Genomic DNA, 57671 nt, shown 5'->3' on the forward strand with positions numbered 1-57671 from the left:
CGGCGCCCCTTCGCGGGCACGAACCGAATATGGGAGCACTGCCGTCGCACCGCGTTGGTTGCGCAGCCAATCGATGAAGATGCGCCCCTTGCGTTTTGCCTTGCTCATGGTCGCCACATAGCGCTCGGGCTGCGAAAGGCTCATCGCCTCGGCGAAGCGATGGGCAAAATTCTTGTGCGCCTCCCAGCTGTGCCCTCGCCGGAGTGGGACAACGACATGGATACCCTTGCCGCCCGACAGCATCGCAAACGTGACGAGCCCGAGATCCGCCAGCTGTGTCCGAATATCGCCGGCGGCGCGAACGCACTGCCTGAAGTCCAGTCCTTCATCCGGATCGAGGTCGAAGACCAGTCGGTCCGGCAGATCCACGGCATCTGCGCGCGCGCCCCAGCCATGGAACTCGATGGTGCCCATCTGCACGCAGGAGATCAGCCCCTCGGCATCGTCGATGTAAAGATAGTCTTCGAGCCCCCCGTCCTTCTCACGGATCGGGACATGATGGACATGGTCTCCGAAAGTACCGCTGTCATGCTTCTGGAAAAAGCACTTCTTGGCGCGTCCTTGCGGACAGCGCACAAGGCTGAGCGGGCGACGGGCTGCAAACGGCAGTATCAACGGTGCGACACCGAGATAGTAGTCTGCCAGGTCTCCCTTGGTTTCGCCGCTCTCGGGAAAGAGCACACGGTCCCTGTTGCTGATCTTCACGAGACTCTCCTGCGGCGGCGCAGCCCGCGCTTTCTCGGCCACGACAGTTGCTGCCGGTTTGTCGGACCTCACCCCGAGGAAACTGCCATGACGCACCCGGCCTTCCCTGGTGAGTTCGGCAAAAGCCACTTCGACCACCAGTTTCGGAGTGACCCAATGCACGCCGCGTGCGTCAGCGTCGCTCATCGCAAGGGGCGGGGATTTTCGGCCTGTCTTCTCCAGCCTTGTTGCCAGGTCCGCCTGACTGGCCGCATCGAACCCGGTCCCCACCTTTCCGCGATAGACAAGTGCCTTGCCGGCATACTGGCCTAGCAGGAGCGATGAAAACGATCTGCCTCTGGCGCTGGACTTCGTCCAGCCAACGACCACGAACTCCTGGCGGCGCGTACACTTCACCTTGACCCAGTTCTTCGAACGCCGCCCCCGGTACGGCGCATCGACACGCTTGGCGATGACCCCTTCCTGTCCCGCCGCACACAGGGCCTCGAACAGCTTTTCACCGGCCCCGATAATGTGGTCGGCGATAAAGATCGGCGCCTGCGCCTCGCTCAGCAACGCTTCGAGCCGCTCCTTGCGTTCAATGTTAGGCAAATTCGCCAAGTTCTCGCCGGAAACCTCGATCAGGTCGAAGGCGTGGAATTCAAGCTCGTCCTGGTCGGACTGGCCGCCCTTGCCGCGCCTCAGGACAGCCTGAAGCCCGGAAAAATCCGGATTCCCGTCCTTTCCGCGCGCGATTATCTCACCGTCGATCAGACAGGCCGGCAAGCCGAGCGCCGCGATATGCGCCGCCAGCGGCGCGAACTTGTCCGTCCAGTCGAGACCGCTTCTTGTATGGACAACCACCTGCCCGCCGGCCGCGGCGACGAGTGCGCGGTAACCATCGAACTTGATCTCGTGCATCCACAGGTTCCCCGGCGGCACGGCGTCAACCAACGTGGCAAGCTGAACCGGTCGGAACTTCGGCGGACGCCCCAGGGCCTTGCCTTGCGGCAGAACCTTGCGCGCGTTGCGCTTCGCTGCCGCCTCCATGATCTGCGTGAAGGCTTTTCCGCTTTGTCCGCTCAGCGAGTGGCTCCCGCCCCAGTCCGCCGCGATCTGTGCCATCGTACGGCCCGTCAGAACGCTGGTGAGCGCCTGTTCGACAAGACCCTCTCCTTTCTGGGCATAAGCGTCCATGACCTTGCGCAGGAGCCAGCTTTCGCGCTTCTCGCCGGGCCTGGGCTTCATGCGTACCAGCAACCATTCCCCCTTCATACGCTCCCCGTCGAGAATGAAATGAAGGTGGCCATCGTCGATATCCTTGGCGCTCTTGCCTGCAATTGGGGCCCAAGTGCCACGGTCCCAGAGCATCACTGTCCCGCCGCCGTATTCGCCTTTGGGAATGCCGCCTTCGAACACGCCATAGGCGAGCGGATGATCTTCCGTCCGCACGGCGAGGCGCTTGTCTTCGGGATCGGCACTGGGCCCTTTCGTCACCGCCCAGGATTTCAGCACGCCGCCTACTTCGAGCCGAAAATCCCAGTGCAGGCGCGTCGCCGCATGCTTCTGGACCACAAAGCTGTTACCGCCCCTTGGGCCCGGCGTGCCGGCCGGTTCGGCGGTTTTCGCAAAGTCGCGCTTGCGGTTGTACTCTGCGAGAAGATTGGTTGCGGGCGGAACCTTGCTCACGGTGCATCCCTGTGCTGCTCACCGATCCTGCGATCGCGGCTCCAGCTTCCCTCAATCCAGGCAAGAGCCGTAAGCATCGTGACGCTGGCTGCAGCGCAGACCGCAACCAGCGGCCATAATCCGGCCCCGCAAGCCACACCGATGACAGCCGTCAGCCACAAGTGCGCAGCAGTGGTCAGGTTGTGCAGTTTGCCGCGTGCAAAAATGATCAGCCCTGCGCCAAGAAAACCGACAAACGCACCGGTAGCCTCGAAAATGCGCAGAGGGTCCATACGCATTGCGCCGCCGTGACCAAACTGCAGGTACAGCGCAATGACCGCGATGGTCATTGCAGATGCCGATACGCAAATCAGTCCGTGGGTCCTAAGTCCAGCGGCATGACCGCGTATCTCGCGATCAAGTCCCAACAGCGGCCCAAGGATGACCGCAACGCCAAGGCGCCAAAGGAGCTCCGCATCTACGGCCAATACGGGCACGGACGGGTTCAGCTCCATGGCTCAGGCCCGCTTCCTGCGCCCCGTGCTTCTTGACGCAGGCGGTTTCTCCTTTGCCGCCGCCTTGCGCGATGACGACTGCGTTGTGCTGCCCACCGATTTTTTCAGCGCGGCCATCAGGTCGATGACGTTCCCCTTGCCCCGAATGGGCTCGCCCACGTCTTCCAGGATGCGCTTGCTGCTTCTGGATTTCGCCTTCTTGTCGATCAGCCGGTGAAGCGCATCGACATAGCGGTCATGAAATTCGGCCGGCTTGAAGGGCGCGGTTTTCTTGTCGATCAGCGCGGTTGCGAGGTCGAGAAGATCGGCATCGGGTTTGCTATCTTCTATGTCCCGAAAGTAACCCTGCGCCTTCTGCACCTCGTCGGCATAGCGCAGCACTTCCATGACGAGCCCCCGCCCACAAGGCTTGACCGAAACGAGCTGCTCGCGCCCCCGCACTGCCAGTTGTCCGATCCCGACCTTGCGCGCCTTGCGCAAGGCCTCGCGCAGAACGGTGTAGGCTTCTTCGGCGAGATCGTCGGCCGGCACGACGAAATAGGGCTTTTCGTAATAGAGCACATCGATTTCGTCGGCTTCAACGAATTGGACGAGCTCGAGCGTCCTGCGGCTTTCGATCTTGACGGCCTCGATTTCTTGCTCGTCCAGCAGGACATAATTGCCCCGGGATATCTCGAAACCCTTGATGATCTCGTCCCGGTCGACCGGGCCGACACCCGGAGCAACCTTCTCGTACCGGATCCGCTTCCCGCTGGGTTCGTGGATCTGGTGAAACGAAATGGCCGCACCGGATTTCGTGGCCGGATAGACCTCGATCGGAATTGAAACGAGCGCCAGGCGGATCTGGCCCTTCCAATAAGCGCGTGCGGGCATGTGAAGCTCCTTTCTCGCACAGAGAGAAGCAAATCGGAGCCACCTAGGTTCCCGCCGGAGGTACCGAACGCCGAGGCCATGCAAAGTTGTCCTCGTGCCTGGGGCGACCTCGCGCACGGCGAGGCACAAGATCGGCGTGCAGTGTCAACCCTCCCGCGTCATTTACCGGGCGCCGCTTTGGCCTGGTCATTCGCCAGTTCCCGTGCACAAAGACCCGATGGCTGCCATGCCTGCGTCAAGGTCGTGGGAGGTTGCTCGGCATCATGAAGGATAAGCGCGAAGCCTCTCCGCTCCGAGCGGCCTATTGCCATCAAGAGCATGGGAGGCCCGGCCTGGATCACCAGGCTGTTCCCGTTTCCCCGGCCGATCTGCACGCCTGCCGGTGTTTCAAGACAGGTATCGCCGCCAAGCGCATAAAATGCTTCGGGTCCCGAGTGGACATGAAGCGGCGCGGTGGCTCCGGGCAGGAACACGGATCGCAGGTACTCGGCCGAATAAGTCCTGGCCGCCTTTACCGGAAGGGGACCGATGGTTGAAACATGCCTGCCAGCCCTGGGCCTCCATGCAGCCCGCTCGAGCGTGAAGAGCCAGATCGATCCGAATGACTCTACCACAGAACTGGTCTGGACGGCGGACCTTTCGGCATCCGCTTTGCTCCTGAACTCATCAAGATGCCAGTACAGCGGGCCTGCGGGCAGTTTCGGCAAGTGCTTGTGGGACGACAGGCATGGCGTTCCGGCTTGCTCTGACACATCGCACATACGCGTGGTTGCTTGCGCCAAGCAGGGAGAGGCAAGAAAGATCGTCCCTGTCGTCAGCATGGACCGAACAAGGGTCCTCACCATTGCCTCATCCCTGATGTTCAGACCGGTTCGGGCAGATCGGCGAGATACTTGTCGAGAGTGATCGGATAATCCCGTACCCGCACGCCGGTGGCGTTATAGACCGCATTGGCCACCGCCGCACCCACACCGCAGAGGCCCAGTTCGCCCACCCCCTTGGCCTTCATCGGCGAAACCTTGTCGTCCTCTTCGTCGAGGAACACCACATCCTGGTGCGGGATATCGGCATGGACCGGTACCTCGTACCCGGCAAGGTCATGGTTGACGAAGAAGCCGAAGCGCTTGTCGACCGCGAGTTCCTCCATCAGAGCCCCGCCGACGCCCATGGTCATCGCCCCGATCACCTGGCTTCGCGCGGTCTTGGGGTTGAGGATGCGCCCGGCGGCGCATACCGCCAGCATGCGCCGCACCCGCGTCTCGCCCGTATAGAAATCCACCGCGACCTCGACGAAATGCGCACCGAACGTCGATTGCTGGAACTTCCTTCCGAGATCGCCCCACTGCATCGTCTCTTCGGCAACCAGTTCGCCTGACTTCGCTGCGTCGGCCAATGGGGCGGAACGATTGCCGGCACGAACCTCCCCGTCGGCGAACTGCACACTCGCAGGATCCATGCCGAGGCTTTGCGCGGCCAAGTCGCGCAGCTTGGCACAGGCTGCGTAAACGCCCGAGGTAGAACTGTTCGCTCCCCACTGGCCGCCAGAACCTGCTGAAACCGGGAATGACGAATCGCCCAGCTTTACCCGCACTTTCTCTAGCGGCAGTCCCATCATCTCCGCTGCCGTCTGGGCAATGATCGTATAGGAGCCGGTGCCGATATCGGTCATGTCGGTCTCCACCGTGACCGTGCCGTCGCCTGCCAGCCTCACCCGCGCCGCCGAGGTCATGTTGATGTTGTTGCGGAACCCCGCCGCGACGCCCATGCCGATCAGCCAGCGCCCCTCGCGCATTTGCGCGGGCCTGGCGCTGCGCCGGCTCCAGCCGAACCGTGCCGCTCCGTCTTCAAGGCAGCGGACCAGATTGCGCTGCGAGAACGGACGCTGGGGATGCTCGGGATCGACCTGCGTATCGTTGAGCACGCGGAATTTCACCGGATCCATCGCCAGCTTTTCGGCCATCTCATCGATGGCGATCTCCAGAGCCATCAGCCCCGGCGCCTCGCCCGGCGCGCGCATGGCATTGGCTTCGGGCAAGTCGAGCTCGGCCAGGCGCAGCGCCGTCAAGCGATTGGCGGCGGCATAAAGCAGCCTGGTCTGCTGCGTCGCCGTTTCCGGGCCGCCGCCGGGCAAGTCGCCCGACCAGCTTTCGTGGCCGATTGCAGTGAGCTTGCCGTCCCTCGTCGAACCGAGGCGAATGCGCTGGATCGTCGCCGGCCGGTGCGTCGCATTGTTGAGCATAAGCGGACGCGGCATCGCTATCTTGACCGGCCTGCCGCAGGCCTTCGCCCCCAGCGCCGCCATCACCGCGTCGGCGCGCAGGAACAGCTTGCCCCCGAATCCGCCGCCGATGAAAGGCGAGCGGACATGAACTTTGTCCGGCGGCATCTGGAAGGTCTTGGCCAGTTCGCGCTTGTTCCAGGCGATCATCTGGTTCGAGGTCCAGACCGACAGCGCGTCCCCCTCCCACCATGCGATGGTGGCGAACGGCTCCATCATCGCATGGTTCTGGTCGGGCGTGGTGTAAGTCTGGTCCACCTGGACCGGAGCAGAGGCGAAAGCCCCTTCGAAGTCGCCCGTATGCGTGTCGGCATCATTGCCGGTAAGCGGCTGTGCACCCGGCTTCTGCGCGACAAGATCGAAACGCCCCTGTGCGCGGTCATAGGTGATCCGCACGGCATTGGCGGCGCTGCGTGCCTGCTCGAAGCTTTCTGCGACCACCACGGCAAGGGCCTGGTGATAGTGATCGACGTTCGGCCCACCGAGCAGCTTGGCGGTGTTCATGCTCCCCTTGCCGAGCGGCTGTGCGTTCTTGGCCGAGACGATCGCCAGCACGCCCGGCATCCGCCGCGCTTCCTCGGCATTGAACGAGGCGATCCTCCCCTTGGCAATCCCGGCCCCGATCACGTAGCCGAAGGCGGGCTTTGCCGGAATCTCGCTGTGCTCATAGGCGTATGGCGCCTGCCCGGTGGTCTTGAGCTTGCCGTCCACGCGGTCGACTGCCTGGCCGATGACCTTCATGGCGTCGATGGGATTGGTGCCCGCGGGCGTCTCGAATTTCATGCGCGGTTCTCCGCGAGAAGCGCCGCCAGCGCGCGTTCGGCAAGCGTTACCTTGAAGGCGTTGTCGGGTGTAGGGCGAGCTTCGGCAAAAGCCGTTTTCACCGCCGCCCGGGCGCCGTCTCGAAGCTGGGCATCGGCTGCCTCGACCCGCCAGGGTCTCGGCGCGACACCGCCGAAAGCGACCTTCCCGCTGCCGTCTCCATTCAGTACTGCCGCCACCGAGACAAGCGCGAAGGCGTACGAAGCCCGGTCGCGGACCTTGTGATAGAAATGCCGTCCCCCGACCGGCCTGGGCAGCGTCACGGCGGTAATCAGTTCTCCGGGCCGGAGCAGGTTTTCCAGATGCGGCGTATCGCCCGGCAGGCGGTGGAACTCTCCGATCGGCACACTGCGGGTCTGGCCGGAAGCATCGACGGTCTCGACCTCGGCATCCAGCACGCGCAGCGCGATCGCCATGTCGCTGGGATGGGTGGCGATACAGGCGTCGCTGGTACCGATCACCCCGAGCGGTCGGCTGAACCCGCCGATCGCCGCACAGCCGGAACCGGGCTTGCGCTTATTGCAGGCCTGGTTGGTGTCATAGAAATAGGGGCAGCGGGTACGCTGGAGCAGGTTGCCGCCGGTCGTCGCCTTGTTGCGCAATTGCCCCGAGGCACCCGCGACGATGGCCCGGGTAAGCACACCGTAGTCCTTGCGAACCCGAGCGTCTGCCGCCAGCGCCGTATTGCTGACAAGTGTGCCGATACGCAGGCCGCCCTGCCGTGTCTCCTCGATCCGGTCCAACCCAAGATCCTGAACATCGACAAGGTGCGTCGGCGTCTCGATCTCCAGCTTCATCAGGTCGAGCAGATTGGTACCGCCCGCGATGAACTTGGCGCCCTTGTTCGCGGCGACGGCCGCGGCGGCCGCGGCCGGGGTCTTCGCGCGCTCATAAGTGAAGGCCTTCATACCCGAACCTCCGCGTCATGGGTTTCCGCGATCCGGACGCCGGCAACTTCCGCCATAGCTTCGGCGATATTCGAGTAGGCCCCGCAGCGGCAAAGATTGCCGCTCATCCGCTCGCGCATTTCGAGCACCGTCATATCGGGGGCGCCGCCGATGTCGCCCTGAACATGGCTGGGAATGCCCGCCTTGATCTCGTCCAGCACCGCCACGGCCGAGCAGATCTGTCCCGGCGTGCAATAGCCGCACTGGAAGCCGTCATGCTTGACGAACGCCGCCTGCATAGGGTGCAGTTCTTGCGGCGTACCAAGCCCTTCGATCGTCGTCACCGCATCGCCCTCGTGCATGACGGCAAGGCTGAGGCAGGAATTGATGCGGATGCCGTTCACCAGCACCGTGCAGGCGCCGCACTGACCATGATCGCAGCCCTTCTTGGTGCCCATCAGGCCGATATGATCGCGCAGCGCATCGAGCAGCGTCGTGCGCGTATCAAGCATGAGTGCCTGCGGCTCGCCGTTGACCTCGAGAGAAACTGCCATTGTCGGGGGCTGCTGTGCCATGGGTGCGGCTCCTTCCGCGACGGACGGTATGGCGGAAATGCCGACGCTGGCCGCGCCGCCGGCCAGAACGCCGCGCCTGGATATCTCAAGATGCCCCGTTTCATTCGAGGCTTCGCTGGGCGTTTCGCTCATGACCCATCCTTGTCGCACCGGGACGAGAAAGTTCTCCCCCTGGCGACGATAACGCATTGCACGGCATTCCGGCAGCGCGAGAAATGGCATGCTATGGTGAAAGCCGTTCATCAATGCCCAGTGCCGGCCCTGCTCGCGCGCCATCCGGCCGTCACGCGATTGACTTGATCTTCAGCTTCGGCGTCAAAGCGGCCGATGCCTTTTCTTCCTTCTTTCGCCGCTCGAACACGCTGCGCATGTGCCTGCGATCGGCATCGGAGAGTATCGCTGCGCTTTGGGTGAACTGCTCCTGCTCTTCCTCGCGGATATGGTGAAGGTATTCCTCCTTGAGATCCGCGAACCGTTCCATCCACTTGGGCTTGCCCATGTCGCGGGCGGCCAGGTCATCGAGCATTTTGTCGATGTCCTTATGCTCGGCAACCGCGTGACGTGCGAATTCGGTGGTTTGGGGATTACGCAGCACTGCCGACCAGAGCGCCTGTTCCTCGGCCGCCGCATGGGATTTCAATTCCCGCACCAATTCCTCGAACAGTGCATGGCGTTCGTCGCTCGGACCGTCAGTCGCCTCGATCATCGCCAGGAGCGCTCGGTGACGATCATGATCCTCGACGAGGCGGCCGAATACGTCGGGCAAGCCGCGAAGATCGGTTTCCGGCGTCTGGCCAATGCGCGCAGGCACATCTGGGGCAATGGCCTTGGCCTTGGCGACCGCCTTGGCCTTGGCGACCGCCTTGGCCTTGGCCTTTGAGGGAGGGTGAGAACTGCTCTGCAACTTGCCTGCCATTGGTCTTGGCTCCGTGGATTGTTACCAGGGCGTCTGGTACCTTACGCTCCGGCGTGCATGTGATGGGAGATCCAGCGCATGACCTCAGTCGCTGCGCGCCGAGGCGCCTTGACGTGAACGCTTGTCGCGTTCACGCGACAAGAGCCATCCGCCCGCCATTGCCGCCACTGCGAGCGGACCCATGCGGCGAAGTACCGATGTCGTAACGATGCCAAGCAGCGCGCCGCCTGGCCGGCTGAGGTGCGGTGTATCTTGTGCAATCTTGCTGCCGATGGCGGCTGCGGCAATTTTTCCGATCATGGCAAAACTCCTTTCGCCGAATGAAACCCGCGGTTTGCTGTAGGGTTCCCTTTCGCCGTACGGGGCCGACAGATGAGCGCTACAATGCGCGGCCCTGCTCGCTATCCGCACACCTTCAAGCATAGAGCCTTCGGCGGACGCGGATGGCCGATCGGGAACCCGCGCCTGTCTCGAGGGATTGTTCCAATGGGTCGGCAAAGGGCCTTCCCCACTGCAAGAATGGAAGGCCCGCAATGCTCGCCAATGCCGATGACCGGTTGAAAGCGAAGGAGACATCCCGGCTTCAGGCGCTCGTCCACATCGACCCATCGCAGCCCGGCTTTTCGAGGCGCGCTCTCAAGCGCGGCTTTGCCTACCTCGACTGCGACGGGAAGCGAATTCGCGACCCGGAGATCGTGGCGCGGCTCGATGCGATCGCTCTGCCCCCCGCCTATGATGATGCCTGGTATGCCCCCGATCCAAACGCCCACATCCTGGCAACCGGAACAGATGCAGCCGGCCGCCGGCAGTACCGCTACCATCCTAGCTTCTCCGCCCACCGCGACGAGCGCAAGTTTGCCAATTGCGCCGCCTTCGGATTGGCATTGCCAGCTATCCGTTCAGAGGTGGAGCGGGAACTGCGGGGGCGCAAACTCACGCAGTCGCGCGCGCTGGCGTCGATCATCCGGCTCCTTGATACTGGGCGCGTGCGCGTCGGAAACGACTGCTACGCTCGCAAGAACGGCAGCTTTGGCGCAACGACCCTGCGCCGTCGTCATGTTCGCCTGAAGCAGGATGCCCTGCACCTGCGGTTCAAGGCGAAATCAGGCAAGATCTGCGAGATGACTGTCAGCGACCGTGGGCTGCTGCGCTTCGTCAAACAGGTACTGGACCTGCCAGGGCAAACACTGTTCCAGTTCGAAGGCGAGGACGGTGAATACCACGCGATGACGTCTTCCCATGTTAACGACTACATCCATGCGATTGCAGGGGAGCAATTCACGGCCAAGGACTTCCGGACCTGGCGCGCGAATGTACTGGCTTTTGCGTGGCTGCGCGAAGACCACGGCAGCGCGCGGACGCTGAAGGCCATGCTCTCCCATGTCTCAGCGCATTTGTGCAATACGCCCGCCGTGGCGCGAAAGGCGTACATACATCCCCGCTTCGTCGAGCAAGCACGCACCGATCCCCTGGGGCTGCTCGGCTACCCGCTACCGCGGCGCGCCAAGTGGCTTAGCCGTGATGAGCGGGCACTGATCGCTTACCTTTCCGCAGAATAAGCGTTCTACTCGAGGCACCATATCCATAGCCGAGCTTGCGCTCCGGCGTTGAGGGCAGACCGGCACGCTGAAATCCACCCGCTACTATCTCGACTTGGGTCAGTAGCGGGCCACGCCCCTTACCCGTCCTTCAGTAGCCAGCCCCATGTGCGGTCCGTCAGCTCTCCTCTTCTGGATACCCAAGACGGGCCGGCAGGCGATTGTCGGGTTTGGAGCCCGGGAACGGGGCTAGCTGCCGCTCAAGCGCAGGCAACTCGTGACCAGAATACGAAGATCGCCTCGGGCGGCGCGAACGTCCGGATCTGACGCAAACGGTCGTTCGACAGCCGCCCCACGAGCGGTCATGCAAGCGGTAAGCGGTACGTCCCAACATCGGTCGACACGATGTCATCTCGCGTGAAGCGTCGTAGCATTAAAAACGCGACGAACATGGCTACGAATGAGAAGAGGCTTCCTTCCGGGCCGACAGCGCCACCGGTGATCAAAACGGAACCGGTTGGAACAAAATTGAGCGCATGCCCGTAGTTAAGATAGCCGCTGCCCACCGCCCCGAAGACGGGCGCGCTCGCCCAATTCCAACCCGTATGATAGCCCGCCGACCACCAAACAGAGCGTGTGCGGAAAACAGCATAGGACAGCAGCACACCTTGAATGAACAAGCGGAACAGCCAGACGGCGCTCGCTCCGGGGTTGCCCAGATGATCGACAAAAAATAGCCCGCCCGATGCAAGGGCTGCCCCCGGTTTTCCAACGAACCTCTCAGCAACGACCAGCAAAGCGACCCGTCCGAAAAGTTCTTCGCCGGTTGCGCCCAGGAAGTCGAACGGAAGCCAGCCAAGGCAGTGGCTCACGGCCTGCGTCACGGACTGACCCGATCCTGTCAACGCCGCACTGCCCGTCCCGACGATCGCGAGCAGGACCGCCGACATGACGAGAAAGCCGGTCAGAAAACCAGCGCATAGAAGCGCGCGGATATTCTGCGACCGCAGCGGCGAGAGAGCAGGGCGGATATCGAGGATCGCAAGGATCGCAGCGACGATCAACAAATTCACTATCAACAGCACGGTCATCAATATCGCGTAGGGCGCGAGCACCATCTCGCCACGCACGATCATGTGCAGGCCCAGCGCGGACGCAATCGGCTTGTAAATGACCCCCTCAATCGGACTCGCTACGCAATAGGCCGCGATCAGGAGCAGCAGCGCCAGCTATCGGCGAGAAACTCTCAACGCCCCGAATTCCATGATGTCAAAGCCCTCATCGAAACGCAGCGAACCTGGCCACGAACTGTCGTTTCGCCAGCTGGACGCGAGGCATTTCGCCCAAAAGCTGCACGATAACAATCACCTAGAACCGCCATTCCAGTATGTAAGTTGACGGTTGGGCCTACGCGAAGCGGACTGCCCGCAATTAGGAGGGGCTTAGCGGGCCGGGATGCTCGGTTGGCAGGCTCCCTCTCGGAAACGAGGCGCGTCCGCCTATGTCAAATCCTGCCTTTGAACGGCTATCCTGGGAACGGTGATTTTGTCCCACGACGCGGCGTTCGCGTTCCGCCAGCACGCGCCCACACCTGGTGTTCGACCTACGAAACGCTAGGTCGTAAACTCATAAACGGCACCATCGAGGCGCCCAAATGGCGAACAGATCGGGCCGAAGTTGCCGCCGGGCGGGCTGGTTGCCCGTCCAAGGCAGCTTCGGTTCGAGATGGAAGCCATTTGGGCGCCTCTACGGGGTTTGACCAAAATGGCCCAGCGCTGCGTCGGGAAGCCTTGAAATATAGACATATTCCAGCGCCTTCCCTCCTGTCGCTGAGCCATTTTGCATCAAACCTCGATGGTGCCGTTTATGAGTTTACGACCTAATGTCGGGAATCGACGGAAGCGGTCCGTTACATGGGCTCGATGCCTATAGGACTATGGACGTCGCCACCATGTAGCCAGTCGGCAGGAGGAGCGTGAGCAGCAACGCCGTCGCGCAGATCGACACGGCGATTTGGCGTTGCGCGAGAAAACGGCGAACGGATGGACGCTGGTAGACTATTTGCAGCGGATGAGTGTGTAACTCAGACATTATGTCCGACACCTCAAACGAAGCTGATCCGCGATCCAAATCAGACGGCCTCTCCCGCCGAATCGCGGTAGGCGAGCAGCCGCAGCGCGTTGATGACTACCAGGAGAGTTGATCCCTCATGGAGCGCGACCGCCGGTCCGATGCCGAGGCCCAGAATCGTCGCCGGCACGAGGAAGGCGACGACGCCGAGGCTTACGAAGACGTTCTGCCGGATGATACCCCGCGTGTGACGGCTGAGGCCCACCGCAAACGGCAGATGCGACAGATCGTCGGCCATCAAGGCGACGTCGGCCGTCTCCAGCGCCACGTCCGAGCCCGCCGCCCCCATTGCGATGCCGACCGTGGCGCTCGCCATCGCGGGCGCGTCGTTCACCCCGTCACCCACCATCGCGACCTTGTCCTCCCCGGCAAGCTTCTTGATCGCCGCGACCTTGTCCTCAGGCATCAGATCCCCCCAGGCCTCGTCGATGCCGACGTCGCTGGCGATCGCCTCAGCCACCTTCTGATGGTCGCCAGAGATCATAATCATCCGCGACACACCCATGTCGTGCAGGCGACCCAGCGCGGTTTTGGCGGCCTCTCGCGGGGTGTCCATCAGGCCGATTGCCCCCAGGTCGCGGTCGCCCATGCGCACGACCATGGTGGTGCGGCCGCCCTCGCGCAGGCTGGCGATCGCATCGGTCGCGCCCTGCCCCAGCGCGGGCACGCCATCGGTGCCGAACATCTCGGCCTTGCCGATCCACACCGTCTGTCCGTCCACCGTGGCGGTGACGCCGCGTCCGGTCAGGCTCTTCATGTCGCCGGCATCGGGGAGCGCACGGCCCTGCAAGCGCTCCCGGCCATCCCTGACGATCGCTTGTGCGAGCGGATGATCGCTGAGCGCTTCCACGGCGACGGCGAGCGCAAGCAGCTCTCCCTCCTCCGTGCCGTCGACGGGCACGACATCAGTGATACGCGGCCGTCCTTCGGTCAGGGTTCCCGTCTTGTCGAAAGCGATCGCCTTCAGCGAGCCGAGATTTTCCAGCGGTGCGCCGCCCTTCACCAGCACACCACCGCGCGCTGCACGGGCCACGCCCGACAGCACCGCGCTCGGCGTCGCGATGGCGAGCGCGCATGGGCTTGCCGCCACCAGGACCGCCATCGCGCGGTAGAAGCTGTCGCGGAAAGGCTCGTCGACGACGACCCATGCGAACAGCAACAGCAGCGACAGGATCAGGACAGTCGGCACGAAAATGCGCTCGAAGCGGTCGGTGAACCGCTGCGTCGGTGACTTCTGCGTCTCGGCCTCGCTCACCATCTTGACGACCTTGGCAAGCGCACTCTCATTCGAGCGGCGCGTCACCTCGATCTCGATCGCGCCGCCGCCGTTGATGGTGCCGGCGAACACCCGGCTTTCCGTCTCGACCGCATCGGGCCTGGCGCGCGCCGCAGCAGCGTCTGCCACCGGCACCTTGTCGACCGGGATGCTCTCGCCGGTAACGGGCGCCTGGTTGATCGCGCTGTTGCCCTTGATGACGAAGCCGTCGGCGGGCAGCCGCTCGTCGGGGCGGACGATCGCGACATCGCCAACCACCAGTTGCTCGACCGGGATCTCGCTCGTCTGTCCGTCGCGACGCACGGTCGCGGTCTCGGGCGCGAGCTTCGCCAGCGCCTCGATCGCCTTCTTGGCGCGGCCCATCGCATAGTGTTCAAGCGCATGGCCGAGGCTGAAGAGGAACAGCAGCAGTGCGCCTTCCGCCCACGCCCCCAGCGCCGCCGCACCCGCCGCGGCGACCAGCATCAGGGTGTCGATCTCAAACTTTCTGAGGCGCAGGTTGTCGATCGCCTCGCGCAGTGTGAAGCAGCCGCCGAAGAAGTAGGCGGCGATATAGGAGGCGATCGGCACCCATTCCGACACGCCGGCGATCAGCTTCTCGACGGCGAAGCCGATCCCGAGCATCGCACCACAGGCAAGCGCGAAGATCAGCTCGGTATTGGGGCCGAGGAAGTCGGCATGGGAATGGTCGTGTCCATCGCCCCGGCCATGATCGTGACCGGCATGGTCGTCTGCCGCGACCTGGCGCGATTGCTTGAGGCCGAGATCGCCCAGAGCTTCAAGGATCGCAGCCTCGCTGACGCGCTCGCGATCAAACTCGACCCGGACCGTGCCCGAGGCGCTGGCATCGGCCTGAAGGACACCGGGCAGCGTGCAGAGTGTTTCGCCAACGGTCCGCGCCCGACGTTCGTGATGGATGCCCTTCCCTTGCCACACGGCATGGCCGTAGCGCCCGCTGATCGCGGCGCCGGCAGCGCGGACCATCTCGCGCACGCGCGGGAGCGGCAGCGCTTGCGGATCGAAGTGAATGCACAGCTTGGCCGGGGTGTCCCCCTCCCCCGCCACGACATGCGCGCGGTCGACGCCGGGCTTGGCGCTGAGCGTCGAGACGAGCCGTCCGACGCACGCATCCGCTGCGTCAGGCACCTCAGGCAGCAACACGGGAATGTCGAGTTCGAGCTTATCGGTCATTGGCGTCGTCCTTGTCAGTCTTGGTTTCGGCACGCGCGTCGCGCAGGATTTCGATGCGGCCCTTGATCGCGATGAGGGCGGGCGCGAGCCCCACCACGAGATCGGGCCAATTGCTGCCGAGCCACATGACCAGCCGGCCGGCGACGATGATGCCGCCATTGGAAATGAAGTCGTTGAAGCTGAACGTCGTCGCCGCGCTGGACGGTCAGGGTGGCGCCGCTGTCGCCGGCATGGATCTCCTGCTCGGTCGGAGGGCCAGGCTCGGCGCGATCACCGCAGCCGCCCGACGCCAGCTTGAATATGAACCGGAGACCGCACGACCAGGCGAGACTGTCGGGCTTGTCGATCCGGCCGATGGTCGCCGGCGTCCTGATCGGCCGCGACCAGCCATTGACGGCGAACGAACACTCGGTTTTCCCGAGCCGATCCGTGGAATCCAGCGCGATCAGTGGCCCCCAGGCTCGGCGCTGATCGCGAACGACCAGCGCCGACCAGACGCGAAGCGGCGTCCCGTGCAGCAACCCCGTTTTGCGTGTCTGAGGCATGGATCATTCCTCGCGCCAGCCGGGGCGGCCGAGACCGCCCCGGGGCCGGTCAGGCCGGTTCGCCTTGCGGGTGACGGCAATCGTCCCCCTCATGCTCCTCGTTGTAATGCTCGGGCTGCCCGATCACCTTCTGCCCGAACCGGGCATAGAGGGTCGGCAGCACGAACAGGGTCAGCAGCGTCGCCGAAATGAGCCCGCCGATGACGACGGTCGCGAGCGGCTTCTGCACTTCCGCGCCGGCACCGCTCGCAAACGCCATCGGCACGAAGCCGAGCGATGCGACCAGCGCCGTCATCACAACCGGACGCAACCGCTGCATCGCGCCGACATGCGAGGCTTCCTCACGACTCATGCCCGATCGGATCAAATCCTGGATCGAGCTGACCATGACGAGGCCGTTGAGAACCGCGATGCCCGACAGGGCGATGAAGCCCACCGCCGCCGAGATCGAGAAGTCCATGCCCCGCACGAACAGCAGCAGCACGCCGCCGACCAGCGCGAACGGCACGCCGGTGAACACGATTGCGGCATCGCGCACCGATCCAAGCGCCCCGTAGAGCAGTAGCAGGATCAGGACGAAGCAGGCCGGGATGACCAGCTTCAGCCGCTCGCTTGCCGATTGCAGGTTCTCGAACTGGCCGCCCCATTCGAGATAGGCACCCGCCGGCAAGCGGACCTGACTGCCGATCGTCGCTTGCGCGTCAGCTACGACCGACCCGACATCCCGGCCGCGCACATTGGCCTGGACGACGACGCGCCGCTTGCCGTTCTCGCGGCTGATCTGGTTCGGTCCGTCCGTCACGCCGACGTCGGCGACGCTGGCAAGCGGCACAAAACCGCCCCCCGCCACCGGTACCTGGACCTGTTGCAACAGGTTCAGGTCGGCGCGCTGCGCTTCCGACAGGCGGATGACGACCGGGAAGCGCCGGTCGCCCTCGAAAATCCTGCCGGACTCACGGCCGCCGAGCGTGGCGGTGATCGTGTCCTGTACGTCCTGCGCGGTGACGCCCAGGCGCGCCATCGCATCCCGGTTGACGCGAATGTCGAGCATCGGAAGACCCGTGGTCTGCTCGACCTTCACGTCCGCCGCGCCTTCCGTCCTGCGCAGGATCGCGGCGATCTGCTCCGCCGTCCGGTTCATCGTCGTAAAGTCGTCGCCGAACACCTTCACCGCGATGTCGCCGCGCACGCCGGCGATCAGCTCGTTGAAGCGCATCTGGATCGGCTGCGTGATCTCGTAGGCATTACCCGGGATCTTCGCGAGGTTCGCTTCGATCCGGCTGACCAGATCCTCCTTTGCCAGCTTCGGGTCGGGCCATGCGTCACGCGGCTTCAGAATGACGAACATGTCGGTCGCGTTGGGCGGCATCGGATCCGAGGCCAGCTCGGCCGTGCCCGTCTTGGAAAAGACGAACTGCACCTCCGGTTGCTTCGACATCATCCGCTCGATCGGCACCTGCATCGCCTGGCTCTGCTGAACCGAGGTGGCGGGGATGCGCAGCGCCTGGATGAGCAAGTCGCCCTCATCGAGCTGCGGCAGGAACACCGAACCGAGCGTCGTGAAGGCAAGCGCTGCCACCCCGAGGCTTGCCACACCCGCCCCGATCGTGATCGTCGGGCGTGCCATCGCCTTGTCGAGGCTGGGTTCGTAGCGCTTCTTCAGCCAGGTGATGATGCGACCGTCCTTCTCCTCGACCGTCTTCGACAGCCAGATCGCGATCAGCGCCGGCACGAAGGTGAGCGACAGCACGAAGGCGAAGGCGAGCGCGATGATGACGGTGAGCGCCATCGGCACGAACGTCTTGCCTTCCACGCCCGTCAGCGTGAGCAGCGGCACATAGACGAGGATGATGATCGCCTGCCCATAAACCGAGGGACGGATCATCTCGCGTGCCGCCGATGCGACCACGCGCAGCCGTTCCTTGACCGTCAGCAGCCGACCTTCATGATGCTGGAACTCGGCAATGCGCCGGAGCGCATTTTCGACGATGATCACCGCGCCGTCGACGATCAGACCGAAGTCCAGTGCGCCGAGGCTCATCAGATTGGCCGAGACCCCGGCGCGGAGCATCCCGAACCCGGTCAGCATCATGGTGATGGGGATCACCAGCGCCGCGATCAGCGCCGCCCGGAAGTTGCCGAGCAGCAGGAACAGCACGACGATGACGAGGAGCGCGCCTTCGCCGAGGTTCTTCGCCACCGTCCTGATCGTCGAGTTGACCAGCTCGGTGCGGTTCAGCACGGGCTGGATCACCACGTCGGGCGGCAGCGAGGCGTTGATCTCCTTCAGTCGCTCAGCGACCGCGGTCGCGACGGTGCGGCTGTTCTCGCCGATCCGCATGATCGCGGTGCCGACGACGACTTCGGTGCCATTCTCCGACGCCGAGCCCATCCGGATCGCCTGACCCGTCTGGACCTTCGCGACCTGATCGAGCGTGATCGGTACGCCCTCACGGGTCGCGACCACGGTGCGCCCCAGCTCTGCCGCGTTGCGGATCAGCGCGTCCGAGCGGACCGCCAGGCCCTCGCCGTTGCGATTGACGAACCCGCCGCCGACGCTGGTGTTATTGCGTTCCAGCGCCGTCCCGAGGTCAGTCAGGGTAATGCCGAGCGATGCGAGCTTCTGGACGTCAGGGACGACCAGGAATTGCTTCACATAGCCGCCGATCGAATCGATGCCGGCGAGACCCGGCGTGTTCTTCAGCAGCGGGGTGACGATCCAGTCTTGCGTCGTGCGCAGGTAGGTCGCCTTGTCCTCCTCACTCGTCAGCCGTTCGCCTTCCGGCGTGATGTAGCTGCCGTCAGGCTGTTGTCCCGGCTCCCCCGGCCGATGCTTGTCATCGGCGCGATGCTGGAGGTGGACGGTATACATATACACTTCGCCCAGCCCGGTCGCGATCGGGCCCATTTCGGGGTTCACGCCGTCGGGCAGGTTCTCTTGCACCCCCTGCAGGCGCTCACCGACCTGTTGGCGGGCGAAGAAGATGTCGGTGGAATCCGAAAAGACCGCCGTCACCTGAGCGAATCCATTGCGGCTCAGGGACCGGGTGTATTCGAGGCCCGGAACGCCCGCGAGCGCGGTTTCGATCGGGAAAGAGACCTGTTTCTCGACCAGTTCGGGCGATAGCGCAGGGGCACGGACGTTGATCTGGACCTGGTTGTTGGTGATGTCCGGCACCGCGTCGATCGGGAGCCGGTAGAGCGAATAGGCGCCGATGACGGCGGCGATGGCGGTGAGGAGCAGGACGAGCCAGCGCTTCTCGACCGCCCATGTGACGATGCGGGCGATCATGGCTTAGTCCTCATGGCTAGCTTCGCCCTTGCCGAGTTCGGCCTTGAGCGTGAAGCTGCCAGTGGTGGCGATCTGTTCGGTGCCCTTCAGACCCGAGCGCACGATGACGGTATCGCCCGACGCATCGCCGAGGACGACCGGCATGGCCTGGAACCCCTTGGGGGTCCGCACGAAGACGACCGACTTGCCCTCGTTGGTCTGGATCGCCGTGGTGGGCACGCGGATCGACGATGCTCCGCCGCTACCGGTCAACTGGACCGCCGCCGTGACTGGCTCGCCGACACGCCATGTTCCGCCGCGATTGTCGAGCGTCGCGATGACCGGCACGAGCCGCGTTTGTGGATCGAGCGCGGGCGACACGAAGGTGACGCGCGCCGTCGCCTGCCGGCCCGACGCCGTGACCATCACGCTGTTCCCGGGCCGCACCCGGCTTGCGTCGGCAGGCTGAAGGTTGAGCGACAACGACACCTGATCGAGGTTGGCGATGCGGTAAAGTTCCGCGTCGGCCGCGACGGTCTGTCCCAGCGTCACCGGCCGGGCGATCACCTGGCCGCCGATCGGGGCGACGATGCCGAGGCGGTTGAGTCCGCCCCCGCTTACACCCGCCGCCGATACCTGGCTCTGTGCTTGGCGGAGCGCGATCCGGGCTTCGGTCGCCGCCGTCCGTGCTGCGATCAGATCCTGCTCAGGCGAGACTCGCTGCGAAAACAGCCGCTGCTCGCGCGCCAGATTGGAATTGGCGAGATGGAGGCGCGCGCGCGCGGCCTCGACATCACCCTTGAGCTGCGCGGCCTCGCGGCTTTCGATGATCGCGATCGTCTGCCCGCGTCCGACCGACTGACCAAGGTTGCGTGTCAGCGCGACCACACGGCCAGCGATGGCGGCCGAGACGACCTGCGTCCCTTGCGGGTCGCCCTCGATCGTCGCCGGAAGATCGATCATGCCGGCGCCGCCGACGATCGGGCGGCCGAGCTGGACGCCAGCGGCTGCAATCTGCTCCGCCGTCAGCGTTACCACGCCTTCGTCGGCATGGGCCTCGCCTTCGGCATGGCCGTCTTCGGCACCGGCCGTGCCATTCGCCGGCGCTTCGTTGCCGGCTTCGGTTCCGCCGCCACAGGCGGCCAGTAGCAGCGCGAGCGACGCCGCGCCCGCAAGATGGATTGTCTTCATCAACGATTTCCCCCCGTTGTGGGTGTTGGCACCGGGGCGGTCAGCCGTCCGAGCCGTGCTTGTGCATTTTGATAATTGGCGAGCGCATCGATCGCCGCGAGCCGCGTATCGGCGAGCGTGCGTTCGGCATCGAGCAAGTCGAGTTGCCCGAACTTGCCCTCGCGGTAGCCGATCCGCGCGATGCGGGCGGCTTCCTGTGCCGCTGCCAGTGCAGGACCGGCAGCGGTCCGCGCGGTGGTCGCCGCGTTCGCGGCTTCCGTCTCGGCTTCGCTGATCGCCTGCTCGACATCGAGCGCGGTGACGCGGCGCAGCGCTTCGGCCTGGGTGCGCTGCGCGCGCGCCTGAGCCACCGCAGCGCGCCCATTGTCGAAGATCGGAATGGGGATGGAGATGGTGAAGACCGCCGCAGTGTCGTTGGTCGCCTCCAATCGGCGCAGCGCCGGCCCGACGTTAAGGTCCGGCACACGGTTGGCGCGTGCGAGCCTGACGCCCGCATCCGCAATCGCGAGGTCCGCATCGGCCGCTGCCAGCGCCAGCGTGCCGATCGCGCGCGCGGAGGCGGTCGGGCCGACCATCGCCTGAGGCAACCGATCGAGCAAGCCTATGTCGAGGCTGCCATCGATCGGTCGTCCGATCCTGCGCGCAAGGTTCGCGCGGGCCGTCTCGGCAAGCCGGGCGGATCGTTCGGCATTGGCGTCCGCGTTGACCTTGGCAACATTCGCGCGCTGCTCTTCGAGCGGCGACGCCCGGCCGGCCTGGACCCGCACCGACGCGGCCCGCAATGCCTCGGCAGCGATGCGGACCTGATCGCGCGCCGTGACAAGCCGCCGCTCGGCCGCGATCGCCTCGACGTAGAGCTGCGTGACTTGCACCCGCACATCGGCCGCGACGATCGCGGCCTGAAGCTCGGCCCGGCTGAGCTGCGCATCGGCGACCGCTACGCGGGCGCCACGCTTGCCGCCCAACTCGATCGGGAACGCGACCCCGACCGTCGTTTCCGCGCTCCTGAGGCCGCTATAGCCCCCTGTGCCGGTGATATTCTCGATCTGCCCCTGGACCTGTGGGTTGGGGCGAAGCCCCGCCACGGTGCGGCCCTCACGCGTTGCATCGATCGCGGCGGTCGCCGCTTCCGACGCCGGCGCTGAACCACCCGCCGCCAGCACGGCTTCGTCGAGCGTGTAGATCGGGCCTGTCGGCGCACTCGGCACCGGCAGCCCCGTTTGCGCGTGCGCAACCGTGGCGCACGACGCCGCGGCCAACAGGGCCGCGAGCAATTTTTCCATTTTTGAGCATCCTGACAAACAGCATCAGGCCGGAAATCCGGCCAGCGGCGTCCGTCAGGCGTTCGGCGGCCTCAATCCGGGCCCGATCGAGCTGGAGGCGAGAACCTGGTCCGCGCCCGCAAGCGGGGTCATTCGAGCGCCCATCAGCGAAGGCGGCAGCTCGTCGCTGGCCGGCATCTGCATCGCAGAGCTGTGGCAGGTGCCATGATGATGCGGAACGGCCTTGTCGCTATCGCCTTGCGACTGATCGGCATCGCCCTCGCTATGCACCGTGCCGTTGCACTCGATCAGCGTCAGCCCCGGCAATTCCTGCGCGTGCACGGTCACCGTCATCACCAGCGATGACGCAATCAGCATGAGCAGGAGGGACATCAGGCGGCGCACATCGATCCTCTTAGCAACTTGCGACCGAATTGTCACCGACAGCTTGCGCAACTCTTATCGGCGCAGTCGTGAGGTCAGCGTGCGACGGATCGGCACGTCCCAAAATGTGAATGCCGCCCAGGCCAGCGCGAGCGTGACCGGTACTAGCGCCACCGCGATCGGCAGCGCCGACGCCGGCTCTGCCTTGTAGCTCATCAGATAGTTGGTCCACACGAACATCAGCGGGAAATGGGTGATGTAAAGCGGGTAGGACAGGTCGCCGCTGACCTTGCAGAGCCGCATCATGCTCCGCCCGCCACTCGAATGCGCGCCGGCGACCACGATTGCCGGGAAGAGCAGCAGTACCACCAGTGCTTCGTAAAGGCCATTCATCTTGAAGCCGCCGAGAGCTGGCCATGTCGACAGCGCGAACGCGACCGTGAGGACGATGCTGAGTGGCAGAAAGCCAAGTCGCCAGCGCGGCAGGCGATCCTTGACGCGGTAGAGCCACAGGCCGGTGATGAACGGGAAGGCAAGGCGCACCGGCGCCATCCATAGGTTCTCCCAGGCATAGCCGCGATCGAGCGTGCCGATCGACAGCGCGCAGGCAAGCAGCACGCCCCCCGCGATCACCGCCAGCACGCCGAGCGTGCGGGTGGAGAGGCGGCGGAGCAGCAGCGCATAAGCGATGTTGGCGATATATTCCTGAAACAGCGTCCACGACGGTCCGTTGAGCGGATGGGTGTCGGTCCACCGACCCGGCAGCGTCACCGTGGGGAGCAGTAGCAGGTTCATGGCCGTGGCGAGCGCGAGCAGCGGCAGCGCGGCATTCTGGCGATCGGCAGCGAACGGATCGAACAGGTAGCTTAGCAGGCCGAGCAGCACGCCCAGCACCACGAGAGGATGAAGCCGAACGAGGCGAATACCGAAGAAGCGCTTGATGGTCATGCGCGACCAACGGTCGTCATAGGCATAGCCGATGACGAAGCCCGACAGCGCGAAGAAAAAGTCCACCGCGAGATAGGCGTGCGACAGCAGCAACTTGCCCTGCGCGAACCCGACCGTGATGCCCTGAATGTGAAACAAAACGACCAGCAGCGCCGCCGAACCGCGCAGCCCGTCGAGGGTCTCGAAATGCTCCTTCCCGCTCGCGGTGTGATCTGGCGTCGGCAAACCGTCAGCCCCTTTTTTATCTACCATAGTCCGAATTGCCCTACCCCTGAAACGCCCGCCTCGAAATTGCGCGATTTTTCACGGTCTTGCCGCAATACGCGGGAGGCGCAAGCCCAAACATGTTGAATCAAGCACAAAAGTCTCTGCACGTTTTCCTTGAAACGTGAACAATCGTGCAATATGGAGGCGCATGTCTAACGATCCCCCCCTTGCCCGCCGCGATCAGATCGCGGCTCGCCTCGCCGATGGGCAATCCGTTTCTTCAGCGACTCTCGCCGCCGAGTTCGGCATGTCCGAGGATGCGATCCGCCGTGACCTGCGCCTCCTGGCGGCGCAGGGACTATGCCGCCGCGTCTATGGTGGCGCGCTGCCACTCCAGATTGGCTCGATCCCGTTCGACCAACGCTCGGGTGAGGACCGCGACCGCAAGTTCGCTTTGGCGCGCAGAGGGGCCGAGCTGATCGAGCCGGGTGAGTTCGTCTTCCTGGACAATGGCAGCACCAATCTCCTGATCGTCGATGCGCTCCCCGATGAGATCGAGCTGACGATCGCGACCAACTCCCTCGCGATCGCGTCGGCGCTCGCACGCCGTCCCGATATCGGCCTGCTGATGGTGGGCGGGGCGGTCGATCCGCTGGTAGGTGGCTGCGTCGATGCAGGCGCGGTGCAGGCGGTCGCGATGATGAACATCGACCGCTGCTTTCTTGGTGCCTGCTCCGTGTCGACTGAAGGCGGCGTCAGTGCCTTCGAGATCGCCGACGCGACCTTCAAGCGCGCGCTCGCGGACTCCAGTCAGCGGGTGATTGTCCTCGCCACCAACGAGAAGCTTGGAACGTCCGCGCCGCACCGCATCCTGCCCACTGACCGGATCGATCAGCTTGTCATCGAGCATGACGCACCGGATGGCCCCGCGTCGGAACTGACCGCGCATGGCGCCGCCCTCCTCCGCGCCGCGCCCGCCCCCTGACCATCAACTCTGTTTGGACAATATCGTGTCACCATCTACCCGTGTCGACGCGCGGTCGCGCCTCGCCACCCGCCTGTCCTTCCTTGTCGCCGGCTTCGGCCTTGCCTGCTGGGCGCCGCTTGTCCCGTTCGCCAAGACACGCCTTGCCGTCGACGATGGTGCGCTCGGCCTCCTCCTCCTGTGCATCGGTCTCGGCTCGGTAACGGCGATGCAATTCACCGGCGTCCTCACGTCGCGGTTCGGCTCCCGCCTCGTCATCCTCGTGGGCGGTATCGGTATGGCGGCCACGCTGCCGTTGCTGTCTATCGCGCCAACCGTGGCAACGATGGGTGCGACATTGCTCGCCTTCGGCGCTTTTCTGGGCGTGATCGAGGTCGCAATGAACATCCATGCGGTCGAGGTCGAGAAGCGCGCGGGTCGACCGCTGATGTCGGGCTTCCATGCCTTGTTCTCGATCGGCGGATTTGCCGGCGCCGGGCTGATGACTACGGCATTGTCGGCCTCCGTCCCGGCGCTTGTCGGCACGCTGGTAGCGACCGTCCTGATGATTGTAGCGCTGATTATCGCCGCGCCGTCGTTCATCGCCACCACGAAGGAAGACGACACGCCGCTATTCGTCATCCCGCGCGGGATCGTGGCGCTGCTGTCGCTGCTGACCGCGATCACCTTTCTGGTCGAGGGCGCGATCCTCGATTGGAGCGCCCTCCTGCTGACCGACGCCGGTCTGGTCGCCGCGGCCAAGGGTGGCGTCGGCTACATGGTCTTCGCGATCGCGATGACGACCGGCCGCCTGACCGGCGATGCCATCGTGGCACGTCTCGGTGATCGCCGCACGATGATGCTGGGCGGGCTGCTCGCGGTGGTCGGCTTCGGTGTTCTCCTGGTCGCCCCCGACGCAATCATCGCCATGCTCGGCTTCCTGCTGATCGGACTCGGCGCGTCCAATATCGTGCCAGTCCTCTTCCGACAGGCCGGCGCGCAGACCGCGATGCCGGCGAGCCTCGCCGTGGCTGCGGTCAGCACCATCGGCTATGCCGGTATCCTCGCCGGCCCCGCCGGGGTCGGGTTCGTCGCACATGCCGTAGGGCTTCCTGCTGCCTTCACGCTGCTGGCCGTGCTGCTGTGCCTCGTTCCGCTATGCGCGCGCTGCGCGACGGCAATTGGTGCCACATCTGGGGACCACTGCAACCGGGATGAGCCGGACCATAGCTGATCGACATAACGTCGTCGGCCCCGATGGAGCCCAGGCATCACCCAACTCAAAACGGCCTGCTCATTGAATAGCCGATATTGGGCGTCACACAGGGAGGGCGTAGCCCGACTGGAGTGAGGCCCAATATCGGCGGCCGAGTTCATGCTGCCAGCGTCATAGGCAGGTTGTCAAAATATGCCTTGTCCGGGGTCTTGGCGCCGAGGCTCGAATGCGGCCTCTTCGCATTGTAAAAGGCCAGGTATCGACCGATCGATGCGCGGGCTTCGCTGACCGCGGTGTAGGCGTGGAGGTAAACCTCATCGTACTTCACCGAATGCCACAACCGCTCCATGACGACATTGTCGCGCCAGGCGCCCCGGCCGTCCTTTTTGATAGCGATTTCCTCCCGGTCCAGCACGCTGGTAAAGGCCATGCTCGTGCACTGGCCTGCCCTGGTCGGTATTGTCCGAAATCTTCCGCCTTGGTCCCCTCCTCTGTCAGGACCTGTTCCAGCTTGAATTCCTGACGATACAGGTACCGCTCCGCCATCAAGGCTGCTACCGTCCAGTTGGGGAAACATGAGGGGGAGGATGCCCGAGTGACAGGGAACCTCTGGCAGTTGTCGGAAGGCGTACGTGGCGTGACCTTGCTGGCCTCCCTTTCATGAGTCTCATTGCCTGCATATCGATTGCCCTGGCACTGATCGTGCTGCTCTTTACGGTTGCCGCCTTTGTCGAACGGCGCGGCGGTGCTGTTCGGCGATGGCCCGCCTTGCGCCACGGTGCCTATACGCTGGCTCTGGGTGTCTATTGCACCAGTTGGACGTTCTATGGCGCCGTCGGTAGCGCGGTGCGGGGCGGATGGGGCTATTTGCCCATCTATCTCGGTCCCTTGCTCCTGCTGCTTTTTGCGCCTCGGTTCCTCAAACGTCTTGCCGCAGCGGTAGCCGAGGAGCGCGCGACCACGGTATCCGACTTCATCGCGGCGCGCTTCGGTCACGACAGCGGGGTGGCGCGACTGGTCACGTTGATCGCTTTGCTCGGGTCGATTCCCTATCTAGCCTTGCAACTCCGCTCCATCGGCAGCGCCCTTTCGATCGTCTCCGGTCATGACGTCATGACGCCGGCCATGGTGACAGGTGCGGCGCTTCTCGTGCTATTTGCCGTCTTGTTCGGGGCGAGGCGCTTCGAACTTGCGGGGCGAAGCGAAGGGCTGCTCTACGCGATCGGCGTCGATTCCGTGATCAAGCTGGGCGCCCTCCTGCTTGTCGCGGGAATGGCGGCATGGTTGGTCTTTTCAGCGCCGCCGGAATGGATGACGCTGGGCCTGGTACGGTTTGGCGCAGCATTCTCTCCGCGCGGGATCGATCTCGAATTCGCGGTCATCCTGCTTATCTCGATCTTTGCCGTCGTCGCGCTCCCGCGCCAGTTCTACATGGGGCTGGTCGAAGCGCAAAAATCCGACGATCTCGTGCGCGCCAGGTTCGGATTGGCCGCCTATATCCTGGTCATGGCACTGATGGCCTTGCCCATTGCGCTGGCAGGCCTTTCGCTCCTGCCGCCAGCGACGCGACCGGACCTGTTCGTGCTGCAACTGCCCGCCGTGGCCGGTTCGCAGCTGGTGCTCGCAGCCGCCCTGCTCGGCGGCATCGGCGCCGCCGCTTCGATGGCGGTAGTCGACAGCACGGCACTGGCGACAATGGTCTCCAACGACCTGTTTGCCGGAGCCGTGCTGCGCCATCCTTCGGCAGCCGCGGGCGCGATCGGCGAGCGCATGCTGGTGCTGCGCCGCCTCTCGATCGCCGGGATCATGCTGCTCGCGCTCGCCTTTGCCCTGCTGATCGGCCGAGAGCAGTCGCTGGCGTCGATGGGGCTCGTCGCCTTTGCCGCCATGGCCCAGTTCACTCCGCACTTGCTGCTGGCCACGACCGGACGGGGCCGCGACCCGCTGGCCGCCCGCGCCAGCCTTGTCACCGGCCTGACGTTCTGGTGCTACACCCTCGCCCTGCCCCCGATCCTCCCGCCCGAGTGGCTAGCAATGCTGCAAGGGACCGTGCTTGATCCCATGCGCCTGTTCGGGCTCGGGCAGGCCAGCCCATTGGTCCACGGCGTGACATGGAGCCTTGGCGCCAATTTGCTGGTCCACGCAGCCATTGCCGCACGCAAGATGCCGGGGCCGGCGCTGCCACGCCTCTTTGCCGTGCAGCGCCGGGTTTCCAACCTTGGCGAACTCTCCCAACTGGTCGCCGGCTTCGTGGGCGAGGATCGCGCGCTGAGGGAGTTCCCGCAGACACTGCACGCAGCGCCGGTGACCCAGAGTGCTGCGCGGCAAGCCCAAGACCTGATCGCCGGGGTTGTCGGGGCCTCGTCCGCCCGCGCGCTCATGGCATCGGCCCTGGCGAGCGGGCATATGGCGCTCGACGATGTTACCCGCTTGCTCGATCAGGGCGGCCGATCTCTGCGGTTTTCCCGCCAGCTCCTCGCATCGACGTTCGAGAACATCGACGCAGGGATCAGCGTAGTCGATGCCGAACTGAACCTGATCGCCTGGAACGCCCGCTACGAGGAGTTCTTCGATTATCCCGCCGACCTCCTGCGCGTCGGCGCCCCGATCGAGGCCTTGATCCGCCACAATGCCCAGCGAGGTGATTTCGGCACCGAGGATATCGAGATGAAGATCGCACGCCGTCTGGATCACCTGCGGGCGGGCAGCATCCACAGCTTCGAACGGCGCCGCAACGACGGCCGTGTCATCAAGACCGTGGGCGGGCCGATGCCGGGCGGCGGCTATGTCATGTCTTTCACCGACATGACCGAGGAAGCGCGGGTGCGAGATGAACTCGAACGCACGCTGGAGGACCTGGAACATCGGGTCGAGGATCGCACCCGCGAACTGACCGAAGCAAACCGCCTGCTCGCCCGCGCGACGCAGGACAAGACGCGATTTCTTGCCGCTGCCAGCCACGACCTTCTGCAGCCCCTCCACGCCGCCCGGCTGTTCACCGCTGCACTCGGCCGCTCGGCGCAGGAGGGGGAGAAGCCTCTGGTGATGCGGGTGGACAATGCCATCATTGCCGCCGAGGAACTGCTGCGCGCACTACTGGACATCTCACGCCTTGATGCAGGCGGTGTCACGCCTAGCCCCGAACCCGTCGACCTGAGCGCGTTTCTTACCGACATGGCCGAGAGTTTTCGTCCAATGGCGGACGCCAAGGGGCTGCATCTGAAGATCGGTCCGCTTTCCGGCCATGTCGAGACCGACCCCGGGCTGCTGCGCTCGGTTATGCAGAACTTCCTTTCGAACGCGCTGCGCTACACCCGGCATGGCGGCGTGCTGGTCGGCGTGCGGCGACGGGGGGACTGGCTGCGCATTGACGTGATCGACACCGGCGTTGGCATACCCGAGGCCCAGCGCGATGCCGTGTTCAGCGAATTCACCCGCTTGGGCACGGTGGATACGGAAGGGCACGGCCTGGGACTTGCTCTGGTGGACAGGATCGTGCGCCTGCTTGGAGCACAGATCGAGGTCGCCTCTCATGAAGGGCGCGGCAGCCGCTTCAGCCTTCTTCTGCCTGCCATGGCCAGCGCGCCAGTGGCAAACCCCACATTCGAAGTGCAACATGCAGCGAGTATCATTCCCGCCCATCGGCTTTCGGTGCTCATCGTCGACAACGAACCGCTGATCGTCGAGGCGACCTCGGCGCTGGTAGCGCATCTCGGGCACGCGGCTTTCGGCGCATCGAACATCGCCGACGCACAGGCCGTGGCGGAGCGGATCGATGTCGTGCTGGCAGACTACCGGCTCGATCGCGGGGAAGACGGCCTCACGCTGATCGCCCGCCTGCGCAGCCATCGGCCGGACCTCCCTGCGGCCATCCTGACGGCAGAGACATTCCCGGAACTGAGGATGAAGGCCGATGCCCTGGGCGTGCCGGTCTATGCCAAGCCCGTCGACCCGGCACGGATCGAAGCCTTCCTGGCGGGCATCACCCCGGGGTCAGTGCTGGAGATGAAGGCCCAGTGAGCGGGCAACAAGCGCTGCCTGCGTGCGATTTCGCACATCCAGCTTTTTCATCACCGCCGTCATGTGCGCCTTCACGGTCGCCTCGCTGATGCCGAGCGTATAGGCGATCTGCTTGTTGAGCTGCCCGTCGAGCACGGCCAGCAGGACCTTGAGCTGCATCGGCGTCAGATTGGCAACCTCGTGCCGGATCGGATCGAGTTCGGCGTCTGCCGTCTTCGGCGCCGTGGGCGATCGCCCACCCAGCGCGGTGGCGACGGCGGCTTCGATGGCCGAAAGATCACTGTCCTTGCGCAGGAAACCGATGGCGCCGAACGCGCGCGCTTCGTCAGCGGCGGAGGCCCCCTCGGCGCTGGATACGACCAGAATCGGCACCTCGGGGCGCTCGGCATGGATAAGGGCAATGCCGGAAAAGCCCACGGCCCCCGGCATCTTGAGGTCGAGCAACACTAGCGCCAGCCCCTCTCGCTCCGACGCCAGGCGGGCCGCTTCTGCAAGGGTCCCGGCTTCCACCACCATGGCATCGGGCGCCACCTGCCCCACCGCCAGAGCAAGGGCCTGGCGGTAGAGCGGATGATCGTCGGCGATGAGTACGGTGCGGGTCATGTCACCGCAATATCACGGCTTTCGAAGGGCGCCAGCCCGCACGGCTCACGCCGTTGCAGGCTGGGGACGATTGGCGATCAGGTTGTCGACCACCGAAGGATCGGCCAGGGTCGACGTATCGCCAAGGTTGGAGAAGTCGTTCTCGCCGATCTTGCGCAGGATCCGGCGCATGATCTTGCCCGAACGGGTCTTGGGCAGGCCCGGCGCGAACTGGATGACGTCGGGCGTCGCGATCGGGCCGATCTCGTGGCGAACCCACTGGACCAGTTCCTTGCGCAGGGCTTCGTCCGGTTCGATCTCGGCGTTGCAGGTGACAAAGGCGTAGATGCCCTGCCCCTTGATCTCGTGCGGCATGCCGACGACGGCGGCCTCGGCCACGGCATGATGGGCGACCAGCGCGGATTCGATCTCGGCCGTACCCATGCGGTGACCCGAGACGTTGATGACGTCATCGATGCGGCCGGTGATCCAGTAGTACCCATCCTCGTCGCGGCGACAGCCGTCGCCAGTGAAGTAGTACCCCGCGAAGGTCGAGAAATAGGTCTGGAAGAAGCGTTCGTGATCGCCCCAGACGGTCCGCATCTGTCCCGGCCAGCTGTCCGCGATCACCAGGCAGCCGTCGGTTGCCCCTTCAAGCACGCCGCCCTCGTTGTCGAGCAGCATCGGCTTCACGCCAAACATCGGCTTGCTGGCCGATCCGGGCTTGAGCGCCGTGGCACCGGGCAGCGGGGTGATCATGGCGCCGCCGGTCTCGGTCTGCCACCACGTGTCGACGATCGGGCAGCGCCCTTCGCCGACGACCTCGTGATACCAGGACCAGGCTTCGGGATTGATCGGCTCACCGACCGACCCCAGGAGGCGCAGGCTCTTGCGGCTGGTCTTCTTCACGAAATCGTCGCCTTCGCGCATCAGCGCGCGCAGGGCCGTGGGCGCGCCGTAGAAGATCTCGACCTGGAACTTGTCGACCACCTGCCAGAAGCGGCTGGCGTCGGGGAAGTTGGGCACCCCCTCAAACATCACCGTGGTCGCCCCGTTCATCAGCGGGCCGTAGACAACGTAGGAATGTCCGGTCACCCAGCCGATATCGGCAGCGCACCAGTAGATCTGGCCGGGGCGATAGTCGAAGACGTATTCGTGCGTCATCGAGGCCCATACCGCATAGCCGCCGGTGGTGTGGAGCACGCCCTTGGGCTTGCCGGTGGAGCCCGAGGTATAGAGGATGAACAGCGGGTCTTCCGCACGCATTTCCTCGGGCGGGCAATCGGCAGGCTGGGCGGCGACGGCCGAAGCCCAGTCGATGTCGCGGCCTTCCGCCATCGGCACGCCGGCGCCGGTGTGGCTGAGCACGATCACGCTGTCGACGCCCGGGCAAGCCTTGAGCGCCTCGTCGACATTGGCCTTGAGCGGCACCTTCTTGCCGCCGCGCAGACCTTCGTCGCTGGTGAGGACAATCCGGCTGTCGCAGTCCTGGATGCGGCCGGCCAGCGCGTCGGGTGAGAAGCCGGCAAAGACGATCGAATGGATCGCACCGATGCGCGCACAGGCCAGCATGGCGACCGCGGCTTCGGGTACCATCGGCAGATAGATGGTGACACGCTCGCCCCGCTTGACGCCGCGGGCCTTCAGAAGATTGGCGAAGCGGCAGACCGCCTCGTGCAGTTCGCGATAGGTGATCCGGCGTTCCGGGTTCTTCGGATCATCCGGTTCCCACAGGATGGCGATGGCATCGCCGCGCTCGGCCAGATGGCGATCGAGGCAATTGGCGGAGAGATTGAGCGTGCCGTCGGTGAACCACGAGATGCCGAAATCCGCCTCATGGAAGCTGGTCTGCTTGACCACGCTGAACGGCTTGATCCAGTCGATCCGCTGCCCTTCCTCACGCCAGAACCCATCGGGATCGGCGATCGAACGCTCGTACATCTGCTGGTAGCGGGCCTCGTCGATCAGGGCGTTCTGGGCCCATTCTGCAGGCACGGGATAGATGGCCTCGGCCATGATTCCTTCTCCTCTCCACGGGACTGTATCCGGCAATCCCGGCTTTGCACCAGCCCTTAGCACGTGGGCCTGTCCGCATCGACATTAGACAATGGTCGAAGCTCTTCCACCTTGGTCTGGATGGCCCGTGCATGCCTGCTGGCGGATGGTGTCCCGGTACCGAGACGGATCCCATGCGAGGCGCCGCCGGTCCGGAATGGAGAGGGACAACGATGCACGAGCGAATCCGATCGCTGGCGTGTGCGCTGATGGCGGCAAGCTGCCCGATCGCACCGCAGGCGGCCCACGCAGCCACCGCACGCGAGGAGCAACTCGAGGCGCGCCTGGAAAAGCTGGAGACGGAAATGGCACAGCTTCGTTCAGACCTCACCCAGGCCCGCCAGCAGCAGGTCCGCGATGCTGCTGCCGCGCAAGGCGCGATCGCCGCCGCCAATGCCCGCAGCGAGGCTGCCGCCACCCGGATCGCGGCAGTCGAGGCCAAGGCGTCAGGCCCGGCAACGGCAGCAGCGACCGTTCCGGCCGCGCCACCCGCCGACGGGTTCCGCTCGGGGAATTCCGCGATCAACATCGGCGGCTACATCAAGCTGGTTGCCACTTCGAGCCACTTCAGCGACGGCAAGGTCGCCACCAACACCTTCGGGCGCGACTTCTACCTGCCCCAGGCGATCCCGACCGGCAGCGGCCAGAGCACCGACGCCACCGACTTCAACGCCAAGCAGTCGCGCCTCTGGGTCGACGTCAACACCCGGCTGGGCGACCATGCGCTCAAGGCCTATGTCGAGGCGGACTTCCAGACCTCGCCCGGCATTCAGGCCTCCAAGCGCACGACCAACGGCTATAACTTCACCCTGCGCCGCGCCTACATGCAGTTCGACCGCTGGCTGATCGGACAGGAGTGGACGACCTTCCAGTACGTGCCGGCCCTGCCCGAATCGACCGACTTCGTAGGCGTTACCGAAGGCACCGTGTTCGCGCGCCAGCCGCTGATCCGCTACAGCCTGCCGATCGGCAAGCAGGCCACGCTGCATCTGGCGATGGAGCAGCCGGAAACGGGTACGGTCGACACCGGCTCGCCGACGATCATCGAGAACGGTGACGAGCGCATTCCCGACTTTGTCGCCCGTCTAGCCTTGAAGGGCGGGATCGGCGAGCTTTCGCTGGCGGGCCTCGCCCGGCAGGTTCGCGTGCAGAACGGCGGAAGGGACGCGAGCACCACTGGACTTGGCGTCAGTGCTGCCGGCAAGCTCTGGCTCAACCGCAGCAAGACCAGTGACCTTCGCGCCATGGTCACATACGGGCACAACATAAGCCGCTACCTCGGCCTCAATTTCGCGCCGGACGCGGTCTATTCGCCTGCGACCAACTCGCTCGAAAGCGTGGACGCCATGGCCGCCTTTGCCGCGCTGCACATCGCACTCGGCACCAACTGGCGCGCCAACGTGATGGGCAGCTGGCAGCGGGTCTACTACTCCCGCGACCTTGCCTATGCCGATATCGCCACCTTCAACCGTCAGGCATGGAGCGGGGCGGTCAACCTGTTCTACTCGCCCTACCGCAACATCGATCTCGGCATCGAGTACCGCCACGGTGAGCGCGATCTGGTCGACGGCGACAACGGCAATCTCGACCGTCTCGAATTTGCCGCTAAGTATAGTTTCTGAAGAAAAATCCCGCGGAAGTACAACACTCTGGGGGCACAATAAGGGAGAGTGCAATGGCATCGACATATGACGCCTTGCCGAAGCATCATCAGGCGACGCAGAGCGAAAAGCTCGTCATCACCGCCTCATCGCTCGGCACCGTTTTCGAGTGGTACGATTTCTACCTTTACGGCCTGCTGGCGACATTCATTTCGAAGGTCTTCTTTGCGGGCGTGAACGAGACGACCGGCTTCATCCTCGCGCTCGGCGCCTTTGCCGCGGGCTTCGCGGTGCGACCGTTCGGCGCACTGGTGTTCGGACGCATCGGTGATCTGGTCGGGCGCAAGAACACCTTTCTTGTCACCATGGGCCTGATGGGCGCCTCCACTTTCGCGGTCGGCCTGCTGCCCGGGTACGAGACGATCGGCGTCGCCTCGCCGATCATCCTGGTGGGCCTGCGCATCGTCCAGGGACTTGCCCTCGGCGGTGAATATGGCGGTGCGGCGACTTACGTTGCCGAACATGCGCCCAACAACAAGCGCGGGCTCTACACCAGCTTCATCCAGATCACCGCGACTTTCGGGCTCTTTGCGGCGCTGCTGGTTGTACTCGGCTTCCGCACCGCGATGGGCGAGGACACCTTCTCTGGCTGGGGCTGGCGCCTGCCGTTCCTCGTCTCGTCGATCCTGCTGGGCGTCTCGATGTGGATCCGCCTCCAGCTCAACGAGAGCCCTGTCTACCAGAAGATGAAGGACGAAGGCACAACCTCGAAGGCCCCGCTGACCGAAGCCTTCGGCCAGTGGAGCAACCTCAAGTTCGTGCTGATCGCCCTGTTCGGTGCCGTCGCCGGGCAGGCGGTGGTCTGGTACGCGGGCCAGTTCTACGCGATGTTCTATCTCGAGAAGATCCTCAAGGTGGACGGCGCCACGACCAATACGCTGATCGCCATTGCCCTGGCGCTGGGCACGCCGTTCTTCGTGTTCTTCGGCTGGCTGTCCGACCGCATCGGCCGCAAGTACATCATCCTCGGCGGCTGCGCGCTGGCGGCAGTGACCTATTTCCCCGCTTTCCACGCGCTTTCGGACGCCGCCAACCCCGCACTTGCCCGGGCTACCGCGACCTTCCCGGTCATCGTCCACGCCAATCCCGGCGAATGCTCGTTCCAGTTCGACCCCGTGGGCAAGAACAAGTTCGACGCGTCGAGCTGCGACATCGCCAAGGCCTTCCTCGCCAAGAGCGGCATCAACTACAGCAATGTCGAAGTGCCGGCAGGCACGATCGCCTCGGTCTCGGTCGGCGGCAGGACGCTGGCCGCCCCCAACCCTGCACTGGTGTCGGACAAGGATCGTGCCGCCGCCATCACCGCCTACCAGGACGAAGTGAAGGCAGCCCTTACCGAGGCGGGCTACCCGGCGAAGGCCGATCCCGAGGCGATGGACAAGGTCACCGTCGTCGCCGTGCTGTTCTATCTCGTGGTGCTCGTGACCATGGTCTACGGTCCGATCGCAGCGATGCTGGTGGAACTGTTCCCGAGCCGGATCCGCTACACCTCGATGTCGCTGCCCTATCACCTCGGCAACGGCTGGTTCGGCGGCTTCCTGCCCACCACCGCCTTTGCCATGGTGGCCGCCACCGGCGACATCTATTACGGCCTGTGGTATCCGGTCGTCATCGCCGCGGCCACGGTGGTGATCGGCCTGCTGTTCCTTCCGGAAACCTTCCGGCGGAACATAGACGCCTGATCCGCCGTCAAAAGGCCCGTATCCTGATCTCGATCAAGGTGCGGGCCCTTGCGGCGGTATAAGGAACCCACACTTCTCGAGTGGAGTCTCGTCCATGTCTCTGAATGACGTCATCACCCTCCCCACCCGTTCCGGCATCGAACTCGAAGTGCGTCCTGCACGGGAAGACGACGAGGCCGCGCTGACCGCCTTCTTCGAGCGTGTCGAGGACGAGGACCGCCGCTTCCGCTTCTTCGCCGCGGCGGACAAGGTCAGTGCCCAGCAGATCGCGCCGCTGGTCCATGCCGACCAGTTCCGCACCGAATCGTGGATCGGTTTCGACAAGGCCAGCGGAGAGATCGTCTCCTCGGGCGTGCTTGCCAGCGATGCTGACCGCGACACCGCCGAAGTCGCCATTTCGGTGGCGGGTGCCTACAAGGGCAAGGGCATCGGCTGGGCCATGCTCGACTTCCTCGGCAAGCAGGCCGAGGCGCAGGGCTGCCGCCGCGTGATGTCGATCGAAAGTCGGGAAAACAGTGCTGCGATCGAAGTCGAGCGTGACAAGGGCTTTACCCCCGAGCCATTCGACGGAGACCCGACGCTTGTCGTGCTGTCGAAAGCCTTCCGTTAAAATTCTCCAATCCGGATCCTTTTGCCGCGCCGCAGTAAGGTGCTGGTAAAATCATCGGGTTCAAGGCGGGTTTCCATCGATGGAGACCCGCCTTGTCGTTCTTTCCGCGTCTCGTTACCGACCCGCCCACCCAGGACCAGTCCGAGCGGGCCGAACGGGTAAGCGTCACTATGCTGTGCGAAGTGCGCCAAGGATCCCGCCCCTGGAAAGCCGCGCGCCTCGACGATCTTGCCCCCGGCGGGTTCCGAATCGCGTGGCTTCCCGAGGTGCGGGAAGATCTGCCGCTGCGTATCCGTATTCCAGGCCTGCACTTGCTCACTGCGCGGGTCTGCTGGAGCCGTGACAACATGGTCGGCTGCGAATTTGCCGAACCACTCCACCCGGCTGTTTTCGAGCACATCGCCCGCACGGCCGGCAGCTAATCCTCGGTCTGACGCGCAAACGAAAAAGGCGGGCCCTCGCAGGCCCGCCTTTCGCGTTTCGAAACCTGAATGTCCGATCAGATGTGCAGCGCGCGCCCGTAAGCGGCCAGCACCGATTCGTGCATCGCTTCCGAGATCGTCGGATGCGGGAACACGGTCTGCATCAGTTCGGCCTCGGTGGTCTCCAGCGTCTTGCCGACGACGTAGCCCTGGATCATCTCGGTCACTTCCGCGCCGATCATGTGGGCGCCCAGCAGCTCGCCGGTCTTGGCGTCGAACACCGTCTTCACGAAGCCTTCCGGCTCGCCCAGTGCGATGGCCTTGCCGTTGCCGATGAACGGGAAGGTGCCGGCCTTCACCTCGTAGCCCGCTTCCTTCGCCTTCGCTTCGGTCATGCCGACCGAGGCGATCTGCGGATGGCAGTAGGTGCAGCCCGGAATGTTGCGACGGTCGAGGGCGTGCGGGTGCACGTCCTTGTTGCCGAGTTCCTGCGCGATGGCTTCGGCAGCGGTAACGCCTTCGTGGCTCGCCTTGTGCGCCAGCCAGGGGCCGTCGACGCAGTCGCCGATGGCCCAGATGCCCTTGACGTTGGTCCGGCCGTAGTCATCCGTCTTGATGTGGAAGCGCTTGTCCGGCTCGATGCCGAGGTCTTCCAGACCGATGTTCTCGACGTTCGGCACGATGCCGATGGCAACGATCATGTGGCTGAATTCATGCGCCGCGGCCTTGCCGGCCTTGTCGGTGATGGTCACCTTCACGCTGTCCTTGCCAACGGCCAGATCGCTGGTCTTGGCGCCGGTCATGATCTTCATGCCCTGCTTGGTCAGCGCCTTCTCGAGGAAGGACGACACGTCGGCATCTTCCACCGGCACGATCCGGTCCATCATCTCGACGACCGTGACGTCAACGCCCATGTCGTTGTAGAAGCTGGCGAATTCGATGCCGATCGCGCCCGAACCGATGACCAGCAGCTTGCTGGGCATTTCCTTCGGCGTCATCGCGTGGCGATAGGTCCACACGCGCTCGCCGTCGGCCTTGGCGTTGGGCAGATCGCGGGCACGGGCGCCCGTGGCGATGATGATGTGCTTGGCCGAAAGGGTCTCGGTGCCCTTCTCGCCGGTCACTTCCAGCTTGCCCGGCGCGACAAGCTTGCCAGTGCCCATGTGCACGGCAATCTTGTTCTTCTTCATCAGGTGCGTGACGCCCTGATTGAGTTGCTTGGCAACGCCGCGCGAACGCTGGACCACCGCGTTCAGGTCCGCCGTGATGTTCTCGGCGGCGAGGCCGTAGTTCTTGGCGTGCTTCATCTGGTGGAACACCTCGGCCGAGCGCAAGAGCGCCTTGGTCGGGATGCAGCCCCAGTTGAGGCAGATGCCGCCGAGCAGTTCACGCTCGACGATGGCGGTCTTCAGGCCCAGCTGCGCGGAACGGATCGCCGCGACATAGCCGCCCGGGCCCGAGCCGAGGACGATGACGTCATAGGTATCAGCCACTGTCTTACTTCTCCTGATCGATGACGCGCGGTTTGCCGAATTCGTTCACCGCGACGAAGGTGAACACGGCCTGCGTCACCTTCACTTCTTCTTCTTCATGCCGATGGCGGCGCCACGCCTCGATGGCGATCGTCATCGAGGTGCGGCCGACGCGCTTGATCTCGCCATAGACGGAAACCTCGTCCCCCACCTTCACGGGCAGGTGGAACTGGGTGCCATCCATGGCAACGGTGACCGCACGGCCGCGCGAACGGCGGGCGGCGATCAAACCGGCGCCCATGTCCATCTGGCTCATCAGCCAGCCACCGAAGATATCGCCATAGGCGTTGGCATCGGCGGGCATCGCCGTGACCCGGATCACCGGGTCACGAGGGCAGCCCCTGGTCTCGTCGATCATCTCAGGCGACCATGCCCAGCGGCGTTTCGATGTATTCGCGGAAGGCGGCCATCAGGCGGGCACCGTCGGCACCGTCCACCGCGCGGTGGTCGAAGCTGCCGGTCGCGCTCATGACGGTGGCGACGCCCAGCGAATCGTCGGGCATGACCCACGGGCGCTTGTCGCCAGCGCCAACCGCGAGGATCGTCGCCTGCGGCGGGTTGATCACGGCCGTGAACTGCTTGATGCCCATCATGCCCATGTTCGAGATCGAGGCGGTGCCGCCCTGATACTCGAGCGGCTGCAGCTTGCCTTCCTTGGCGCGCTTGCCGAGGTCCTTGGTCGCCTTGGCGATTTCGGAGAACGACTTGCCGTTGGCGTTCTGGACGATCGGGGTGATCAGGCCGTTGGGGATCGAGACGGCGACCGAGACGTCGGCGCGCGCGTACTTGATCAGCTCGTTGCCGGCGAAGGTCACGTTGCATTCCGGCACGTCGACCAGCGCGCGGCCGAGCGCCTTGATCAGCATGTCGTTGACCGAAACCTTGATGCCCTGCTTTTCGAGCATGGAGTTGATCTCGGCACGCAGGGCCATCAGCTTGTCGAGACGCACGTCCACGGTGAGGTAGATGTGCGGCGCTTCCTGCATCGACTGGGTCAGGCGACGCGCGATGGTCTTGCGCATGCCCGACAGCTTTTCGACGGTGTGCGGGATGCGGTCGTCAAGCAGGGCGCGGGTTTCGGCAGCCATTTCGACCGAAGCGGGCTTGGCTTCGCCAGCAGGAGCAGCAACGGGGGCCGGAGCCGGAGCGGCCGCCTTGGGTGCGGCGGTGCCGGGCTGAGCAGCTTCGACGTCGGCCTTGACGATGCGGCCCTTGGGGCCGGTGCCGGTGACGGCGGCAAGGTCAACGCCCTTGGCCGTGGCCACGCGCTTGGCGAGCGGCGAAGCGACCACGCGGCCGTCCTTGCTGGCGGGAGCGGCCGCAGGTGCCGAAGCAGCGGGCGCCGAGGCAGCGGGCGCCGAGGCAGCAACCGGAGCGGCAGCAGGCGCAGCGGCCGGAGCGGCAGCGGCCTTGGGAGCGGCGGCAACGGCGCTGACGTCTTCGCCTTCACCGGCGATCACGGCGATCACGGTGCCGACCTTCACGCCTTCGGTGCCTTCGGGCACCAGGATCTTGCCGACGACGCCTTCGTCCACGGCTTCGAATTCCATGGTGGCCTTGTCGGTCTCGATTTCGGCCATGATGTCGCCGGAGTTGACGGTGTCGCCTTCCTTAACCAGCCATTTCGCCAGTTTCCCCTCTTCCATCGTGGGGGACAGGGCGGGCATCTTGATCTCGATGGGCATGGAAGCTTGTGTGTCCCTTGTTATCCTGGGGAGGTGTGCGGGGTTGGCCTTTCCTTGGACAAGTTGCGCGCAGCATACAAGCGCCTTCGCAATCCTTTTGCCATTCGTGATCTCTTGCACAGAGACCTGAATGGCCCGATAAGCGCTGTCCAAGGGGATCAAGGCTAAAAATCATGCGCGTCTATCTGGTTATCATAGACGAAACCGAAGAGGCGCTGGTCGCCCTGCAATTCGCGGCTCGCCGCGCGGCAAAGACCGACGGCGCACTGCACCTGCTGGCGCTCGTTCCGCCCCAGCCGTTCAACGCCTTCGGGGGTGTTCAGGCCACGATCGAGGAAGAAGCCCGCGCCCGCGCCGAAACGCTGGTGACGGCGGCGGCCGGCAATCTCTTGTCGCAGGGCGCCAAGATGCCGGTCATCGCGGTACGCATGGGCGAGGACATCAAGATCGTGCGCCAGTACCTGAAGGAACACCCGGAAGTTTCCGCGCTGGTTCTGGGCGCGGCCAAGGAGGGTGGCCCCGGTCCGCTGGTAGCTCACTTCACCGGGGCCGGACTTGGTCACATGCCCTGCCCGGTTTTCGTGATCCCCGGGACGCTCGATGCCGATGCGATCGAGCGCCTGAGCTGAACCGGGGGCGTTATCGGCTCCGGGCAGGAGCCGACTGCCTCACTTCTTCTTGCGCCCCTGATGGCGGATGTTGTTCGGCCGGCCACGCTGGCCGACGAAGTGCTTGCCCTTTTTCTTGAGCGGCTGCGGCTTGCCGCGCTGCTCGATGCGGCCGCCGCCCTCCTCGAGCTCGAACTTGAGCGCCCCGGTCAGCGGATTCGCCTCCGCCAGACGCAGGCGCAGGATCTGCCCCACGGCATAGCTGGTGCCAGTGCTTTCGCCTTCGAGCACCTGGGCCTTCTCGTCATAGGCAAAACGCTCGTCACCCAGCGTCGAAACCGGCACCAGTCCATCACCGCCCAGACTGAGGATCGTCGCAAAGAACCCGAACTTCTGCACCCCGGTGATACGCGTGTCGAAAACCTGGCCGACGCGGCCCGAAAGCCATGCGGCGACATAACGATCGATGGTTTCGCGCTCGGCCTCCATCGCGCGGCGCTCGGCCGTGCTGATCGCCTCGCTGACGCGGCCCAGATCGCTGCGATCACGCTCGGAAAGCCCCGACAGCGCAGGGATTTCGCCCTCGGGCCGGGGTTGTTCCAGCCCATAGGCATCGACCAGCGCGCGGTGGACCAGAAGGTCAGCGTAACGGCGAATCGGCGAGGTGAAATGCGCGTACGAGCCCAGAGCCAGGCCGAAGTGCCCTTCGTTACGCGGGCCGTAATAGGCCTGGGTCTGGCTGCGCAGCACCGCTTCCATGATAAGCGCCTTCTCGCTTTCGTCGGCGATGTCCTTGAGCATGCGGTTGAACAGGCCCGGCGTGATGACCTGCCCCATGGCCAGCTTGCGGCCGAAAGTCGCCAGGTAGTCCTTGAGCGCGGTCAGCTTCTCGCGGCTCGGCGTCTCGTGGATGCGGTAGACCACCGGCGCCACCTTGGCCTCCAGTGCCTTGGCCGCTGCGACGTTGGCGGCGATCATGAAGTCCTCGACCACGCGGTGCGCGTCAAGCCGTTCACGAATGGCGATTTCGGCAATGCGCCCCTGATCGTCGAGCTTTACGCGGCGTTCGGGCAGTTCGAGTTCAAGCGGATCGCGGGCTTCTCGGGCCTTCGCCAGCAGCTTCCAGCAAGCCCAGAGGTTCTTCAGTTGCTCCGGCGCGCGATCCTCGTCGATGCGGGCCTGCGCCTCTTCGTAGGCGATGACTTCGTCGATACGGACAATGGCACGGGTGAAGCGCCATTCGGTCACCTTGCCCTGCCCGTCGATCTTCATGTGACAGGCCATCGCCGCGCGGTCTTCGCCCGAACGCAGCGAGCAGACGTCGGCGCTCAGCACCTCGGGGAGCATCGGCACGACCCGGTCCGGGAAATAGACCGAGTTGCCGCGGCGCCGCGCCTCGCGGTCGATGTGACCGCCGGGGCGAACGTAGAACGAGACGTCGGCAATCGCGACCAGCGCGTCGAAACCACCCTCCTCGTTCGGTGCGGCCCAGATCGCGTCATCGTGGTCGCGCGCATCGGAGGGATCGATGGCGACGATCGGCAGGTGCCGCAGGTCCTCGCGCTGCTCGTGGCTGAGCGGCATCCTGGCGGAGCGCTCTGCTTCGGCGATGGTGTCGCCGTCGAAGTGGTTGGGGATGCCGTGCTTGTGGATCGCGATCAGGCTGAAGGCCTTGGACGCAAGCGGTTCACCCAGCACTTCGGTGACCTTCACCGAGGGGCGCGCGGAGCGGCCGATCGGCTCGGCCAGCACCAGTTCGCCCTTCTCGGCGCCGCCAAGATCGGAAATCGGCGAGGAATTGCGGATGCGCTTGTCTACCGGGGCCAGCCAGGGCTTGCCCGCACCATCGATCTCGACAACGCCCAGCATCTGCTCGGAACGCAGCATCAGCTTCTTCATCGGATAGGCGCGCCATCCGGTGGGCGTCTCTTCCGTGCGCGACAGCACGCGGTCACCCTTCTTGAGCGCCGAGCGCCCCTTCTCGATCAGGCGAATGCGCGGCGGCGGGGTGGCATCGTCGGGCGTCCAGGTGTCGGGGATGGCGATGGGCTCGCCTTCATCCACGTCAACGATGCGCAGGACGGTGACCTTGGGCAGCCCACCCATGCGGTGGAACGCGGTACGCTTGCCGTCGATCAGGCCCTCTTCGGCCATGTCCTTGAGCAGCGCCTTGAGCTGGATCTTCTCCTGCCCCTTGAGGCCGAAGGCGCGGGCGATCTCGCGCTTGCCCGCCGGCTCGGTGGCGTTCTGGATGAAGTCCAGCACCTGCTGGCGCGTGGGAAGCCCGGGCTCGTGCCGGGGCCTGGAGGACTTGAGGGAGGACCTGGGCGTGCTGTTCTTTGGGCGAGGCATGGCATCGCACTTGCCGGTAAACGGCGGAAATTACAATCCGCCGCTTGTCATCGGGGGCATGCGATCAATGCGAGGAGGCCGTTTCCTGCACCACCGCGTGGACAGGCTTCATCGCCTTGTCCGGCATGCGCGACTTGACCATGAGCTGCCACGAAGACACCAGCAGCACGCAGGCAAGCAGCGGCTGCAAGACCTTGTCCGGCGCGTGGGATGACAGATAGCTTCCGATCACCACACCGGGAATGGAGCCGATCAGCAGGTTTCCGAGCAACGTGAAGCTGACGTCGCCGATGATCCAGTGGCCGGTCCCGGCGATGAGGGCCAGTGGGACGGCGTGGGCAATATCCGAACCCACCAGACGCGAGACCTGCAGCCGGGGGTAGAGCACTAGCAGCACCGTGACGCCGATCGCTCCCGCACCGACCGACGAGATCGATACGGCGAGGCCGATGACCGCGCCGAGCAGGACGGTAAGCCCGGCAACCCGCGCCGGAGGTGCAACGGCTTCATGTTCATGCGCGAAGCGGGTCAGCCACTTGCGCGACGCCACCGCGATCGCCGTCAGGAACAGCAGGATCGCGAGGGAAAACAGGATCATGTTCTCGGTCGATTTGCCGACCTTGCCGATATAGGCAAGCGTTCCCAGCGTGACGAGAGCCGCCGGCACGCTGCCGGATGCCAGGCGACGCACGATGGTCCAGTCGACCGTCTCGCGCTTGCCGTGGACAACCGAGCCGCCGATCTTGGTCAGCGCGGCAAACAGCAGGTCGGTGCCGACCGCGGTCTGCGGATTGACCCCGAACATCAGTACCAGCAGCGGCGTCATCAACGAGCCGCCGCCGACACCGGTGAGGCCCACGAGTATGCCGACCATCAGGCCGGCAACCGCGTGCATCGTGTCGAAGGCATGGGTCATAGCGAATTCACTCTCCACAACGCGTGCCGGGAGTCCGATCCTTGCGGCATCGGACGGCAGGCACGGGAGTGTTGGCGAGCCATGCCCGGCTCCGCTTCCCGCGCAGATCCCTGTTGCGTTGCCTCTCTAGTCATACCGCGGCGCTTGGCAAGCACCCCTGTTGGATCATTCGATGCCTGTCACGGCGTGCCGAGCGGCAGGAAGCCGCCACCCGGAACCGCTGCCGCGACCGGGCTCTGGCTGCCGTCGGCAGCGATCGAACTGACACCGAGGATCCAGTCGTCACCGCGGAGGCCATCGAGTTTCACGCGGGTCTGCGTGGTTTTCGCAATCATCGGTTGCGCCTCCCACTCACCCTGGTCGGTACGGCGGCGCCACAGCGAATAGGCGACCGCGCCGTCGATCGGCTTCCACGATACGTCGGTCCACGTCTTCACCGCAGCATCGGCGGTGGGAGCCGGCGGCATCGGCGCCTTGGCCAGCGCGGCGAGCGCGGCAATGTTCAGGCGGGTGACGCGGGCGAGATAGGGAAAGTCCATCTCGTCGATCGTGTCGCCGAACTTGACGCCGTTCTCTGTGCGCAGGTCCTGATGCTGGTGCTCGTAGTCCTCGATGGCAACCGAGAAACGCACCGCCGGATTGCCTTGCTCAAGGAACGGCAACTGGTCGCCGCCGCGGCCCATGCGGTCGGCGCGCCAGACCTGCCGAACTTCCAGCTTGTCCTGTACACCGCCCGAAAGCGCCGCGATGAAGCGCGAGATGTTGCGCGAAGGGCTGTCGTTCTCGCCGCCGAACCGGCGTGCGTCGGCGCGGGTCTTGTCGCTCGCGTCCGCACGCGGACCTTCGGAAAACAGGCGGACATGGGTATCGTCGACCAGTCCGTCGGATCCGTGGGTTCCGCCGACGATGTCGTTGTTGAGCACGGCCTTGACCGTCCAGCCCTGCTTCTTTGCGTAGTCCGCCAGCAGCTTGCCGCCATAAAGCCCCTGCTCCTCGCCCGAGAGCGCGGCATAGACGATGGTGGTGGGGAACTTGTGCCTGGATAGTACGCGCGCGGCCTCCAGAACGAGCGCGGTGCCCGAGCCGTCGTCGTTGGCTCCCGGCGCATCGCTCCTGACGTCCATCACGTCGGTCACGCGGCTGTCGATATGCGCTTCAACGATCACGACTTCATCGGGGCGCTCGGTGCCGCGCTGGATGGCGACGACATCGACCATCTTCACCGGCACCGGGATGCGAGTCCCGTTCACCATGCTTTCTGGCATCACGACTTCAAGACAGCCACCGCAGGCCTTCGAGGTCTTGCGAAATTCGTCGGCCGCCCAGCGCCGCGCGGCACCGATACCGCGCCGGGGATCGGAATCCGAAGACAGCGTATGCCGGGTGCCGAAGGAAACCAGCTTCTCGACATCCGCATGCATTCGCGCTTCCGAAACGTCGGCAACCGGCGCATCGGCGGCGCCGGCAGCGACTGGGCTCAGGAAACTGGAGGAAAGCGTGGCGGCGACCAGGATCTTGTATTGCATGACCGCGCTTGTCGGGCCTGGCTCCCGAGATTGCAAGAGGGCGGCAGGATCAGAACCGGACGGGTGCGTCCCCATAGCGATTGGGGCCAGTGGTCGAAGGCAGGACGCCGCAGATGATCACGATCAGAATGGCTGCCCAGCTCATTGCCGAGGCCCCGATCACCCTGGACTGGATCGCGAGGGCGGATGCCATCTCCCCCGCCGGTGCGCTGGTCATCGCGGCACTGAACGTGCCTTTCATCATTCCGCCCATCATCGGCAGCGAAATGAGCATGCCGGCGGCATATTGGAGGATGACAAGGAAGAAGACGTAGAACCAAAAGGTCTGCCGCGCATCGCGCCCTTTGAAGTTCAGCAGGATCGCAAGGTTATACCTGATCGATCCCAGCACGCCCTCTTCCTTTCAGTTCATCAGTACGAACGCGCCACGTAGATGCGTTCGGCTGCCGGCTTGCCGGTGAAGACGCAAGTGCCGGTAGCGGCCGGAGCATCCATCGGCGTGTTGCGCATGGTCAGCTTCAGCGCCTTCAGCTTCTGCACGACGGCGTCGAGTTCAGCCCCGGTCGGGCGCGACCATTCGACCTCGACCCAGCCCGGATAACGCTTGTCGTCCGAGAAGAAGGCGGAAAGCTTGTCGAAGCTGGAAAGCTGCGTGATATTGGCATCACGGCGAGCCAGGGCCTCGGCGTGGAGCGAGGCCTGGAAATCCTCGATCTCGGCAGAGGCGCGGGCCACGAAGTCCTCCTTGGCCATGCCGACGAAATTGGCCTTGCCCGCCTCGGTCCACAGCTTGTCACGGCGCAGCATCGATACCTGCCCGCCTGCCGCATCACGGCCGCCGATTTCGAGGATCAACGGCACGCCCTTCTTGACCCACGCCCAGCGCTTCTGCGTGGCCTTGCCCGGGCGCTTGTCGAGCAGGACGCGAACGGTCTCGCCCAGCGCGGTCTGCCCGACCAGTGCCTTGCGCAGCTCCTCGCAGTAGGCGAGCAGCGCCTCGTCCTCGTCATTGTCACGCAGCATCGGCAGGATCACGATCTGGTGCGGCGCCACCATCGGCGGCACGCGCAGACCGTCATCGTCGCCGTGGACCATGATCATGCCGCCGACCAGGCGCGTCGAGACGCCCCAGCTGGTGGTGTGGGCGTACTGCTGGGTACCTTCCTTGTCCTGGTACTGGATGCCCGCAGCATGCGCGAAGCCGGTGCCGAGGTAGTGCGAGGTGCCGGCCTGCAGCGCCTTGCCGTCCTGCATCATCGCTTCGATAGAATAAGTGCCGACCGCGCCGGGGAAGCGTTCGTTCTCCGGCTTCTCACCGGCGATCACCGGCATGGCGAGCTCGTTTTCAGCAAAGTCGCGGTACATTTCGAGCGCGCGCAGCGTCTCTTCCATCGCGTCGTCGCGGTTGGCGTGCGCGGTGTGGCCTTCCTGCCAGAGGAACTCGCTGGTGCGCAGGAACATGCGGGTGCGCATTTCCCAGCGCACCACGTTGGCCCACTGGTTGACCATGAGCGGCAGGTCACGCCAGGACTGGACCCAGCGCGCCATGGCCGCGCCGATCACCGTTTCCGACGTCGGGCGCACGATCAGCGGCTCTTCGAGCTTGGCCTCGGGATCAGGCACAAGGCCACCCTTGCCGTCACCGATCAGGCGGTGATGGGTGACCACCGCCATTTCCTTGGCGAAGCCTTCGACGTGTTCGGCTTCCTTGGAGAAGTACGAAAGCGGAATGAACAGCGGGAAGTAGCAGTTGGTGACGCCTGCGGCCTTGATGCGGTCATCCATCAGGCGCTGGATGCGCTCCCAGATGCCATAGCCCCACGGCTTGATGACCATGCACCCGCGAACACCGGATTCCTCGGCCATTTCGGCTTCGGAGATCACTTCCTGGTACCACTGGGCGAAATCGTCCTCGCGCTTGACGGAGAGGGCGTGGCGAATGGCGGACACTGGGGCTTCTTCCTGCTTGCATCGATGCGGGCGGACCATCCGCCGCATTCGGGCCCTTCGATCCGGAACGTGTCCGTCGCGAGGGGCCCTTGCGCAGACCCTTATTTGCCCAGCGCGTCAAGCCTCTTCTGGATTTCGGCCATCTGCTCGCGCAGCGCGGAGAGGTCGCCAGCGTCCTCAGCCGGCGGTGCCTTGGGCTCCGGCTTCTCGGCACCGGGCATGAAGGCAGAGGCGGCGGCCTTGAACATCGCCATGTTCTGTTCGGCCAGGCGCGCCAGCGGATTGTTGCCAAGGCTGTCCTCGAACGCCTTGCGCAGCTTGGTCTGGTTGGCGCGGAAATTGTCCATCGACGCTTCGAGGTAGTGCGGCACCAGCGATTGCATCGAGTTGCCGTACATGCTGATCAGTTCGCGCAGGAAATTGACCGGCAGCATCTGCTCGCCGTTCGACTCCTCCTCCATGATGATCTGGGTGAGAATCGTGTGCGTGATGTCGGTCCCGGTCTTGGCATCGAGAACCTTGTAGTTCACACCCTCGCGGGTCATCTGCGCAAGATGTTCGAGCGTGATGTAGCTCGATGAGCGGGTATTGTAGAGACGCCGGTTCGCGTATTTTTTGATTATGACGGTGTCGTCTTCGTGCGATCCCGTTTCTGGCATTGCCTATCCCCTAGCTAGAGGTCCACCCCCATGGTTTAGGGGGCAACGATACCACTTGCGCTTGGTGCAACGCAACACAATTTGCTGCGCAGCAAAACACACCGCCCCGGCTGTCAGCGCGTGAAGCGCCGACCGAGCAAGGTCAGCAGTTCATACTGCGACAGACCGGAAACGGCGGCGGCCTCTGGCAGATCGTAATCGGCCGTCACCCAGTCTCCTTCGCCCAGCGTTGGCAAAGCGGAAAGATCGAGAATGGTCAGATCCATACTGACCCGGCCAACAACCGGCAGCCGTACGCCGGTATCACCGCCGGCCGGACGGAAAGCCCCCTTGCCCGACCAGCAGCGCAAGTAGCCGTCGGCGTAACCCATTGCGACCGTTCCCACCCGCATGGCGCGCGGCGCGACAAAGGTCGCGTTGTAGCCGAGGCTGTCTCCGGCAGCGATTTCGCGCACCTGCAGCACAGCCGCCTGCGGGCGCGCGACCTGGCGCAGCAAGGGCCCCATCTCGGCGCGCGGGACCCCGCCATAAAGCGCGATTCCGGGACGGGTCAGATCACCGTGGTATGCCGCACCCAGAGCTATGCCGCCGCTGTTGGCAAGACTGCCGCGCGCGTGACGCACGAGGCCGCGCGCGGCCATCCAGCGCTCGCGTTGCAATTCGTTGAGCGGGGTGTCCTCTTCGGCAGCGACAAGGTGCGAAAGCAGGGCGTCGATCTCGAGCGCCTGCACGGCACCATCGCCCAGTTCCGCCACCGCGACGCCAAGGCGGTTCATCCCGGTATCCACCATCAGGTGGCAAGCCCCGCCTCCTGCCGCGACCCAGCGCCGGGCCTGCTCCACCGAGTTGATGACGGGCACCACGCCGCTGGCCTGTGCGAAAGCAGCTTCAGCATCGTTCATCGGGCCATGCAGGACGGCGAGGCGGCGCGGATCGACAAGGTCGAGCAATTCCGCCGCCTCGCGCCAATGGGCGACAAAGAAGTCTCGGCACCCCGCCTCGTGCAGCAAAGGTACGACGCGCCTTGCGCCAAGGCCGTAAGCGTTGGCCTTTACCGCCGCCCCTGCCCGCGCCGTTCCGGAAAGTGTGTCGAGCGCGCGCCAGTTAGAGGCCAGTGCAGCACCATCGACATCGAGACGCAGGGCAGAAGCAGGGACTTCGGAAAGCCCGGATCGATCAGACAGAAGGATCACCATATTCACGCGGGGGGCCACCTCGCAGTCCCCACAGCGAGACGGCAAGTGCGATGGCAACGACGATCCAGGTGTACCAGAGACCCTGGTACGGATTGCCGCTGCTGGCGACCATGTAGCTGGAAATCAAAGGAAGGAAACCGCCAAAGTAGCCGGTGCCGAGATGATAGGGGATCGACATCGAACTGTAGCGGATTCGCGGCGGGAACATCTCGGACAGCAAGGCTGCCGCCGGCCCATAGGTCGCCCCGGCCAGCGCCATGAGCGCAACCAGCACCCCGACGATGGTGATCGCCCCGCTCAAGGTCGGCCGATCCTTGGTGAAGTTATAGCCCGCCTGCGCCAGCCAGCCTTGCAGCATCTGCCCGCGGGCGGCCTTGTCGGCCCAGGGGTACTCCGCCATCGGCAGCGGCCTGCTGCCGACTTTCAGCAAGAGTTGCTTGGCGTCGACGACGCGGTAGGCAATGCCCGCCCCGGTAAGGTCGCCCAGGAGCTTTCCGCAGTCGGTGTCCTGTTCGTTGCGGAACGGATTGAACTTGCAGTCGGGCCCTGCCACCAGCACCGGAGCCTGCTCGGCCGCGCGGGAAAGAGCCGGATTGGCATTGTTGCCGATCAGCCAGAAAGCCGGAAACAGCAGCAGCAGTGTCAGCATGTAGCCGAGGATGATCGGTTGCCGGCGCCCGACCTTGTCGGACAGGCTGCCAAAGATCACGAAAAAGGCCATCCCCACCGCAGCAGACACGCCGACGATGATTTCCGCACTAGTATCGGCCATGCGCATAGCCCCCTTGAGGAAGCTCAGCGCCGAGAACATCGCGGTGTACCAGATCACGGTCAGGCCAGCGGAAATGCCGAACAGGGCGATGAAGATACGGCGGCGATTGCCGGGATAGGTGAAGCTTTCCTTGAACGGATTGCCGGAAAGCTTACCCTCCTCGCGCATCGCGCGGAACACCGGGCTCTCCGAGAGCTTGAGGCGCATGTAGAGTGACAGCGCCAGCAGCGCGAGCGACAGGACGAACGGCAGGCGCCAGCCCCAGGCTTCCCATGTTGCAGGGCTCATCATCGCCTTGCAGGAAAGCACGACGATCAGGCTGAGCACAAAGCCGCCGACCACGCTGGCCTGGATGAACCCGGTGTGGAAGCCGCGCCGGTGCTGCGGCGAGTGTTCGGAGACATAGATCGCCGCACCGCCGTATTCACCGCCCAGCGCCAACCCCTGCACCACCCGCAGCAGCAGCACGATGACGGGCGCGGCGAGGCCGATGCTTGCGGATGAGGGCGTGAAGCCGACCCCGGCTGTCGCGACGCCCATGAGCGTGACGGTGACCAGGAACGTGTACTTGCGCCCCAGTCGGTCCCCCAGAAAGCCGAACAGGATCGCGCCCAGCGGCCGGAAGCAGAAGCCGACCGCAAAGCCCGCCCAGACCAGCAGGGTTTCCAGCGTCTCGTTCCCCGAGGGGAAAAAGGTATTGCCGATCACAGCCGCCAAAGTGCCGTAGATGAAGAAGTCGTACCATTCGAACACGGTCCCCATCGACGAGGCCGCGATCACCAGCCTCATGTCGGACGCGCTGGGCTCGGTCCCATGCGAATTGCGCGGCGTTTCGGCCATTCACCCCCCTCTGCGACCTGGCCCCCACCGGCCCGATCGCTGGTCATGTTAGTCGTTCCGGGCTGACTCTGGAAGCGCTGCGAGCGCAGCCTTCCATGGCAACGTCACCGCCCCGTGACGGGCCGGATAGTCGCGCGCGGCGGCGATCTGCGATAGTCCCGGCCAATCCGGGAACGAGCCCTGCCCGCCGAGCCAGCTTGCGATCGCTTCGCTCGCCTCGGCAATATCGGCCCGGCCGCGTCCTTGTACGCCATCGGCAAATATCGCCGCTGCCGCCTGCCCGATGGCGCAGGCATGGCTGCGAATCCCGATGCGCTCCACCCGCCCGCGTGCATCAAGGGCAAGGCCGAGCGTGATGGTGCTGCCGCAGCTTGGCGAGCGCGCCTCGGCCTGGAAGGGCAGGCCATCATCCCAGCCATGTGCAGCAAGCCTGACGGCCAGCCCCAGCACTTCGGGGGTGTAGAGGACGGTTGCGGACACCGGACTATGCCGCTCCGCTGCTCAGGACTGGCCGTCGGCGTCTTCGCGGGTTTCAGCCGCACGCGCCTCCCGGCGGCGTTCGCCCAGCATCTTCACCAGCGCTTCGCTGCTGGCATTGATGAACGAATAAGTCCGCGCCTGCCGGATCCAGTCGGGCCGGCCTTCCGCGCCCCAGATCGTGTCGTAGCCGAGCACAAGCACCGAAAAACCCAGCACCGCGATCAGAACGCCCTTTACGGCGCCGAAGCCGAAACCCAGCACCCGGTCGATCGGCCCAAGCAACGAGGCGCGACTAGCCCGCCCGGCCCAGCCTGCCACCAGCTTCACGGCCGCGAAGGGCACGATCAGGAGGATCGCGAAGGCCAGCACGGGCGTTGCCGAACCGGAGCCGGTATGCGGCTCCAGCCAGTGCGCCAGCGGCGTGTGCATCGTTCGTATGGCGATAACCGCAAAGACCCAGGCACCGAGCGCCAGGATTTCCTGCACAAAACCGCGCATGAACCCCATGGCCGCACCAAGGCCGACGATGACGAGAACTGCAATATCGAAACCGGTCATGCGGCAGGCTCTAGGCATCTCCCAGAATACGGTCAACGAGGTTGGGCAGCATCGACATTCCGGTGAACTCCAGCCCCTTCTCGGGCTTGGTCGTCGCAACGGGGCCATAAGCGCGGCCGAAGCCCAGTTTCGCCGATTCGCGCTGCCTGATCGACGAATGGGCGACAGGGCGAATCTCGCCGGCAAGCGAGACTTCGCCGAACCAGACGGTGTTCTTGGGCAAAGGACGATCCCCCAATGCCGACACCAGCGCCGCCGCGACCGCAAGATCGGCGGCCGGGTCGGCGAGGCGATAACCGCCCGCCACGTTCAGATAGACTTCCGCGCTGGAGAAATTGAGCCCGCAGCGCGCTTCCAGCACGGCCAGCAACATGGCCATGCGGCCCGAATCCCAACCGACGACCGCGCGGCGCGGGGTTGCGCCGCTCTGCAACCGCACGATCAGCGCCTGGATCTCGATCAGCACCGGGCGGGTGCCTTCCATCGCCGCAAAGACCGCACTGCCCGCCATCGCCTCCTCGCGCCCCGACAGGAACAGCATCGAGGGATTGCCGACTTCGGCAAGGCCCGCCCCCTCCATCGCAAAGACGCCGATCTCATCGACCGGACCGAAACGGTTCTTGAGGCTGCGCAGGATACGGTACTGGTGGCTACGCTCGCCCTCGAAGCTCATCACCACGTCCACCATGTGCTCCAGCACACGAGGCCCTGCGATATTTCCGTCCTTGGTCACGTGGCCGACAAGGATCAGTGTGACGTCGTTTTCCTTGGCATAACGGATCAGTTCGAAGGCACAGCCACGCACCTGGCTGACGGTGCCCGGTGCGCCTTCGATGGTGTCCGAATGCATGGTCTGGATCGAATCGATCACCAGCAGCGTCGGCGCATCCATCATGCCCAGCGTCGTCAGGATATCGCGAACCGAGGTTGCCGAGGCGAGCTGGATCGGCGCTTTCGACAGGCCGAGACGCTCAGCCCGCAGGCGCACCTGCCCTGCCGCTTCCTCGCCGCTGACATAGACGGCGGAACTGCCCGAATTGGCGATATGCGCGGCAGCCTGAAGCAGCAGCGTCGACTTGCCGATGCCGGGATCGCCGCCCAGCAGGATCGCCGAGCCCGGGACGAGACCGCCACCCAGGGCGCGGTCGAACTCGGCCAGGCCGCTGGCGCGGCGCTTGGGAACCTCGCCCGGCGCATCGAGCGGCGTGAAGCGGATCGGACGGCCGCCGGAAGACAGATCGTGCTTGGTCGAAAACACCGTCTGCGGCGCTTCCTCGCTCAGCGTGTTCCACTCCCCGCAATCGGCGCATTGACCCTGCCAGCGGGTTGTAACCCCTCCGCAGGACGAACAGACATATCGACGTTTGGGCTTTGCCATGGCGCATCGATTATCTGGAACGGAATGAGAACGCAATTGCCTTTCGCCGCGTCTCGTACCAAGCTAAGCCCATGCACCAGAAGGAACTGCGGATCGCGCTCGTCTGCTACGGCGGTGTCAGCCTTGCCGTCTACATGCACGGCGTCACCAAGGAACTGTGGAAGACGCTTCAGGCCAGCCGTACGTTCTGGGCTGGCGACAGCGCGCCCGGGGGCACCACGGCGGTCTACCTCAAGCTGCTGCGCCGCCTGGAGCAGGCCGGGAACCTGCGCCTGCGGGTACTGTGCGACATTGTCGCCGGTGCCAGCGCAGGCGGGATCAATTCGATCTTCCTGGCACAGGCGATCCATTCCGGCCAGTCGCTGGAGCCGCTGACCCAGCTCTGGCTGGAGGTAGCCGACGTCGACGAACTGCTCGATCCTGAGGCCCGGCCCTGGTCTGCGCACACCAAGTTCTGGGCGCAGCCGCTGGTGTCCTATCTGCTCAGGCGCCCAGGCAATGCCGTCAGCGCCAGCGTGGCCCCGGAAACGCGCCAGGAAGTCCGCGAGAAGCTGTCACGCCTGATCCGCTCGCGCTGGTTCGAGCCGCCCTTCAGCGGCATCGGCTTCTCCCGGTTGTTGTACCGCGCACTGTCATCGATGGCGGAAACGAGCGGCCCCGGCCTGTTGCCGCAGCGCCACCCCATCGACCTTTTCGTGACGGCGACCGACTTCAAGGGACACCTGGAAACCCTGCGCCTGCATTCACCCGAACTGGTCCTCGAAAGCGAGCACCGGCTGACCTTCGGGTTCCGTGCCCGCAGCGGAGCGGCCGAACTGGCGGCGCTCCCCGAACTGGTCATGGCGGCGCGTTCCACCGCCAGCTTTCCCGGCGCATTCCCGCCGCTCCAACTCGAGGAGATAGACCTCCTCGTTTCGGAAAACGCCATCGAGTGGCCGGGGCGCGACGCGTTCCTGAAGCGGATCATGCCCGAGCACGTGGCCCGCGGCGATCTCGATTCGGTCTCGCTGATCGATGGGTCGGTGCTGGTGAACGCCCCGTTTGCCGACGCCATGCGGGTGCTTCGCAGCCGTCCCGCGACGCGGGAGATCGATCGGCGTTTCGTCTATATCGATCCGGCCCCCGATCGCGTCGGCGCCGATCTCAGGCGCGACAAGCGCCCGCCGGGCTTCTTCACGACCATCTTCGGCTCGCTCTCCTCGATCCCGCGCGAGCAGCCGATCCGCGACAACCTCGAAGCGCTGGAAGAGGAGTCGCGCGAGATGGCGACCTTGCGCGCCATCGTGCTGGCCCTGCGCCCGGAAATCGAGGAGACGGTCAGCAGTCTGTTCGGCCATACCCTGTTCCTCGACCGCCCCAATCCCAAACGCCTCGCCGCATGGCGCGCCCGCGCGCAGCAAGCGGCGTTCGATCAGGCCGGGTTTGCCTATCACGGCTATGTGCAGGTGAAGTTCACCGGCGTTGTCACGATGCTGGCAAGGCTTGTCCACGAAGCCGCGCCGAGCCTTGGCGTCAGCTCCGCGGCACCGATCATGGAGCGCCTCTACAGCCACCTTTCCGATCACGGCATCGACCGCATGCAGCCCCTGCGCGGCGGAACTTCGCCGGGAATGGCGGCGTTTTTTCGCCTTCATGACATCACTTTCCGCATCCGCCGCCTGCGCCTGCTGGCGCGGCGCGTGACGCAGGAGTGGCGCCTCGACGGCGATGTCGACGAAAGCCAGCGCGACGCCGCGCGCGAAGCGATCTACGGCGCGCTTGCACTCTACATCGAGGCGGAGGCGGTCTCGTTCCTCGGGCCGGACTTCACCGAACTGGCGCAAGGCGTCTTCGAAGATCCCGGCGCCCTGCTCGATCACATCGCCAACCGGCGCGGCTTGCTGCAGATTGACACGCAGGTCGACCAGATCCTTGCCGAGATGCTCTCGTCGATGCCGAGCGGGCTGCGCAAACGACTGCTGCTCGCCTACCTCGGTTACCCCTTCTACGACACGGTGACGCTACCCCTGCTGCGCGGCGAAGGCCTGGACGAATTCGACCCCATTCGGGTCGACCGGATCTCGCCCGAAGATTGCCATGCGATCCGGCAGGGACCGATGCTGCGCGGAAGCGAATTCTACAACTTCGGCGCCTTCTTCAGCCGCGCCTACCGCGAGAACGACTATCTGTGGGGCCGGCTGCACGGGGCCGAGCGCATGATCGAACTGATCGCCTCCGCCCTGGAAGGCGAACATGCGCTGGACGAGCGGGAACTGGACCAGTTCCGCAAGGCGGCGTTTCTCGCCGTGCTGGATGAGGAGCAGGGGCGGCTCAACGCCGATCCCGGCCTTGTCGGAAGCCTTCGCAGCGAAGTCCTGCGGCGCGTCTGAAGCCCAAAAACAATCACTCCGCCCTCGCTTGCGCGCGGGCGGAGTGATCTGAATTCCAGCTCGGAAACCTTACAGGGTTACTCGGTCAGGTCGTTCCATGCTTCCTTGATGCGATCGAAGAAGCCCTTGGAACCGGGGCATTCCTCGCCAGTCTCGGTCGACTGGAGTTCGCGCAGGATTTCCTTCTGGCGCGCGGAGAGCTTGGTCGGCGTCTCCACGGTGATCTCGATGACGAGATCGCCCCGCCCGCGCCCTTGCAGCACGGGCATGCCCGCACCGCGCTTGCGCAGTTGCTTGCCTGACTGGATCCCCGCGGGAATGTCCAGCGAGATCGTCTCGCCGTCGATGCCCGGGATTTCGATCGAGCCGCCCAGCGCCGCGGTGGTGAAGGTGATCGGAACCTGGGTCAGCAGCGAGGTGCCGTCCCGTTCGAACACCTTGTGGCGCTTGACGTGGAGGAAGATATAGAGGTCGCCCGGAGGCGCTCCGAACGGCCCGGCCTCACCCTTGCCGGCAAGGCGGATGCGCGTGCCCGAATCCACGCCCGGCGGGATTTCCACTTCCAGCGTCTGCGGACGATCCACCCGGCCCTCGCCGCCGCAGGCGCGGCACGGCTTCTCGATGACCTCACCCCGGCCGTGACAGGTCGGGCAGGTGCGTTCCACCACGAAGAAGCCCTGCTGCGCGCGCACCTTGCCGTGGCCGGCGCACATGTTGCAGGTGCGCTTGCCCGTACCGGGTTCGGCGCCGGTGCCCTTGCAGGGCTCGCATCCCTGCGAGACCTCGATGGTGATCTCGGTCGACTTGCCGTGGAACGCCTCGTCGAGGCTGACCTCCATGTCGTAGCGCAAGTCGGCACCGCGGCGCGCCTGCTGGCGACCGCCACCGCCGCCACCGAAGGCGCTGCCGAAGATGGATTCGAAGATGTCGCCGATGTCGCCGAACTCGGCGCCCATGCCGGGGCCGCCGCCACCGCCCATCCCTTGCTGGAACGCGGCATGGCCATAGCGATCGTAGGCCGCCCGCTTCTGCGGGTCCTTGAGGCAGTCATAGGCCTCGTTGATCTGCTTGAAGCGCGCTTCGGCTTCGTTATCGCCGGGGTTCTTGTCCGGGTGATAACGCATGGCAAGGCGGCGATAGGCCGACTTCAGCACCTTGTCGTCGGCGGTGCGCTCGCACTCGAGCAGTTCGTAATAGTCGATTTCGGTAGCTGACACGTCTCGTTATTCCCCGCGTGCAACCTGGCCGCCACCGTCGCCCCTGGCAACGATGACGGCCACGCTAGTCATGAGGACCGATCAGCCCTTGTTTTCGTCGACTTCCGAGAACTCGGCATCGACGACGTCGTCGTCACCGGCCGGAGCAGCGTCCGGCGAAGCGGCCGAGGCCTGCTCCTTCTCGTAGATGGCCTGGCCCATCTTCATGGCGACTTCGGTCAGCGCCTGCGCCTTGGCGGTGATGTCGGCGGGTTCACCGCCTTCGATCGCTGCCTTGGTTGCGGCGATGGCCGCCTCGACTTCCGACTTCAGGCCGGCGTCGATCTTGTCGCCATGCTCGGCGATCTGCTGCTCGGTCGCGTGGACGAGGCTGTCGGCGTTGTTCTTGGCCTCGGCGGCCTCACGACGCTTCTTGTCCTCTTCGGCGAACTTCTCGGCATCCTTGACCATCTGGTCGATGTCGGAATCCGACAGGCCACCCGACGCCTGGATGCGGATCTGCTGCTCCTTGCCGGTGCCCTTGTCCTTGGCCGAGACGTTGACAAGGCCGTTGGCATCGATGTCGAAGGTGACTTCGATCTGCGGCACGCCGCGACGTGCCGGCGGAATGCCGACGAGGTCGAACTGGCCAAGCAGTTTGTTGTCCTGCGCCATCTCGCGCTCGCCCTGGAACACGCGGATGGTCACCGCCTGCTGGTTGTCCTCGGCGGTCGAGTAGACCTGGCTCTTCTTGGTCGGGATCGTCGTGTTGCGGTCGATCATCTTGGTCATGATGCCGCCCAGCGTCTCGATGCCCAGCGACAGCGGGGTCACGTCGAGCAGCAGCACGTCCTTGACGTCGCCCTGGAGAACGCCGGCCTGGATCGCCGCGCCCATGGCGACGACTTCATCCGGGTTCACGCCGGTGTGGGGCTCCTTGCCGAAGAAGTCCTTCACCACGTCACGCACCTTGGGCATGCGGGTCATGCCGCCCACGAGCACGACGTCGTCGATTTCCTTGGCCGAGATGCCGGCATCGGCCAGCGCCTTGCGGCAGGGTTCGAGCGTACGCTGGATCAGGTCCGCAACCATCTTCTCGAGGTCCGAACGGGTGATCGTTTCCACGAGGTGCAGCGGGGTGGTGGCGCCGCCTTCCATGCGTGCGGTGATGAAGGGCAGGTTGACCTCGGTCGTCGCGGTGGACGAGAGTTCGATCTTCGCCTTCTCGGCCGCTTCCTTCAGGCGCTGCAGAGCGAGCTTGTCGGTCCGCAGGTCCATGCC

At 64.8% G+C, this 57671-nt stretch carries 45 protein-coding genes and 2 pseudogenes (1 of these 47 running past the window's edge); 11 read left to right on the forward strand and 36 right to left on the reverse strand.

The genetic code is table 11. The features are described from left to right. The 8 genes from ligD to OKA11_RS17520 form a co-directional block, all read right to left on the reverse strand. The coding region (gene ligD, locus OKA11_RS17485; RefSeq protein ID WP_267222658.1) for a DNA ligase D at positions 1-2373 on the reverse strand (2373 nt) is incomplete at its 3' end. Further along, positions 2370-2867, reverse strand: a complete 498-nt coding sequence (locus tag OKA11_RS17490; protein ID WP_267222660.1) for an MgtC/SapB family protein — start codon at positions 2865-2867, stop codon at positions 2370-2372. The genes ligD and OKA11_RS17490, both read right to left, overlap by 4 nt. Before the next feature lie 3 nt (positions 2868-2870). After that, positions 2871-3740, reverse strand: a complete 870-nt coding sequence (gene ku / locus OKA11_RS17495) for a non-homologous end joining protein Ku (RefSeq protein ID WP_267222662.1) — start codon at positions 3738-3740, stop codon at positions 2871-2873. A gap of 158 nt (positions 3741-3898) precedes the next feature. Then, positions 3899-4585, reverse strand: coding sequence for a hypothetical protein (locus OKA11_RS17500; RefSeq protein WP_267222664.1), 687 nt, complete (start codon positions 4583-4585; stop codon positions 3899-3901). A gap of 17 nt (positions 4586-4602) precedes the next feature. After that, positions 4603-6801: an aldehyde oxidoreductase molybdenum-binding subunit PaoC gene (gene paoC, locus OKA11_RS17505; protein WP_267222666.1), complete on the reverse strand. Its 2199-nt coding sequence runs from the start codon at positions 6799-6801 to the stop codon at positions 4603-4605. Next, positions 6798-7748, reverse strand: a complete 951-nt coding sequence (locus tag OKA11_RS17510) for an FAD binding domain-containing protein (RefSeq protein ID WP_267222668.1) — start codon at positions 7746-7748, stop codon at positions 6798-6800. Before OKA11_RS17510 ends, paoC begins: the two co-directional genes overlap by 4 nt. Continuing rightward, a complete protein-coding gene (gene paoA, locus OKA11_RS17515) occupies positions 7745-8434 on the reverse strand; it encodes an aldehyde dehydrogenase iron-sulfur subunit PaoA (RefSeq protein ID WP_267222765.1) in 690 nt (229 codons plus the stop codon). The genes OKA11_RS17510 and paoA overlap by 4 nt, the downstream gene beginning before the upstream one ends. Before the next feature lie 151 nt (positions 8435-8585). Then, positions 8586-9008: a hemerythrin domain-containing protein gene (locus tag OKA11_RS17520; RefSeq protein WP_267222670.1), complete on the reverse strand. Its 423-nt coding sequence runs from the start codon at positions 9006-9008 to the stop codon at positions 8586-8588. Positions 9009-9023: 15 nt separating this feature from the next. Here OKA11_RS17520 and OKA11_RS17525 point away from each other — a divergent pair, with 15 nt between their 5' ends. Then, positions 9024-9182 carry a hypothetical protein gene (locus OKA11_RS17525; protein ID WP_267222672.1) on the forward strand — a complete coding sequence of 53 codons (159 nt, stop codon included), beginning with the start codon at positions 9024-9026 and terminating at the stop codon, positions 9180-9182. Between the two features lie 120 nt (positions 9183-9302). Here the strand turns inward: OKA11_RS17525 and OKA11_RS17530 are convergent, their stop codons facing one another. Further along, on the reverse strand, positions 9303-9518 hold the full coding sequence (locus tag OKA11_RS17530; RefSeq protein ID WP_267222673.1) for a hypothetical protein: 216 nt from the start codon (positions 9516-9518) through the stop codon (positions 9303-9305). Positions 9519-9751: 233 nt separating this feature from the next. On the opposite strand from OKA11_RS17530, the gene OKA11_RS17535 reads away from it, so the two are divergent. Then, positions 9752-10777, forward strand: coding sequence for a DNA topoisomerase IB (locus tag OKA11_RS17535; protein WP_267222675.1), 1026 nt, complete (start codon positions 9752-9754; stop codon positions 10775-10777). Between the two features lie 341 nt (positions 10778-11118). Here the strand turns inward: OKA11_RS17535 and OKA11_RS17540 are convergent, their stop codons facing one another. From OKA11_RS17540 to OKA11_RS17575, 8 genes and pseudogenes are all read right to left on the reverse strand, one after another. Continuing rightward, positions 11119-11892 carry a CPBP family intramembrane glutamic endopeptidase gene (locus OKA11_RS17540; protein ID WP_267222677.1) on the reverse strand — a complete coding sequence of 258 codons (774 nt, stop codon included), beginning with the start codon at positions 11890-11892 and terminating at the stop codon, positions 11119-11121. A 995-nt stretch (positions 11893-12887) separates the two neighbouring features. Then, positions 12888-15353, reverse strand: a complete 2466-nt coding sequence (locus OKA11_RS17545) for a heavy metal translocating P-type ATPase (protein ID WP_267222680.1) — start codon at positions 15351-15353, stop codon at positions 12888-12890. Beyond that, positions 15343-15549 (reverse strand): annotated as a pseudogene (locus tag OKA11_RS17550) (cation transporter); the annotation flags it as partial. The pseudogene OKA11_RS17550 and the gene OKA11_RS17545, both read right to left, overlap by 11 nt. A 398-nt stretch (positions 15550-15947) precedes the next feature. After that, positions 15948-19190 (reverse strand): efflux RND transporter permease subunit, encoded by a 3243-nt coding sequence (locus OKA11_RS17555; RefSeq protein WP_267222682.1) that lies wholly within the window; start codon positions 19188-19190, stop codon positions 15948-15950. 3 nt (positions 19191-19193) lie between these two features. Continuing rightward, positions 19194-20360 carry an efflux RND transporter periplasmic adaptor subunit gene (locus OKA11_RS17560; RefSeq protein WP_267222684.1) on the reverse strand — a complete coding sequence of 389 codons (1167 nt, stop codon included), beginning with the start codon at positions 20358-20360 and terminating at the stop codon, positions 19194-19196. Continuing rightward, the gene (locus tag OKA11_RS17565; protein WP_267222686.1) at positions 20360-21643 is read right to left on the reverse strand and encodes a TolC family protein; all 1284 of its coding nucleotides are present in this window, start codon (positions 21641-21643) and stop codon (positions 20360-20362) included. The genes OKA11_RS17560 and OKA11_RS17565 overlap by 1 nt, the downstream gene beginning before the upstream one ends. 54 nt (positions 21644-21697) lie before the next feature. Continuing rightward, positions 21698-22027, reverse strand: a complete 330-nt coding sequence (locus OKA11_RS17570) for a hypothetical protein (protein WP_267222688.1) — start codon at positions 22025-22027, stop codon at positions 21698-21700. Positions 22028-22081: 54 nt separating this feature from the next. Continuing rightward, positions 22082-23179 (reverse strand): acyltransferase family protein, encoded by a 1098-nt coding sequence (locus OKA11_RS17575; protein ID WP_267222690.1) that lies wholly within the window; start codon positions 23177-23179, stop codon positions 22082-22084. Between the two features lie 190 nt (positions 23180-23369). Between OKA11_RS17575 and OKA11_RS17580 the strand changes: the two genes are divergently transcribed. After that, positions 23370-24146 (forward strand): DeoR/GlpR family DNA-binding transcription regulator, encoded by a 777-nt coding sequence (locus OKA11_RS17580; RefSeq protein WP_267222692.1) that lies wholly within the window; start codon positions 23370-23372, stop codon positions 24144-24146. Positions 24147-24159: 13 nt separating this feature from the next. Continuing rightward, positions 24160-25359, forward strand: a complete 1200-nt coding sequence (locus tag OKA11_RS17585; protein ID WP_267222694.1) for an MFS transporter — start codon at positions 24160-24162, stop codon at positions 25357-25359. A 139-nt stretch (positions 25360-25498) separates the two neighbouring features. On the opposite strand, the pseudogene OKA11_RS17590 reads toward OKA11_RS17585, so the two are convergent. Then, a pseudogene (locus OKA11_RS17590) lies at positions 25499-25802 on the reverse strand (integrase core domain-containing protein); the annotation flags it as partial. Between the two features lie 199 nt (positions 25803-26001). On the opposite strand from OKA11_RS17590, the gene OKA11_RS17595 reads away from it, so the two are divergent. Continuing rightward, positions 26002-29361, forward strand: a complete 3360-nt coding sequence (locus OKA11_RS17595) for a hybrid sensor histidine kinase/response regulator (RefSeq protein WP_267222696.1) — start codon at positions 26002-26004, stop codon at positions 29359-29361. Here the strand turns inward: OKA11_RS17595 and OKA11_RS17600 are convergent. Continuing rightward, positions 29335-29964 carry a response regulator transcription factor gene (locus tag OKA11_RS17600; RefSeq protein WP_267222698.1) on the reverse strand — a complete coding sequence of 210 codons (630 nt, stop codon included), beginning with the start codon at positions 29962-29964 and terminating at the stop codon, positions 29335-29337. The genes OKA11_RS17595 and OKA11_RS17600 overlap by 27 nt on opposite strands. A 45-nt stretch (positions 29965-30009) precedes the next feature. Further along, the gene (acs, locus tag OKA11_RS17605) at positions 30010-31959 is read right to left on the reverse strand and encodes an acetate--CoA ligase (protein ID WP_267222700.1); all 1950 of its coding nucleotides are present in this window, start codon (positions 31957-31959) and stop codon (positions 30010-30012) included. Between the two features lie 212 nt (positions 31960-32171). Between acs and OKA11_RS17610 the strand changes: the two genes are divergently transcribed. From OKA11_RS17610 to OKA11_RS17625, 4 genes are all read left to right on the forward strand, one after another. After that, positions 32172-33620 (forward strand): DcaP family trimeric outer membrane transporter, encoded by a 1449-nt coding sequence (locus tag OKA11_RS17610; RefSeq protein WP_267222703.1) that lies wholly within the window; start codon positions 32172-32174, stop codon positions 33618-33620. A 53-nt stretch (positions 33621-33673) separates the two neighbouring features. Further along, positions 33674-35341, forward strand: coding sequence for an MFS transporter (locus tag OKA11_RS17615; protein ID WP_267222705.1), 1668 nt, complete (start codon positions 33674-33676; stop codon positions 35339-35341). 94 nt (positions 35342-35435) lie between these two features. After that, positions 35436-35951 carry a GNAT family N-acetyltransferase gene (locus OKA11_RS17620; RefSeq protein ID WP_142633635.1) on the forward strand — a complete coding sequence of 172 codons (516 nt, stop codon included), beginning with the start codon at positions 35436-35438 and terminating at the stop codon, positions 35949-35951. A gap of 92 nt (positions 35952-36043) precedes the next feature. Continuing rightward, positions 36044-36373, forward strand: a complete 330-nt coding sequence (locus tag OKA11_RS17625) for a PilZ domain-containing protein (protein ID WP_267222707.1) — start codon at positions 36044-36046, stop codon at positions 36371-36373. A 77-nt stretch (positions 36374-36450) separates the two neighbouring features. On the opposite strand, the gene lpdA is transcribed toward OKA11_RS17625, so the two are convergent. Genes lpdA through OKA11_RS17640 form a run of 3 tightly spaced genes read right to left on the reverse strand, consistent with a single transcriptional unit; the run spans position 36451 to position 39590 of the window. Continuing rightward, positions 36451-37866, reverse strand: a complete 1416-nt coding sequence (gene lpdA, locus OKA11_RS17630; RefSeq protein ID WP_267222709.1) for a dihydrolipoyl dehydrogenase — start codon at positions 37864-37866, stop codon at positions 36451-36453. A 4-nt stretch (positions 37867-37870) separates the two neighbouring features. Then, a complete protein-coding gene (locus tag OKA11_RS17635; protein WP_267222711.1) occupies positions 37871-38263 on the reverse strand; it encodes an acyl-CoA thioesterase in 393 nt (130 codons plus the stop codon). 1 nt (position 38264) lies between these two features. Beyond that, complete coding sequence (locus tag OKA11_RS17640; protein ID WP_267222713.1) at positions 38265-39590, reverse strand: pyruvate dehydrogenase complex dihydrolipoamide acetyltransferase; 1326 nt, start codon at positions 39588-39590, stop codon at positions 38265-38267. Positions 39591-39763: 173 nt separating this feature from the next. Between OKA11_RS17640 and OKA11_RS17645 the strand changes: the two genes are divergently transcribed. Continuing rightward, the gene (locus OKA11_RS17645) at positions 39764-40219 is read left to right on the forward strand and encodes a universal stress protein (RefSeq protein WP_142633626.1); all 456 of its coding nucleotides are present in this window, start codon (positions 39764-39766) and stop codon (positions 40217-40219) included. Between the two features lie 39 nt (positions 40220-40258). Here the strand turns inward: OKA11_RS17645 and rnr are convergent, their stop codons facing one another. The 11 genes from rnr to radA form a co-directional block, all read right to left on the reverse strand. Further along, positions 40259-42550, reverse strand: coding sequence for a ribonuclease R (gene rnr, locus OKA11_RS17650; protein ID WP_267222716.1), 2292 nt, complete (start codon positions 42548-42550; stop codon positions 40259-40261). 64 nt (positions 42551-42614) lie between these two features. Continuing rightward, the gene (locus tag OKA11_RS17655) at positions 42615-43466 is read right to left on the reverse strand and encodes a sulfite exporter TauE/SafE family protein (RefSeq protein WP_267222718.1); all 852 of its coding nucleotides are present in this window, start codon (positions 43464-43466) and stop codon (positions 42615-42617) included. 179 nt (positions 43467-43645) lie between these two features. Further along, a complete protein-coding gene (locus tag OKA11_RS17660; RefSeq protein WP_267222720.1) occupies positions 43646-44992 on the reverse strand; it encodes a M20/M25/M40 family metallo-hydrolase in 1347 nt (448 codons plus the stop codon). 49 nt (positions 44993-45041) lie between these two features. Beyond that, positions 45042-45383 carry a DUF805 domain-containing protein gene (locus OKA11_RS17665; protein ID WP_267222721.1) on the reverse strand — a complete coding sequence of 114 codons (342 nt, stop codon included), beginning with the start codon at positions 45381-45383 and terminating at the stop codon, positions 45042-45044. 20 nt (positions 45384-45403) lie between these two features. After that, a complete protein-coding gene (gene proS / locus OKA11_RS17670; protein ID WP_267222723.1) occupies positions 45404-46981 on the reverse strand; it encodes a proline--tRNA ligase in 1578 nt (525 codons plus the stop codon). A 62-nt stretch (positions 46982-47043) separates the two neighbouring features. After that, positions 47044-47601 carry a polyhydroxyalkanoate synthesis repressor PhaR gene (gene phaR, locus OKA11_RS17675; protein ID WP_267222725.1) on the reverse strand — a complete coding sequence of 186 codons (558 nt, stop codon included), beginning with the start codon at positions 47599-47601 and terminating at the stop codon, positions 47044-47046. Between the two features lie 113 nt (positions 47602-47714). Beyond that, entirely contained in the window at positions 47715-48797 is a 1083-nt protein-coding gene (locus OKA11_RS17680) for an alanine racemase (RefSeq protein WP_267222766.1), read from the reverse strand. Next, positions 48778-50409 carry an MFS transporter gene (locus tag OKA11_RS17685; protein ID WP_267222727.1) on the reverse strand — a complete coding sequence of 544 codons (1632 nt, stop codon included), beginning with the start codon at positions 50407-50409 and terminating at the stop codon, positions 48778-48780. Before OKA11_RS17685 ends, OKA11_RS17680 begins: the two co-directional genes overlap by 20 nt. Before the next feature lie 48 nt (positions 50410-50457). Then, positions 50458-50889 (reverse strand): iron-sulfur cluster assembly scaffold protein, encoded by a 432-nt coding sequence (locus OKA11_RS17690; protein WP_267222729.1) that lies wholly within the window; start codon positions 50887-50889, stop codon positions 50458-50460. Between the two features lie 21 nt (positions 50890-50910). Then, positions 50911-51447 (reverse strand): CvpA family protein, encoded by a 537-nt coding sequence (locus OKA11_RS17695; protein ID WP_267222731.1) that lies wholly within the window; start codon positions 51445-51447, stop codon positions 50911-50913. A gap of 10 nt (positions 51448-51457) precedes the next feature. Continuing rightward, positions 51458-52825, reverse strand: a complete 1368-nt coding sequence (gene radA / locus OKA11_RS17700) for a DNA repair protein RadA (protein ID WP_267222734.1) — start codon at positions 52823-52825, stop codon at positions 51458-51460. Positions 52826-52896: 71 nt separating this feature from the next. Here radA and OKA11_RS17705 point away from each other — a divergent pair, with 71 nt between their 5' ends. Beyond that, a complete protein-coding gene (locus OKA11_RS17705; RefSeq protein WP_267222736.1) occupies positions 52897-55194 on the forward strand; it encodes a patatin-like protein in 2298 nt (765 codons plus the stop codon). 77 nt (positions 55195-55271) lie between these two features. Here OKA11_RS17705 and dnaJ read toward each other — a convergent pair whose 3' ends face one another. Together dnaJ and dnaK are read right to left on the reverse strand one after the other, a co-directional pair. Further along, on the reverse strand, positions 55272-56411 hold the full coding sequence (gene dnaJ, locus OKA11_RS17710) for a molecular chaperone DnaJ (RefSeq protein ID WP_142633602.1): 1140 nt from the start codon (positions 56409-56411) through the stop codon (positions 55272-55274). Between the two features lie 81 nt (positions 56412-56492). Then, positions 56493-57671 carry the 3' portion of a molecular chaperone DnaK gene (dnaK, locus tag OKA11_RS17715; protein WP_142633600.1) on the reverse strand. It continues 729 nt past the right edge of the window, so 1179 of the gene's 1908 nt are visible here — the last part of the coding sequence; its start codon lies off the right edge, out of view; the stop codon is at positions 56493-56495.

It is taken from the genome of Novosphingobium clariflavum, assembly GCF_026420865.1.
In the GTDB taxonomy this organism is placed as follows: Bacteria; Pseudomonadota; Alphaproteobacteria; order Sphingomonadales; family Sphingomonadaceae; genus Novosphingobium; species Novosphingobium clariflavum.

What these genes read in the sequence shown, in the direction of transcription:
- OKA11_RS17595 (WP_267222696.1), top strand. Translation starts at nt 26,002, where the DNA reads ATGAGTCTCATTGCCTGCATATCGATTGCCCTGGCACTGATCGTGCTG.
- OKA11_RS17685 (WP_267222727.1), bottom strand. Translation starts at nt 50,409, where the DNA reads ATGGCCGAAACGCCGCGCAATTCGCATGGGACCGAGCCCAGCGCGTCC.
- paoA (WP_267222765.1), bottom strand. Translation starts at nt 8,434, where the DNA reads ATGAGCGAAACGCCCAGCGAAGCCTCGAATGAAACGGGGCATCTTGAG.
- OKA11_RS17530 (WP_267222673.1), bottom strand. Translation starts at nt 9,518, where the DNA reads ATGATCGGAAAAATTGCCGCAGCCGCCATCGGCAGCAAGATTGCACAA.
- radA (WP_267222734.1), bottom strand. Translation starts at nt 52,825, where the DNA reads ATGGCAAAGCCCAAACGTCGATATGTCTGTTCGTCCTGCGGAGGGGTT.
- OKA11_RS17655 (WP_267222718.1), bottom strand. Translation starts at nt 43,466, where the DNA reads ATGACCCATGCCTTCGACACGATGCACGCGGTTGCCGGCCTGATGGTC.
- OKA11_RS17635 (WP_267222711.1), bottom strand. Translation starts at nt 38,263, where the DNA reads ATGATCGACGAGACCAGGGGCTGCCCTCGTGACCCGGTGATCCGGGTC.
- OKA11_RS17545 (WP_267222680.1), bottom strand. Translation starts at nt 15,353, where the DNA reads ATGACCGATAAGCTCGAACTCGACATTCCCGTGTTGCTGCCTGAGGTG.
- rnr (WP_267222716.1), bottom strand. Translation starts at nt 42,550, where the DNA reads ATGCCTCGCCCAAAGAACAGCACGCCCAGGTCCTCCCTCAAGTCCTCC.
- OKA11_RS17660 (WP_267222720.1), bottom strand. Translation starts at nt 44,992, where the DNA reads ATGCAATACAAGATCCTGGTCGCCGCCACGCTTTCCTCCAGTTTCCTG.
- OKA11_RS17680 (WP_267222766.1), bottom strand. Translation starts at nt 48,797, where the DNA reads ATGGTGATCCTTCTGTCTGATCGATCCGGGCTTTCCGAAGTCCCTGCT.
- OKA11_RS17555 (WP_267222682.1), bottom strand. Translation starts at nt 19,190, where the DNA reads ATGATCGCCCGCATCGTCACATGGGCGGTCGAGAAGCGCTGGCTCGTC.
- OKA11_RS17520 (WP_267222670.1), bottom strand. Translation starts at nt 9,008, where the DNA reads ATGATCGAGGCGACTGACGGTCCGAGCGACGAACGCCATGCACTGTTC.
- OKA11_RS17500 (WP_267222664.1), bottom strand. Translation starts at nt 4,585, where the DNA reads ATGGTGAGGACCCTTGTTCGGTCCATGCTGACGACAGGGACGATCTTT.
- OKA11_RS17560 (WP_267222684.1), bottom strand. Translation starts at nt 20,360, where the DNA reads ATGAAGACAATCCATCTTGCGGGCGCGGCGTCGCTCGCGCTGCTACTG.
- ku (WP_267222662.1), bottom strand. Translation starts at nt 3,740, where the DNA reads ATGCCCGCACGCGCTTATTGGAAGGGCCAGATCCGCCTGGCGCTCGTT.
- proS (WP_267222723.1), bottom strand. Translation starts at nt 46,981, where the DNA reads ATGGTCCGCCCGCATCGATGCAAGCAGGAAGAAGCCCCAGTGTCCGCC.
- OKA11_RS17640 (WP_267222713.1), bottom strand. Translation starts at nt 39,590, where the DNA reads ATGCCCATCGAGATCAAGATGCCCGCCCTGTCCCCCACGATGGAAGAG.
- OKA11_RS17540 (WP_267222677.1), bottom strand. Translation starts at nt 11,892, where the DNA reads ATGATCGTGCGTGGCGAGATGGTGCTCGCGCCCTACGCGATATTGATG.
- OKA11_RS17695 (WP_267222731.1), bottom strand. Translation starts at nt 51,447, where the DNA reads ATGACCGGTTTCGATATTGCAGTTCTCGTCATCGTCGGCCTTGGTGCG.
- OKA11_RS17565 (WP_267222686.1), bottom strand. Translation starts at nt 21,643, where the DNA reads ATGGAAAAATTGCTCGCGGCCCTGTTGGCCGCGGCGTCGTGCGCCACG.
- OKA11_RS17620 (WP_142633635.1), top strand. Translation starts at nt 35,436, where the DNA reads ATGTCTCTGAATGACGTCATCACCCTCCCCACCCGTTCCGGCATCGAA.
- acs (WP_267222700.1), bottom strand. Translation starts at nt 31,959, where the DNA reads ATGGCCGAGGCCATCTATCCCGTGCCTGCAGAATGGGCCCAGAACGCC.
- OKA11_RS17490 (WP_267222660.1), bottom strand. Translation starts at nt 2,867, where the DNA reads ATGGAGCTGAACCCGTCCGTGCCCGTATTGGCCGTAGATGCGGAGCTC.
- OKA11_RS17535 (WP_267222675.1), top strand. Translation starts at nt 9,752, where the DNA reads ATGCTCGCCAATGCCGATGACCGGTTGAAAGCGAAGGAGACATCCCGG.
- OKA11_RS17645 (WP_142633626.1), top strand. Translation starts at nt 39,764, where the DNA reads ATGCGCGTCTATCTGGTTATCATAGACGAAACCGAAGAGGCGCTGGTC.
- OKA11_RS17705 (WP_267222736.1), top strand. Translation starts at nt 52,897, where the DNA reads ATGCACCAGAAGGAACTGCGGATCGCGCTCGTCTGCTACGGCGGTGTC.
- OKA11_RS17615 (WP_267222705.1), top strand. Translation starts at nt 33,674, where the DNA reads ATGGCATCGACATATGACGCCTTGCCGAAGCATCATCAGGCGACGCAG.
- OKA11_RS17600 (WP_267222698.1), bottom strand. Translation starts at nt 29,964, where the DNA reads ATGACCCGCACCGTACTCATCGCCGACGATCATCCGCTCTACCGCCAG.
- OKA11_RS17580 (WP_267222692.1), top strand. Translation starts at nt 23,370, where the DNA reads ATGTCTAACGATCCCCCCCTTGCCCGCCGCGATCAGATCGCGGCTCGC.
- OKA11_RS17610 (WP_267222703.1), top strand. Translation starts at nt 32,172, where the DNA reads ATGCACGAGCGAATCCGATCGCTGGCGTGTGCGCTGATGGCGGCAAGC.
- OKA11_RS17510 (WP_267222668.1), bottom strand. Translation starts at nt 7,748, where the DNA reads ATGAAGGCCTTCACTTATGAGCGCGCGAAGACCCCGGCCGCGGCCGCC.
- paoC (WP_267222666.1), bottom strand. Translation starts at nt 6,801, where the DNA reads ATGAAATTCGAGACGCCCGCGGGCACCAATCCCATCGACGCCATGAAG.
- phaR (WP_267222725.1), bottom strand. Translation starts at nt 47,601, where the DNA reads ATGCCAGAAACGGGATCGCACGAAGACGACACCGTCATAATCAAAAAA.